A 49,804-nucleotide genomic window follows, 5' to 3' on the forward strand; every position below is an offset into this window, starting at 1 on the left:
GCGCACTTCGCTGATTAAGAGTTTCTTCCGCATGTCAGATACAAAGTATATTTTGGCAAGTTCAAAAATAGACTGCCAATACTTTCGGAACGATTAATATGTGGACGCCGCTAATGAAACCCCTTACGACCTGTTCGTCAACGGCACGGTGAAACGGTGAAACGGTGGAATCTGGTGGGTTGGTTCTTCCCGGTGAGTGATTACGGCTGGGATCTGCTGCTCGCCCACGAACTCTACGGTGACCTGGATTACCTGGAAACGGCCCAGGACCAGATCCATTTCACCCTGGGCGCCAATCCCTCCAACATGACCTATATCACGGGCATGGGCTATAAACGCCTGCGTTCAACCGTTGACCAGGAATCGCTGCACGATGGCATCGAAGCCCCCGTAACCGGCTTGCCGGTTTCACCCATGGTGACCGGCTATAGCTGGAGCAACACCTACGAGCGGGACATCGGCGATTACACCTGGCCGTTGGATAATCCCGATTGGGATACGGGGGGTGAAGTCTACGGCCTGCTCGAAAAGAGCTATGACGGCTGGAACATCAACGGTGAGTTCACCATTGAGAAAATGGCGGGGATGCTGACCGCCCTGGCGGTATTGACCCCCCGCGATGACGAGCGGTATCCCCACCCTGAATTCACCCTGTCGGTGGAACAGGTGGAGAACGGGGTGTTTAGGCCCATTTTGGCGTTCAAAAATGGCGAACCCCAAAGCTACCGGATCCTCTGGCATGAAAACGACCAACCCGTCAGCGCCGATCCCGCTTACCTCCTGCGCCAGGATTTCAGCCGGCCCGTGTGGAAACTGGCTGCCGAGGTCATTACCGCGGAAGGCCGCCGCTGGTATGCCGAAACCCGCATCAACACCCGCGACTACGGCAATACGGATATTCCCCTGGAGCCGTTCCCCGATGACAGTGCCTCCACCCTGTTCCATCTGGACGGCAGCCTAGCGGACGCCAACGGGGTGATGGCCGACCTGACCTTATCGGGCAATGCTCGTTTTGATGACGGCGACTTGTACTGGATGCAGAATTCAGCGGGCTCCGCGTTGCGCTTCGACGGCTTCGGCGATCAGGCCCAAGTCAGCTTCAACATCAGCGACTACCTGCCCGAGGGCAAGCGCTATGAGGATGTCGCCGAGGTCACTATCGACGGGCTGTTCTATTTCGACTCCCTGGGACCGGTCAATGATGATGTGCTGAACCTTCTCTACCTGCGCCAGTCTTGGGGCAGCGGTATGCAGTTGACTCGCTACAACTGGACCAGCCATATCCGGGCTGACTTGGGCAAGACGCAGAATTCAGGCGATGCAATCGACAACGCCTTGCGCCCGCATGAATGGCATTACGTCCAAATGATCTACAACCGCAGTCACTACATCCTGCAGGTCGACGGCGAGGAACTGGTGAAGGTCGCCCACGACAATCAGGACAAGCTGTTCGACCAGCGTGACATCGAGCTGAAGTTCGGCAATTTCCAGGGCTGGGTTGATGAGGTCCGCTTCAATGTCGTGCTACAGGACCAGACCGACACCGATGGTGACGGCATCCTGGATAGCCTGGACCCCGACGATGACAATGACGGGATCCCTGATGAGTGGGAACTCCAATATGGTTTGGATTCCCTGGATGCAACAGATGCTGGTCTCGATGCGGATGGCGATGGCTTCTACAACCTGAGCGAGTTCTATGCCGCAACCAGCCCGCTGGATGCCAATGCGTTTCCGGGCCAAGGGAGTGCCGGCAAGACATTGTTGGGCGTCTACCACGGCAACCAGGGGTGGGCGATCCCGGATCTGCAAGCCATGGAGGCCTGGCAGGAGGATAAGAAGCACGCGGTGGTCACCCTCTTCACCAGCTTCGGCGAGTCGCAGCGCAACAATCTGGTGACCTACCAACTGCCCAATATCTGGAATAACGGCAATGTGCCGCTGATCAGCTGGGAACCCTATCTGGATGGGGTCGATCCGGAGAGCATCGAGGCGGATATCGCTAATGGTGACCATGATGCCTACCTCGCCAGTTGGATGAGCGGGCTGAAAGGCTTTCTCAGCGGCCCGGACGCGCTGTTTGGCACGGCGGATGACCGGCGGGTCTATATCCGCCTTGCCCATGAGATGAATGGCGACTGGTATCCCTGGTCGGCCCGCTCTGTGGGTGAGAACCCGGCCGACTATATCGCTATGTGGCGGCATGTCCACGATGCGGCAACGGCGATCGGCCTGGGCCGGGAACATGTGCAGTGGGTCTGGTCGGTCAATGCCAGTGATCACGGCAGCTATGGCTGGATCGCGGAAGACTACTATCCGGGGGACGCCTATGTGGATTGGCTCGGCATCGACGGTTACAACTGGGCCAGTCGTGCCGCCGATCAGACCTGGCGCACACCGGCCCAGGTGTTCGATGACATGCTGGGGCGTCTACGCAACATCGCGGACAAACCCGTTGCCATCAATGAGGTGGCGGCACAGACCAATGCGGGCGCCAATCTGGCTGAAAAGAACAGCTGGATTCAGCTGCTGTTCGCCTATCTGAGTCAAAACAATATCGGCATGCTCTCCTGGTTCAACGAGGACAAGGAGTACGACTGGGCCATCTTTGCAGGCAGCTATGGTGATGAGGCGGTGGCCACGGGTGAGAAGGGCTACTCCGCCTACAGAACAGCCGTACAGAGTGATCAGTTGATCCCTGCCGATAGCGGCAACCCGAGGCTGCTGAGTCAGGCACAGTTTGAGGGTGATCTGGATGTGCTGACCGGCTTCAGCCTGCTGGGCGAGGCAGGCATCCGCCTGGTCGATGGCCAGTTGGTGTTTGAGCGCACCGCCACCAATGGGGTCGAGCACACCGGCCTGCTCAGCGAGCAGAGCTATCGTGGCGACCTGGAGGTGATCCTGGAGTACGCCAGTCTCAGCCAGTTCTCCGAAAACGCCTACCAGCCGAACCTCATCCTGCGCCTCACCGACGATGGGTTCGACCAACAGACCCTCAACGGCCGCCATGTCAGCGTCAAACACAAGATCCACTCGGGCATCCCCGGTTACACCTGGTTCTACCAGTGGGATGACCAGGGCCAGAGTGTGGGCGCCAGCTTTCCGCAGCGCAGGACCAGCGGCAAGCTGCGCCTGCTGCGCCGGGACGGAGTGGTCAGCGGCTACATCCTCGATCAGAACGATCAGTGGCTGCAGATCAATCAGGCCGAACCGGGCGCCTTCCTGCTGGAGGGGCCGGCCCGGGTCAACGTCTATGTAGATGCCCAATACAACGACAGCTACCGCTACGTCTTCGAGGGCCTGACCATTCGCCACGACGAGGATGGCGATGGCCTGTTGAACCAGGAGGAGGCGCTGCTCGGCACCGATCCGGTCCAGGCCGACTCCGATGGCGATGGCCTAGGTGACCGCGCCGACCTGCGACCGCTGGATGCGGCCAGCCGCCGTGCCTATCCGCTGGGTAGCCTGTTTCCCAATCCGGCGCTGGATGTCTCGATCCATAAGGGCACTGACGGCCGACTGCTGATCCTGGTGAGAAACGACCACCACAGCGAGCAGCTGTTCACCGCCCAGCTGCCAGGACTGAGCGCCAACAGCCTGGTTGAGGTAGTGTTCGAGCAGCGCAGCCTGCAGAGCCAGGCCGATAGCTTCAGCGAGACCTTGCCGGCCAACAGTCGCCGGGTCTATCGGCTCGATTACGACCTGGCCCCGCTGTTCGATCCTGCCGACTTTGTCGAGATCGTGCAGCCGATGGCAGCGGGTGCTTGGAGCCTGGATCTGACTGGTCTGGCCCTCGATCTGGAGCAGGGTGCGGGCCTGAGCTGGGCGATCGAGTCAGTCGATGACGCCAACCTGACTGCCAGCCTGGATGGTGCCCAGCTGACCCTGACCCCCCAGGGGGCGGTCTGTGGCCTGACCCACGTCCGTCTCAGTGTCAGCGACGCGCAGGGTCGCAGCAGCCAGATCGCGCTGCCGGTCCGTTTGACCGGCGCGCCGGGTGCGGAGCTGATCGCCAACGGCGGGATGGAGCAGTTCGATGCTGACCCGCTGCATATCCCCGGCTGGACCGACTTCCGCTGGGAGGGTGATATCCAGCTCAACCACACCGACCTGGCCGCATTTGCCGGCGAGCGCTCGGCGCTGATCCAGGGTTATGGCCCGGCCAAGGCGGCAATCTACCAGAACCTGAGCTTGCCCGTCGGCACCTACCGGCTGCGGGCCAAGCTGGCCTCGGCGGATCTGCGTGAGGGGCTGTGGGGCCAGACCAGCCTGCTCTACTTGGAGTTTGCCAGCCGCGAGACCATCAGCCAGACCTTGCTGGAAGGGGACAACGCCAGGCGCCAGATGGAGCTGGTGTTCCGGGTACCGGAAGCGGATCAGGTCACCCTCTACTTCTTCAACTACGGACCCGGCAGCCTGTTTGTCGATGATGTCAGCCTTAGCCTGGTGGAGGCCTGCGCCCAGCCGGAGGAGGGCTTCAGCCTGGGCGAGACCAGCCTCAAACCTCTCGACTACAACCCGCCGGTCAGCTTTGAGGAGATCCTGCTGCACGGCTACTGTGACGATGAGAGTTTTGCCGGGCGCGAGGTCTGCCAGCGCCTGCAGGGTGTGGATATCGACAGCCTCAAGCCGCAACATGCCGCCGCGCCGCGGCTGCTGGCCGACTTCGAGCAGGGCAGCACGCCGCCCTTCATCCAGAGCGGTTGGGACTACACCGATCAGGCGCTCAATGGTGAACGCTCTGTCCTGCTGCAGCCGGGCCGCTACCTGGATGGCTGGAACGCCCAGGGTATCCCGTCCGACTGGCTGCGATTCGAGGTCGACAACCCCTCGACGGAGCCGCAGCGCTTCTATGTCGAGATCCGCGACGTAAAGTCCAACGATTACTGGTCGCGGGTCAACTGGTACACGGTGGCCGCGCCGGGGCGTTCCACCATCCAGGTGCCGCTGCAGATCTTTGTCGGCGAGAAGTCGGTGATCAGGGAGCGCCGCCGTCTCGACCTGGCAAACATCACCCGGCTGGTGCTCTCCGCCGCGGATGCCGCTGTCGCCCTCACCATCGATGATGTGCGACTGGAGCCTGAGCCTGCCTATAGCAACGACTTTCCACGTCTGATCAAGCTCGATGTCGGTAGTCTCGAGAGTCCACTGTTCCACGAGTTCACGCCGCTCTACGCCTCCACCAGCTATCGTGCCCAGCGCGGTTACGGCTTCTCTGCCGATGCGGAGATTAAACGTACCGAGGATCGCCGCCACCCGGAGAACCTGCTGCGCGACTGGATCTCCCTCAACAGCGGCGGCCTCGACTTCGACCTGCCGGACGGTGAATACCACGTCTGGATGGTGCTGGAGGACCCCGGCTACTGGGAGTACTACCCCAACTACGAACACCGGGCGGTCTACGCCGAGGGCGAGAAGGTTCTGGACGAACAGCCGACGGTGGCCGATTTCTGGGCCAGATACTACCGTCACGACGACGCGGAGGATCTGCCCGGTGACGACATCTGGCAGCGCTACATCCCGGCTCGCTACCAGCCATTGCAGTTCGATGTGCTGGTCAGCGACGGCCAGCTCAACCTGCGCTTCGAGGGCAACGACAGCCCCTACACTCTGGCCCTCTCGGCGTTGGTGATCTATCCGACCAGCGAGGCGGCCCGGGGTGAGGCCTTTCTCGCCGAGCTCTGGCAGCAGCTGAAGCAGCAGTATGGCTACGAATATAAACAGGTTGCGCCACCTCTGCCACAACACGTCAAACCGACAGGCAACGCCCTGGATGGTGCGCTCTCCCTGTTCCAACGCAGCTCGGCGCTGGATGTCTATGCCACCGACTGGCCAGATGCCGCGGAGCAGGTCGACGCACTCAGCGCCTCTCTGGCCCAGGGCGAGTATGAGCCGCTGACGATCAGCCTGTATGCCCATCAGGCCCAGCAGCTGACCGACGCGGTGCTGGAGCTACCGGGGGTGGAGGTGACGGCCAGCCAGGTGCGCAACAAGCTCTCCCGGGTCACCCAGGATGGCTCGGTCTACACCAGTCGGCCACGCATCCTCGACCCGCTGCAGCTGCCGCTGGAGCTGGCCGCCGGGCAGTCGCGCCGCCTCTGGTTCGATCTGCACGCCCCGGCAGAACTCGCCCCAGGCACCATCGAGGGCAGCCTGCGCCTCAGCTTCAGCAACGGCCAGAGCCAGGAGCTGCCGGTCTCGGTGGAGGTCCGCCCCTACAGCTTGCCCGCTGCCGATGTGCCGCTGGGCTACCTGGGGCTGGCGCCCCAATACCCCGGTAGCGGTTTCCCCGAGGTGGCGGCGAAGCAGGAGGCGGAGCTGCAGGCCTCGATCGCGCTGCTGCACCGCTACGGCATGACCGGCGTTGATGGCGGCATCGGTGGCCCGCTGTTCAAGGGTTACAGCGATGGCCAGCCGGTGATCGACTTCAGCCAGGCCGACAAGACCATGGCGGCCCTGCAGGGCCTCTACAGCGGCGAGATCAACAGCTACGGCGGCATCGGCATCCAGGGGCTCTCGACCTACTCGACTCAGGATACCAGCGCCTATGGCAAACCCTATGTGGAGGTGCTGGCCGACCTGCTGGCGGCGATCGAGTCCCACGGCGCGGCCAACAACTGGCTGTCGCTGATCCACACGGTTGGTGACGAGCCTGAGGGTGAGGCGATCCAGGACTCATTGGCAGCCGCCCAGGCCTTCCACCAAGCCGACCCCCAGAGCCGCACCAGCGTCTTCTCCAGCCTCACCGATCCGGCCAGCGATCCCCGCGCCGCCTTCGCCGGGGTGGTCGACCGTATCTATGTCACCCACCACAGCGCCGCCGGGCTGCAGCACATCGTCGATCGGGGCAGCGAGTGTGCCACCTACAACTTGCGCAGCCGCTACCACCGGGGCGTCTATCAGTACAAGCTGGCGCGGGAGTTCGGCTGCCGGGGCCACATGCAGTTTATGTGGAGCTCGGTGCATGCCGACCCCTGGTACGACCTGGACGGTCGCGAAAGCGAACAGGCCGCCGTCTTCACCCACGCCGACGGCAGCCTGCGCCACACCCTGGAGCTGGAGCGCTACCGCGAGGCGGTGGACGACTACCGCTACCTGCTGAAGCTGGAGCAGCAGATCGCCGCCAGTGACGACTCGACCGCCAAGGCAGAGGCCCAGGCCTGGCTGCAGGCGACCCTCGATGCGATGGAGATCGGCCACGATCGGCCCCACGCCTGGAGCGAGGCAGAATTGGACGGGCTGCGTCAGCAGGCCGCGGCACATATCGAACACCTGCTGCCGGATTACGATGCCGATGGCATCCCGGACGCCCTCGATGCCGACGACGACAACGACACCCTGCCCGATGATTGGGAGCTCCGCTACGGCCTCAATCCCCTGGATGCCAGCGATGCCACCAGTGATGTCGACGGTGACGGCTTCTCCAATCGGGTTGAGTTCCAGGCCAACAGCGACCCCACCGACCCCAGCTCCACCCCGACTGGGGAGCATCGCCTCGGCACCGTGCTCACCGACGTGCGCGACTGGAGCGGCCAGCGCCCCTTCATCGATCTGTTCAAGGTAGCGCGCCCCTGGTTCACCCAGTGCGACTACTGGGTGAACAATCCCGACCCCGGCTGCACCGGCGATACCGCCTGGTACACTGGCGAAAACGCGCTGCTGGATCTGGACGAGAACGGCTGGGTGCGCTCCGTACCCGCCCCCGGGGCGGACCCCGTTTACACCTCCGTGGCCACCTACTGGGACGTGCCGCGCCAGTTCCCCGCCGGGCGCTATCTGCTGCTCTACGACGGCGAAGGGACCCTGGAGTACCTGGGCGGGATGCGCCTGATCGAGGAGGAGTCGAGGCCGGGGCGCCATGTGGTGATGCTGGACCGGGCCAACGGTGGCTTCCACCTGCGCATCCGCGCCAGCGACCCCAATGGCACTGGCGACTACATCCGCAACATGCGCCTCATCCCCGAGGCTTTCGAGACGGTCGACCCCCTGCCGCTCTTCAACCCGGAGTTCCTGGAGCGCACCCGCCCCTTTCAGGTGCTGAACTTCAAATACTGGATGCGCATCGATGACGCCCCCCCCGCCACCTGGGCCGAGCGCCCGCTGATGGACAGGTTGAGCTACGCCGGGGAGGAGGGCGTGCCCGCCGAGGTGATGGTGGCGCTGGCCGACGCGGCGGACGCCGCCCCCTGGTTCAACATGCCCCACAACGCCGATGACGACTATGTGCGCCAGTTCGCCACCCTGGTGCGGGACCGGCTGCGGCCCGATCTGCCGGTCTACCTGGAGTATGCCCACGACTTCATGTTCAGCGCCAATGGGGGCTGGATCGAGGAGCAGGGCAAAGCGGCCTGGCCCGAGGCCAGCGAGAGCGACCTGCAGAAGCGCTTCTACTGGTACGGCAAGCGCGCCGCCGAAATGTGCGACATCTGGAAATCGGTCTGGGCCGATGGCGCGGGGCGGGTCCACTGCGTGGTGGAGAGCCAGATCGGCAATAGCTGGATCAGTGAGCAGATCCTGGAGTGCCCCCTGTGGGAGGGCGCCCCCTGCGCCGGCCACGGCCTCGACGCCCTCGCCATCACCCCCCAGTTCGGCGGCTACCTGGGGATCACCACCCACGAGCAGCAGGTGGAGGCCTGGACCCAAGAGGCCGACGGCGGCCTAACCAGCCTCTTCCGCGAGGTGCACGAGGGGGGGCTGATCCAAGATGGCCCACCCGGCGGCGCCCTGGCCGCGGTGATGGAAGACGTGGAGGCGCAGAAGGCGGTGGCCGACCGCTACGGGATGGCGCTAGTGGGCTCGCGCGGCGGCGAACACATCGCCGGTAACGGCGCGGTGATCTACAATGAACCCATCACCCAGCTCTTCATCGCCGCCAACCGCGACCCGCGCATGGGGCGCGCCTACACCGACCTGCTGGACGGCTGGGCGGCGCGCGGCGGTGGCCTCTTCATGCACCAGAAGGACATAGGTGCCTTTAGCCAGTACGGCAGTTGGTCGGCCCTGGAGAACCTCTCCGACACCCATTCGCCCAAGTACGACGCCCTGCTGGGCTACCTCAACGGCACCCCCTATGAGTCGGTGGTCTCCCTCGACCTCTCCGCCGGCGAGATCAGCGAACAGGGGGGGGCGGCCGCGCTGCTGGTCAACCTGGACCGCCCCTACGAGAGTGATGTCACCGTTCAGCTCGGCCTCCAGGGGGGCGCCCAGGAGGGGAGCGACTACACCCTGGCGAGCCACACCGTCACCCTGCCCACCGGCCAGACCTCGGCCAGCGTGACCCTCACCGCCCTGGACGATGAGCTGATCGAGGGGCGCGAAAATGTCCAGATCACCATCGTCAGCGTGAGTGCCGGGCTGCGCCCCATCCGCCAATCCCTGCGCCTGGAGATCTTCGACGAGGATGTGGATGGCGACGCCATGGCCGACGACTGGGAACGCCACTTCGGCCTCGACCCCAACGACCCCAACGACGCCCACCAGGACTCGGACGGGGACGGCATCGACAACCTGGCCGAGTTCACCGGTCGCACCGACCCCACCCGCGACCAGGGGCCACCACCGCGCCTGGGCGGCAACCTGGGTGGCATCGTCGACTGGACCAGCCAGTCCCCCTTCATCGACCTCTTCAAGATGTCGCGCGAATGGCTCACCCAATGCGACTTCTGGGCCAATGAGCCCGAGCCCGATTGCAGCGCGGAGAACTCATGGGATACTGGAGAGCAGGCGCTGCTGGACCTGGACGAACACGGCTGGGTGCGCTCCATGCCGGCCCCGGCGGACGACCCGATCTTCACTCGCGTCACCACCTACTGGGCCTTTTATCCCCAATTCCCCGGCGGCCGTTATGTGGTGCTCTATGACGGCGCCGGGACCATGACCTATGGCCTGGGGGCGCACAAGATCGATGCGGAATCGAGCCCCGGCCGCCACCTGGTGGTGTTCGATCCGGGTGAGTCGGCGACCCTCACCATCGCCGCCACCGACCCCGATGGCACGGGCGACTACATCCGCAACATCCGCATCATCCCCGAGGCGTTGGCCGAGGAGTTGGCCGCCAGTGGCGACCCGGTGCCGCTGTTCAAGCCCGCCTTCCTGGAGAAGACCCGCCCCTACCAGGTGCTGCGCTTCATGGACATGATGCGCACCAACAACTCCCCCCTGGGGCGGTGGGCCGACCGGCCGGAGCCGCTGGATGCCCGCTACACCACCGACTACGGGGTACCCCTGGAGGTGATGACCGAGCTCTCCAACACCCTCCAGCGCCCCCCCTGGTTCACCCTACCGCACCAGGCCGACGACGACTTCGTGCGCCAATTTGCGCGCCTGGCCAAGGAGCAGCTCGACCCCACCCTGCGGGTCTACCTGGAGTACTCCAACGAGGTGTGGAACGGTCAGTTCGAGCAGTCCGGCTGGGTGCGCTCCCAAGGCGAGGCGCTCTGGCCCGACGCGGTAGCCGACGGTCACACCAAGCTGCTCAACTGGTTCGGCAAGCGCACCGCCGAGATCTGCCATCTCTGGAAGCAGGTGTGGGGCAACGACGCCTACCGCGTCACCTGCGTCATGGGGGCCCAGGCGGCCTGGAGCCGGGTCGCCGAGCAGGCTCTGGAGTGCCCCCTCTGGGACGAAGGCCCCTGCATCGACCACGGCATTGACGCCCTCGCCATCGCCCCCTACATCGACAACCTGGGGCTGGCCCGCTACGAGGCCGAGGTAGAGGCCTGGACCCAGGAGGCCGACGGCGGCCTGACCAGGCTCTTCAATCAACTGGAGCAGGGCGGCGAGCTGAGCGATGGCCCCCCCGGCGGGCAACTGGCGGCCACCTTCTCCGCCATCGACACCCATATCGCCCTAGCGGCCCAGTACGGCCTGCCCCTCTACAGCTATGAGGGGGGGCAGCACCTGGTGGGGGTGTTGGGGCTGGAGAACAACCAGGCCCTCACCGACCTCTTTATCGCCGCCAACCGCGATCCGCGCATGGGCACTCTCTACGACCGCTACCTGGCGGGATGGGAGTCCCGTGGCGGGGCGCTGTTCATGAACTTCAGCGACATCGGCCGCCCCAGCAAGTGGGGCAGTTGGGGGGCACTGGAGTATCTGGAGCAGGAGAGCTCGCCCAAGTACGCGGCGCTGATGCGTTATCTGGGCATCGCCAACGACGGCGATGGCGTCCCCAGCGAGAGCAGCGACACGGACGCTGGTGGCAACGACATCCTCTCCGATACCTGGTAGGAGAACTACGACCTCAACCGCCTCGACCCCACCGACGCCTCCTTGGGCAGCGACGGTGACGGCGTCGACAACCGCGCCGAACGGCTGCGCGTCTCCAACCCGCGGGTGGCCGACAATGGCCGCCTGCCGGACCACTACATCTATTGGGACGGGTTGGACAACCACTGACGCGATCGCTCTTGGGGCCGCGACTGGCAGCCCCACACCAGCGCCGGCACCGAGCTTCAGTAGGAGCGCATCCAGGAGGATCTGCACTCTGTGGCGGAGTCCAGGCCGGCCGCCGCGCCATAACCGTGTACCCACTGCGCTGGCGCGCCATGCACTACAACGCCGATGGCATCGCCAAGACCCGCGCCACTGACATGCCCCAGCTGCGCTCCCCCGGCGGAGTTCATGCGGTTCATCCAGGGGTGGGTGCTGAGGCGATGGTCACCGCCAGTTTATGGCCCAGGAGGCGGCCGATTGGGTGCGCTACAGCAACGGTGAGAACGATTGGAACATCCGCTACTGGGAGATCGGCAACAAGATCTACGGCGACTGGGAGCAGAGCTGGACCCACGACGGCACCGAGTACATGGCGGGGGACGCTGGTCACGACGGGGGGCTCGGCTTCTGCCGCGAGATGAAGACGGTGGCCCCCTCCATTCAGGTGGCCTTCACGGGCCAGCGCGGCCTCACCCAGGAGGACGGTTTCGCCCCAAGGCACTAGCGGCGGCGGACGACTGCCTCGACTACTTCGTGGTCCACTACTACCCTCTTGCCCTGGGCAACCAGGACTACCCTGGGGGCGTGGTCTGGAGCAGGGAGGTCAACGACGCCAACGACCTCACCAGTGGCGGCAACGGCGGCGGCCAGCGGGTGGATAGCTGCACCACCCCCACCAACCTCACTGGGCTGGGCATGCTGGCGTGGGCCGACAACCACGGCGGCCAGCAATGCCCCCCGCCGGCAAACCGCTCTACTTGACCCGCATCCCCGGCTCGGCGCCTTCATCGGGGTTGAGGATGAATAGATCCTTGCCGCCCGGGCCGGCGGCCAGCACCATCCCCTCAGAGACGCCAAAGCGCATCTTGCGCGGCGCCAGGTTGGCCACCATCACCGTCAGCTTGCCCGCTAGCTGTTCCGGCTGATAGGCGGACTTAATGCCGGCGAAGACGTTGCGCTGCTCGCCGCCCAGATCGAGAGTCAGCTGCAGCAGCTTGTCTGCCCCCTCCACATGGTTGGCCTCAACGATTCGTGCAATGCGCAGGTCGAGCTTGGCGAAGTCACCGAACTCGATGGTGTCGGCAATGGGATCATTGCTCAGGTGGCCTTCGGTGGCAGTCTTTTTCGGCTTGCTCTGCTGCGTCGCCTGCTGCTTCAAATCCTCTTTCGAATGCTCCAGCATCGCCGCAATCTGCTTCTCTTCGACCCGGGTCATCAGCGGCTTGAATTTACTGATCTGGTGGCCGATCAGCGGGTTCTGCAGGTCGTCCCACAGCAGCGGTTCGACCTGCAGGAAGGCCTCGGAGGCGGTGGCAGTGGCGGGTAGGATCGGTCGCAGGTAGCCGATCAGCACCCGGAACAGGTTGATGCCCACGGAACAGATATCCTGCAGCTCCTGCTCCTTGCCCTCCTGCTTGGCGATCACCCAGGGCTGCTTCTCGTCGATGTACTGATTGGCCCGGTCGGCCAGCGCCATGATCTCGCGTACTGCGCGGCTGAACTCGCGCTTTTCGAAGCGCTCGGCGATGCTGTCGCCCGCCTCGACGAACTGGTTGAACAGGTCGGCCTCGGCGAGGTGGCTGGATAGCCTGCCATCGTAACGCTTCTTGATGAAGCCGGCGCAGCGGCTGGCGATGTTGACCACCTTGCCCACCAGGTCCGAATTCACCCGCTGGGCGAAGTCCTTCAGGTTGAGGTCGATGTCGTCGACCCCGGCGCCCAACTTGGCGGCGAAGTAGTAGCGCAGATACTCCGGATTGAGGTGGTCCAAATAGGTGCGGGCCTTGATGAAGGTGCCGCGGGACTTGGACATCTTCTGCCCGTCCACGGTGAGAAAGCCGTGGGCGAAGACTGCGGTTGGCTTGCGGAAGCCGGCCCCCTCCAGCATCGCCGGCCAGAACAGGCAGTGGAAGTAGACGATGTCCTTGCCGATGAAGTGATAGACCTCGGCGTCGGAGTCGGCCTGCCAATAGTCGTCGAACGCCAGCCCCTCGGTGCGTTCGCAGAGGTTCTTGAAGCTGGCCATGTAGCCGATCGGCGCGTCGAGCCAGACATAAAAAAACTTGCCGGGATGGTCGGGGATCTCAAAACCGAAGTAGGGAGCGTCGCGGGAGATGTCCCACTCCTGCAGGCCAGACTCGAACCACTCGCCGAGCTTGTTGGCCATCTCCTGCTGCAGGTGGCCGGCACGGGTCCACTGTTTCAGCATCGTCTCAAAGTCGGCCAGCTTGAAGAAGTAGTGGTCTGACTCGCGCTCTTCCGGTTTGGCGCCGGAGACCGCCGAGACCGGGTTCTTCAGCTCCGCCGGGGAGTAGCTGGCGCCACATACCTCGCAGTTGTCGCCGTACTGATCCTCGGCGCCGCACTTAGGACAGGTACCTTTGATGAAGCGGTCGGGCAGAAACATGTTCTCCACTGGATCATAGGCCTGGGTGATCATGCGCTTGGCGATATGGCCGGCGTCCCGGTTGCGTTCATAGATTGTCTTGGAGAGCTCGCGGTTCTCTTCGGAATGGGTCGAGTGGTAGTTATCGAAGCCGATGCGGAAGGCGGCGAAGTCGGCCTGATGCTCCTCACTAACCCGGGCGATCAGCGCCTCCGGCTCAATTCCTTCCTGGCGGGCGCGCAGCATGATCGGTGTGCCGTGGGCGTCATCGGCGCAGACATAGTGGCATTGGTGGCCGCGCATCTTCTGGAAGCGGGCCCAGATGTCGGTCTGGATATACTCCACCAGGTGGCCGATGTGGATCGGTCCATTGGCGTAGGGCAGGGCGCTGGTGATGAGAATCTTGCGAGGTGTGGCGTTCATCTGCGTCAGTTTCCGGGAGCGGTTTGATCAGGCCGTTGGGCCGCTGAAAGCGCCGCATTATGCCACAAAGCGGCTGATGGGATGAGAGGGAACGTGCTGAACCTGAACCGTTTTCAGCGGCTCAGGTTGATCTGGTGAAGGGGGGGGCGCAGTTCAACCGAGAGTCAGGAGGATCTCATCCCCAAGGCGCACAATCTGCTCCCCAGCCGGTTGCTGGGCGGTGACCAGGCTGGTTTCATCTGCTGTATCGAGCGGGTCGCCCTGGCTGTCTTGCAGGCGGATCTCCAGGCCGAGTGAGTCGGCGATGGTGCGGCTTTCGGTGAGGCTGCGGTCGACCAGGTTCGGCATCTTGCGCAGCTCGTCGGCCCCCTCAGGCGCCGGAACCGGGACGATTTTAAAGGTCAGTTTTGCACTGATGTTGGCCTGGTAGCCGTAGCGGTTGGCGTATCCGGCATCCACCGGTGTCGCGTAGAGGCGCGGCCTGATACCGAGATTGCGGCCGATCCGCGAGAGTTGTGTCGCGACCGCAGGTTGTGGCGCGGTTGCGGATGTCGGCGTTGCGCCGCCCTGTGTCGATCGACCCAGGTGCAGAGAGACCCGCACCTCGCCGGTGGCCTCAGGCAGCGCATAGAAAGTGGGGCGGTAGCCGATATCGCGCAGTAGCGCGAGTGCCGCCTCGCCGCCCTCGGAGTAGATCTCCAGGGTCTTGGCCAGCGCGCCGTCATCCAGCGCCTGTTGCGCCTCAGCTACACCCTCACCCACCGAGGCGATGATGTCGCCCAGCGGCGAGGCCACTACATCGCGAACCAGATCCCGGATCTCTCCACTCATCTCTATCTCTCCTCTGCAATCAGGGCGCGGCAAACACCACCAGCACCCGCTCGCCCCGCGCAATCTCGGCGCCGGCTTTGGGCGATTGTTGGATCGCCTGGCCGACCGGTATCTTCGGTTTGGGGCCGAGTGATTTGCTGACGGGTTCCAGACGCAGTCCGGCTGCCTGAAGCAGACGCCGTACCGCAGTCTCGGTCAGTCCGCTGACATCGGGTATCTTGACGTTGTCACTGGTGACGGGGCGCTCACGCTTTGGCTGCAGTTCCAGCTTCACTCCGGGCAGGGCAACGCCAGCGCTGAGCCGGCTCAGGTCGACCAGACTTGCCAGCGCCATTGATTGACCGTCGTCGCTGACGCTGCCGCGCAGGTCGAGTTCGATCTTGCCAAAACGATAGCCGTGTTGTGCGTCGCGCAGTCGCCGGTTTGCGGCATCGACCTCGGCACCAATGTTGGTCGCGATGTCCTGGATCGGCGCCTTGTGGCTGGCTGCGGCACTGAAGCTCGCGTTCTCCTCCTTCAGCTTGGCCTCGTTAGCCAGGCTTTTGGCGAGCGTGCTCTCCAGCTCTGCGATGCGGCTGCTGGCCTTGCTCAGATCCTGCTGGCGTGTGGCGAGTAGTTGATCTTTCTGGCTGAGCTGAGATTGCAGCTTTGCCTCGTTTGATCTGAGCTTCAGTACCTCAGCGTTGTAGGTATCGAGGAGTGTGGTGTTGCCTGTCGCAACTGTTGCATTGCCGGTGCTTGCCGCGGTGGTGCGTGACAGGTTGATGTTGGATGCAAGGGCTATATTGCGCATCAGAGTGGCGCTGGAGACTTCGGCCCGTTTCGCCTGACCGGCTACGGTATGTTGGATCCGGCTGAAGCGGGTGTTCGAGGCGCTCAGCGGATAGGCGGTCTCTGCGAGCCGCTCCACCTGACCGAAATCGACACTCAGCACCTGGCTGGTGGCGTTGTAGCTGAGCTTGCCCGACTGTGCCAGTACCCGCGGTGCCGGATTGCCCGCTTCTGTCAGACGCAGCATTGGGGCATAGAAGGCGCCCGAGCGCAGACGAGTCGCTTTGGCCTGCCAGATGCCTTTGGCTGCTGATTTGGCCGAGGCGAGCCGCACCCAGCGCCGTGAGCTGAGCACATAGACCTCGAGATTGACTGTGACCCCCACAGCATCTGCGCCCTCATCGCTGAGGATGCGGGCGAACGCCTCGATGACCTTCATGCGCCACCTCCCGCCGGCAGGCTCAGATGGGCGACCTCGCTGCCAAGCTCAGCGCTTACCACCAACACCGCCTTGGCGGGGATGCCGGGGTCGATATCGAAGCGCGTCTCGGCACTGCCGGTTTCGTCGGTTACCAGCAGCGCATCGGCCAGCCGGGTGCCGGCCCGCTGGCTGGTGAGGGTGATGCCTTGGATCAGTGAAAGCTGCTTGGAGGCCTCCATGTTGAGATTCAGCTCAATCGTCTGGCCGACCAGGATCTCGCCCGCCGAGTTGCTGGCTGTGACCCTGATGGTGTGGCGGCGTGCGTTCTCACGAGTTGATGAGAGGCTGAGGATCGGTGTCGGCAAGCCCTCACCCGGCGGTACCGCCACCAACCGTCCGGAGAGGGTACTGGAGATTTCTTGAGTTGCAGTGTTGCTGCCATTGAGTGGGATGATGCGCAGTCGCACTGCGCCGCTATTACTGCTGACTGTCTCCATCGCGGCCTGTAGTTGGAAGTCGAGATAGGGGAGGTGGTAGCTGGGCAGGGGGCGGCCGAAACGATCCAGTGGCGGGGCGCTATTGAGTGCGTCCTGCGCCTCGCGAACGCCATCCGCGATCGACACCAGCAGCTCCTCCAGTGATTCTGCAATGAAACGGCTTGGAGTGCTCATCTGCTTAAGGCTCCCTGGCGGTTGCGTCGTGCGCGATCACGGCGGGCCTGGTCGCGTTCTTCCTCACGGCGCTGCTCCTGACGCCGCTGCAGTGCACGCATGCGGTTGCGCTGCATGCGCTCGAACAGGTCGCCAGAGCCGCCGCTGTCGGTAGAGAGGCGCCGTCGCGTGCGCTCTGCATAGGGCCCGGTCTGGTCCATTGCGCCGCTGATCTGCCGCTGACGGTCCTGCCAAAATTGATCGATTTTCTCCACCGCACGCTGCGGGGCTTCTGCCATCTTGGTGTATTTGTCGAGCTGGGCGGTGGCCTTGGAGAGTTTGTTGGCGCCGAGTTTACGCAGCTCCTCACGCTCCTGATCAAGGCCATGTTCGGCCAGCTGCCGATCGAGATTCCGCAGCTGTGCAGAGGTGCGGGAGAGCGAGCCGCGTAGTTGCCGGCCAACATTGGCGAGGTTGTTGAGGGGCGATAGCCGGTCCCGTGCCGCCTCCCGCAGGGTCTGGCGTTGGGTGTCGCGGCGCGCCAGCCACTGGTTGACCGAGCTGCCATGACTGGTTGTGTCGGAGCGGGTGGTGCTAGTCGAGGGGGCTGCTGAGCCGGGCCGGCTGCTGCCACTGCGTGCTGCTCTTCGCAACTCAGTGGAGCGTTTTTGCAGGGCCTCGCGATGTGCCTCCCAGGCGCGCTGTTGGGTGCGGCGCTCAGCGAAGCTCGGTACCTGAAAGCGTGCCGCATCGCGAGGGTCGAGCGGCTCTCCTTCGCCGGAGGTGAGGGTGTGCAGGTGGCTCTCCAGGGCTTTGCGTTGTTGCAGCAGGGCGGCTAGCCGCGGTGACTGCTGCACGGCCCGTGCTGTGCCACCCGCTCTGTCGCCGACCGGGACCGACTGGTCGCTGGGGCCGGGCGCGGGATTGTGCTGCAGATCCCGCCAGGTGCGTCCGGGCATCGGTCAGCCTCCAGGGGCGGGTGAACTGGCTGCGATCATGGCGCGGATGCGCTCCTCGAGGAGCGCTGGCGCCGGCACCGGTACCAGCTTGGTGCGCATCAGCGAGCTGCCCTCCGCCGAGTATTGGTACTTTGATGCATAGCTGGCACTGACGGTGGAGACGCGCATTGTGGCAGCACCGAAGAACGCAAACCCACCCCCTGCTACGCTGGCATTCACGGTGGTGGATGAGCGGGAGATGTTGGTCTCGCGGGACATGGAGATCGACATCTTCAGCTCGATCATGGTGTCGACAAACTGGTAGAAGTTGGGGGTGAATCCCAGCTCCAGCAGGCTGTACTGGTGACCGTCGCCTAGCGGCACCAGCAGGGTGCGCTCTGGGTGGCTGGTTGTGGCGGTAGCGGCACTGCCATCCTCGGGCTCTTCGTCGGGCTGGTAGCCCGCCATCATCCGCGCGATCTTCATCGAGACCAGGTCGAGCTCATACTGCGCCTCAGCGATGCCGAGGCCGAGGGTCTTGACCATCTCCGGGAAAGGGGCGTTTAAAAGGTCTGTTCCGACGCTCATCTGTCACTCTCCGTTGCTAGTGCGGATCTTGGTCGCCAATCAGGGGGCCGGCGGCGTATCCAGACCCAGATCTTTGCGCTTCTTCTCCAGGCTGGCATGACGGCGCGTCTCTTCGTTGTCCATCAGGCCGCGGATGCGCTCCTCCAGCATCGGTGGTGGTGGCACCGGGCTGAGTTTGGTACGCAACAGGCTGGCCCCCTCGGCGGTGTAGGAGTATTTCGAGGCGTAGGTGGCATCGACCTGGGAGGTGGAGACCTGGGAGCGGTTCGATGAAGAGTGCTTGGTGCCCCAGAAGCTGCGTTTGCGGCGGTGGGAGTTGGTGCGTTCAGTGGTCTTGCGGCCCCGGGTTACGCTGTATTCGCGGGTGCGGGTGATCTTGATGGCGATCTTCACCTCGATGATGGTGTCGACAAATTGATAGAAGACCGGGGCAAAACCCAGCTCCAACATCGATAGACGGGTGGGGACCCGGATCTCACTGTCGCTGTTGGGATCGAACCCTGGCATGTTGCTGAGTATTTCACTCAATTTGATCACGTCGTCGCCCATGGTGCCGGTGAGGGCGTCGTCTACGACGGCGAAGGCGTTGGCCTCTTTCATGGTCATATATTCGTAGCCAAAGAAGACCCGGCTGTCGTCAAAGGCGACATTGCCCTCCTCATCGTAGACGGTGGTTAGGCCGCCCATCATCTCCGCCACGTTGATGGAGTTCTCGTCGAGTTGGTACTGCCCCTCGGCGATGGCGAAGGCCATCTGACGGATCATGTCGCCCATCGGGACGTTTAGCAGTTCCTGTCCTATCGATGCCATGTCAATTCTCCTTTCTCTATGGAGCCATGCGGATCTCAGGTGATTGGTTGCTCATACTGGCGTTTGAGAAGTTGGTTGAAGATGTCGGGGGGCGGCAGTGAGACCAGCCGAGCGGCGATCGAGCTGGCGCCCTCGGTGGAAACGGAGAACTTGCGTGCATAGGCGACGTCGATGGAGGCGGCGGCCATGAAGACCCCGTAGCTTACTCCGGCTGTCACACCGACCTTCACTGAAGTCTCGGTGGTTTCGGTCATGGTGAAACTCAGCTTCGCCTCCACTGTCGCCTCGGTGAAGGCGTAGAAGCTGGGCTGAAAGCCGAGACTGAGCAGATTGTAGCTATTGTCGCCGATCTCCACCTCGGTCTCGGACATGAGCTTGGCGACTTCCACCGAGTTGGTGTCGAGGGCGTACTGCGCCTGGGCGATGGCCAGCCCCAGTTTTTCGATGATCTGGGGCAGTGGTGCGCTGACCAGCGCGCGGGTGACCGGAGGAGTCTCTGCCATGATCGTCCCCTTAATCCTGCTGTTTCAGGAAGTCCTGGATCGTCTCTAGAAACTGCGGCGGAGCCGGGATCGAGACCAGCCGGGCGGAGATCGAGGAGTTGCCGGTGACGTTCATCTCGAACTGCCGTGAGTAACGCACGTCGAGCGAGGCTCCCACCGCAACGGTGCGGTTGCCACTGTGCTGCCGGGTCAGGTTGGAGCTGCGGGAACGGGAGAACTGCTCGGTCACCGTCACCCCGCTGCTTCCCGTTAGGCTGATCTGCCGCGTCGTGGCGGTCACCAGGGTCAGGCGGAACTTGTCTCCATCCTTACTGACCGTCACCACGTTGCCGGCCGCCGAGGCCTTCAGGCCGGCGCTGGCGCTGGCGTTGATGTCGTCGGCTAGATTCTTGGCGTAGGCTTCCGGGCTGTCGACGGGGTGCCCTCCCGCGGCGCTGTTACGGAAGGGGAAGTTGGTGCCATCGATGGTCACTTTGTTGCCGGTGAGGGCGAGCGGGCTCGGCTTGTAAAGGTAGATGAAGCCGTTATCAGCACTATTGTCGCCAATCTTGTTGGGGGCGACGGCGTTGAGGTTGGGGCCGCCACTGCGGGCATAGACGAACAGCCAGTGGTGAGTGCGGCCGGGGGTCTTGATCTCGACCTTGCGGAACGCCTGGTTGTTCTGCCCGACTGTGTCGCCCGCCTCGGCGGCGGCAGTGTCGCCGCGGGAGGGGGGGAGGGTGATCAGAGCTGGCGGTGCACCATTGGCCAGCAGAATATCCCGCACCTCCCGAGCGCGATTATCGCCGAGTTGGCGGTTCAGTGCGTCCGAGCGGGCGCGGTTGGCGTAGTGCTGACGGTCTGTAAAACCTTCGATGGTGATCTGGAAGTTCATCTGTTTCATGGCGAGCGCCATGCGCATCAGGCCGAGCAGTTGGGCGTCAGGTACGTCATGCTGTCCGGTCTCGAAGAAGGTGCGGAAGAGCACTGCGTCTGGTGCGTACAGGTCCGTGTCGTATCCTTGCGCCTCGATCTGGGTCTTTACATGCGCCGCGTAGCTGGCCAGTGAACCCTGTGCGGTGCTAGTGGCGCTGGTTGCAGGCGAGTCGTCGAGGGTGTAGACGGTGTCAGCATCGGTGCCGATCCGCAGGATGCCGCTGTCGAAGCCGCCGGAGAGGAAGGCTACGGTATTCGCGGTGACCTGCACCTTGTCTGCCGCAGCATCAGTGGTGATCGTCAGGGGTGATGGCTCAAGCTGATAGAGCACCCGGGCGATCCCGGCGCTGTCGCTGCTGGTGAGGGCATTCTGCAGGTTGCGGATGCGCTCCCGGGGTGAGGTTCCGGTCAGTGGGAAGTTCTGCCCACCGACGGTGAGTACGCCGCTGGAGGTTGAGGTGATCTCTACATTTGCCTGGCGTGTTTCGGTGCGGCTGCTGGAGCCGCTTTCACTGCTGCTCTCGCTTTCGCTGCTGCTGCCAGAACTCGTCGTGGTGTCGTTGAGCGATCCGCTCAGGTTCAGGCTCAGGCTCAGGTTTTTTTCGACCCGCAGGCTCAATTGCAGCGAACAGGTGATGTCTGCGTGTTGGTAGTGGTAGAAGGCTGGTGAGAGTCCTAGGTCAAGCAGGGTTTTACCGCCCAGCCCTTCGCGTGGCTCGATGAACTCGGCGATCTGATCGACCGAGTTTTCGTCTAGTGCCTTCTGTGCCTCGGCGATACCGAGCCCGAGGCTCTTGATGAACTCGGCGACACTGGCATCGGCCAATACCTGCCCGGGTGTCAGTCCATCGTAGTCAGCCATGGTCTTCTCCTTTGCAAAACGGGTGATGGGTCACCCGGTCAGGGCCTTTGCGGGGTCAGGGACTGCACTCTGTGGGGTGGATGAGAGAGGGGTTGCACGTCTGCCATCGACCTGATCAGGACGCACCACGAAATAGTGGTGGCGTTGCTGGCTGCGCAGGAGGCGTGCCTTGTCGATGCTGAAACCGCGCCTGAGCCAGCCGAGCAACTCTTCGCTGAGTGGCAGCACGCCGGCGCCGGCGTGCTCGCAGGCCTTTTGTAGCGCCTCGCGCCCGGCCTGCGGGTTGCCGTTTTTTAGATAGACCAGGCCGAGCCGCTCCAGCACCGAGCCGTGGTCGCGGCGGTGTAGACTGCTGTGCAGGCCAAGTTTGGCATAGTGGGTGTCTGCATCCTGGCAGAAGCGGATGATCTCGTCATAGGCATCGGTCAGCTCCAGGCTCTCCAATACACACTGGGTGTAGTGGCGGAAGAAGACCTCCGGTGCTTTGGCGGATACCGCCAGGCGCAGCGCCTCGCGATAGTGCTGTAGGGCCTCGGTGTGGTTGCCCTTCAGTGCCAGCAGCTTGCCAGCCTCGGCAATCGACAGGTGCAGTTGGTGGGCGCTGGGGGTGTTCATCAGGCAGCCTCAGCGAAGGCGATCCGCGCGCCGGTGTCTTCCAGTGCTGCGCGCAGGATGCGAGCCTGTAGCTCCGGCATCACGCCGGGGATCTGAAACGGTGGAGGGGGCAGGTTGCTGCCTGGCTGGTGGAGGCCAAACTCTTCCAGAGTTCGCTGTAGTACAGCCTGGTCGGAGAGGGAGAGTACCTGCAGCCCGAGGTTCTGGAAGGTGATCAGTTCGGCGCGCAGCGACAGTCCCACCGCGTCGAATGCGGCCATGCGTTCGCCGATCTCGGCATGGGGGATCGCCTCCAGCAGGGTGATCGGCGGTGAGCGAAACACCGCTTCGGCCAATTCTACCGGGACACCGGCCAGCTGCTCGAGGGCTGCGAGTTGTTGCGGAGTGGGATCATCATTGCCCTGCGACTCCTGCAGTACCAGGTCGAAACGCAGGAAGTCACGGTTGACGATGCGCAGCAGGCCGCTGGCCTGATAACGCTGCCAGAGCGTCTGGGCGGTGGTGTGGTCGAGATCGGTGGCGATCAGCCCGCTGTCGTCTACTGTCGGGATGCCCGCCTCTGTGATCGCCTCGATGATGCGTTTGCGCACCAGTGATGGGCCATCGGCCAGGAACAGGTGGTAGTGGGCTGTCTTAGGTTGGGATGAGACGATTGCAACGCCATCCCCTATCTGTTCGGCAAAGGCGCGTACCGTGGCTTCACTGACGGAACCGAGCACCACCCCAGGTGGTGACATGATCATGTTGCTGGCATCTGCCTCAGAGAGGCCACCGAAGTTGGCCAGGGTGGTTACCGCATGGGGAAGTTGCCGGGCCTCTGTGATGTAGATCGCGACATCGTAGAGCGGGGCGAGGTCTGGTGCGGCGCTGCTGGTGGGCTGCAGCTCGGCTTCGTAGCCGATCTCGCTGAGCAGTACGAGCATCTGCTGGGCAGTCGGCTTATCGATCTGGTCGACCAGTATGGCGGGTGCACGGTAGAGGAGCGAGATGACGGCGGCGGTGGGTAGGCCGAGGCCCTTGGCGAGTGCGGCGGCGGTGGCTGGCGGTGCCGAACCGACCGACTTGATCAGGATGCGGTAGTGACGGGCTTCACCGGGGTGAAGCGTCCCTTGAGTCATCTCATCCATCTTTGGCCCCAGTTGGGATTGAAAATCGCCTAATTGGGAACTCTAGGCCAAAGATTGGGAACTTCAAGCCCAGTTTTCGAGTGGGTTTTTGGCCTTAGTTTGCCAGGACGGGCTCGAAGATGGCGACCTGGTTGCGTCCGCGTTGCTTGGCGGCGGCCATGGCGAGTGCGCTCTGCTGCAGCAGTTCTTCAATCTGACGGATAGCTGGATCGGCGCTGGCGACTCCGACGCTGACGGTCAATCGCAGCCGCTGGCCGGTGTCGATTCGCACCTGCATCTGTTCCACGGCGCGACGGATGCGTTCTGCCGCCCGTTCTGCCTGAGGTGTTTTTGTCTGCGGCAGGATGGCGAGAAACTCTTCGCCACCGATCTGGCCAAAGGTGTCCAGCTCCCGCAACTCTCTGGTGAATATGCCCGCCAGCTGTTTCAGGACGCTATCGCCGGCGGTGTGTCCAAAACTGCCGTTGACCCGGCTGAGGTGATCGATATCAAACAGGGCAACGCAGAGCGGGGAGCGATATCGGTGGTGGCGGCCAAGCTCCTTGCGCAGGATCTCCAGGGTGGAGTGACGGTTCAGGATGCCGGTGAGGGTGTCTGTGGTGTTGAGCTGACGGAGTTTATGCTCGAGCTGGTTTCGCTCTGAAAGTTGCTGGTTGAGCGTATTGGTCTGGGTGGCCAGGCGGTGTTGCAGGCGGCGATTGGCGATCAGGGTTGTCAACGTAAACAGGATGCCAAGCAATGCAACGGCGCGCAGGAAAAACTGCTGTTCGGGCCACCACTGGGCATGTTGCAGATCAATGGCGCGACTGTAGAGGGCGTGGGTCTCTTCCGGTGTGATCGAATCGAGCCCCTGCAGGATGATGCGCGTGAGCTGGGGCCAGTTGCTGTCGGCCAGCTGCTGGGATGGGTCTGCAGCGCTGGGGAACTGGTCGGCGCGGTGGTTGTTGGGTTGTCCGCTGATGCTGCCGGGCGGGAGCAGGGTTGCTGCAGCAGGCAGTGCCGCCAGGCTCAGTAGCAACAGTAACAAGCTGCGAAGGCTGGGCGGCAGCCGGGCTGGTGGTGCGTTGTTCCCCATCTGCAATCGCTCCTCCGGTTTTTCGGAGATCGTTTCATTGTTGGCCCGGTCCCCTGAGGTGGGCTTCGCTTGCGCCGTTTTGACTTCCCTGTGGGCTGGTTTGTTCTACCCCTAATATCAGAAATGGGGATGCGCGGCCAGCGGCGGTTGTGCAAGGGTGATCGGCCACACAATGTGGAATGGGCAGGCAGGGTACCTGCAAAGCTGGGTGGATTTAAAGGGAAGTCGATAGAGGTCGATAGTTGATAGGTGAGTGATGCTTTGATCGGGTGACAGCTCACGAGCCGGGCTAATCGGTATCTACCCGCGGGACTACAGTGTAGAGAGAAACATGGCAGAGAGTGCAGATAAACGGGATGTTGATGCCGCACGTCTACGTGTGCTGGTGGTTGATGATGATCCTGATAGCGTTGCTGAAGTGACCGTCTTGTTGCAACAGATGCAAACGGATCTCTCGGTTGTCTGTGAGAGCGTGGAGTTGGTCTCGGATGCATTGAAACGGATCCGTGATGTCCATTTCGACATCATCATGCTCGACATTGGCGTCGCCGATCTACCCTCTCCGCAGGCCATAACTGAGTTGCGTGGTGCCTTCTCCTATGCGCCGATCATCGCCATGAGTAAATATGCAGATGATTATCTGGCGCTTGAATGGGTGCGGGGCGGGGCGGATGACTGCCTCTACATGGGGGTGATGACCAGCCAGATCTTCAGCCGGATCGTGAACTATGCAATCCTCCGCTCCCATACCTATCGAGCCTTACACCAGCGCAGCCGCACCCACCATGTGCTGAACGCCCTGTTGCGCTTGTCGCAGAAAGCGCTGCCGTTGGAGCCGATGCTGGAGCAGGCGCTGCAGATTATCCTTTCGGCTCCGTTTGCAGAGATCCAGCATCGTGGCGGGATCTTTCTGGCTGACGAGTCGGCCCGCCAGTTGCGACTTGTGGCACAGGACCAACTCAATCCAAAGATCCAGTCGCTCTGTCAGGAGGTGGAGTATGGTCATTGTCTCTGCGGGATGGCGGCTGAACAGCGCAAACTGCTGTTTGCCAGCTGTGTTGATGAGCGCCATACGATCGGTTTTGATGGAATGCAGCCCCACGGTCACTACAATGTGCCGATCATGTCGAAGCAGCGCCTGCTGGGCGTAATCGTGCTCTATCTGGATCATGGTCATCGCCGCAGCAAAGAGGAGGAGGAGTTTCTCAACGGCGTAGCCGATACCTTGGCAGGTATCATCGAACGGATCAGAACCCAGCAGCAGCTGGTCCAGGCTCATGAGCAGAATAGTCGCCTGCTGGCCTCCATCAATTCGATCCTGATCGGGGTCGATAACCATGATCAGATCACCCACTGGAATCAGGCTGCAGAGGCGGCTTTTGGTCTCTCTGCACAGGAGTCCGTGGGGCTGCCGATCGTCAAGAGCCGTATCCCCTGGGACTGGGCGGAGGTGACGCGCAATATCCTCATCTGCCAGAGTGACCACAAGCAGACCCGGCGCTTTGACGTGCGTTACCAAACCCCCCGGGGGGACAATCGCCTGCTTTCAGTTTCGGCAACCCCGTTTATCGATGCCGCCGGTGCGCAGGCCGGTTATCTGTTGATCGCCGATGATGTGACCGAGCAGAAGCAGCTCGACAGTGAGGTGCAGCAGGTACAGAAGCTGCAGTCGATCGGTCAGCTGGCGGCGGGTATCGCCCATGAGATCAACACCCCGATCCAGTATGTGGGGGATAATGTGCGTTTTCTGCAGGACTCCTTTAACGATCTGGCTGAAGTCATCAGCGATAGCCGTAAGTTGTTGGATGAAGCGGGCAAAGGCAAGGTTGAGCCAGTCAGCGTGGCGCAGCTTGAAGAGCGTATCGAGGAGGTTGATCTCGACTATCTTCATGAGGAGATCCCCGCCGCGATTTCGCAGTCCCTGGAGGGCATCGATCGGGTTGCCAAGATCGTGCGGGCGATGAAGGAGTTCTCCCACCCGGGGGCGGAGGAGAAGAGTCTCACCGATATCAATAAGGCGATCGAAAGCACCGCCATCGTTACCCGCAACGTGTGGAAATATCATGCTGAACTGGAGATGGACCTCGACCCCGGGATGCCCGAAGTACTCTGTTTCCCCGGCCCCTTCAACGAGGTGATCCTGAATATCATCGTCAACGCGGCCCATGCGATCACCGAGAAGCTGGGTGAATCGAGTACCGAAAAGGGGGTGATCCGGATCACCTCGCGGGTTGATGGTGACTGGGCGGTGGTGCGCATCAGTGATTCCGGCACCGGTATCCCCGAAGCGGCCCAGGCGCATGTCTTCGAGCCCTTTTTTACCACCAAGGAGGTGGGGCACGGCACCGGCCAGGGGCTTTCGCTGAGTCACCGCATTATCGTCGATAATCATGCTGGTGAGTTGAACTTTGAAACGCGTGCTGGCGAGGGCACAACTTTTATCGTGCGTCTGCCGCTAAGTTCAGATGCCAGTTAGCTCTTGATTGAGGTGGGGATGAAAAAACAGATCCTGTTTGTGGATGACGAACCCAATGTCTTGGCCGGGCTTAGACGTAGTCTGCGCACGCAGCGAGCAGAGTGGCAGATGGCCTTCTGTGACGGTGCCAGGGATGCCTTGGAGCTGATCGATCAGACCCATTTTGATGCGGTGGTCACCGATATGCGGATGCCGGGCATGGACGGTGGTGAACTGCTCAACCGGCTGGCGGAAAAACATCCGGATACGGTGCGGATCGTGCTTTCCGGTCACTCTGATCAGGAGACCATCATGCGTTCGGTGGGGCCGGCGCATCAGTATCTCAACAAACCCTGTGAGGTCGATGTCCTGAAACGGGTATTGGCCCGGGCTTTCTCGCTGCGTGAGTTGCTGGGCAGTGAAAAGATCAAGTCGCTGATCTCCGGTATGCAGTCGCTGCCGAGCATGCCGGCGCTCTATATGGAGATGATGCAACTGTTAGCTGATCCGAATGCCTCTGTGCGTCAGGTGGGAGATCTGATCGAACAAGATCCAGCGATGACCGCCAAGACCCTGCAGCTGGTGAACTCCGCCTTTTTTGGCCTGGGGCGGCATGTCTCCAGCCCCCATGACGCGGCTTCGCTGCTGGGGCTCGATATCCTCAAGTCGCTGGTGCTCTCGATCGGCATCTTCAGCCAATACGATGATATTCGCTTCCCGGTAAAGGGGTTTTCCATCGAGGCGCTTTGGCGGCACTGCTCACGGGTTGGAGGGCTGGCGCGGCAGATGGCTGAGGCGGAAGGCGTCGCTAAGCAGATGGCGCAGGATTGCCTGCTGGCTGGGCTGCTGCATGATATTGGCAAGCTGATCCTGGCAGTGAATCTCCCGGCTGAGTATCAGCAGATGCTTGATGCTGTCGCCGCCGAACCGGATCAGGTCGATGCTATTGAGCAGGCAGCATTTGGCACCAGTCATGGGGCCGTGGGTGCTTATCTGCTCGGTCTGTGGGGCCTGCCAGAATCGGTGGTGGAGGCGGTGGCTTTCCACAATCATCCGGGGCAGCAGCGGGAGGTAGTATTCGGTGTGTTGAGCCTGGTGCATGTGGCCAGCGGGCTGGTCAATCAGGCTAGTCAGGTGAAGTCGTTAGCGAATGCTATCGACCTGGAGTACCTTACGGCGGTGGACAAGGAGGAGCGGCTGGAGAGCTGGGCAACACTGTTGGATGAGATCGATCCCTGATCTGCTTCAGGCGAGTTGCTCGATGGGCGCGGGTTTGGCAAAGAGGTAGCCCTGCAGATAGTCCACGCCAATCCCTCTCAGGATTTGTGCGATCGCCTCATTCTCCACCCGTTCTGCGATGGTCTGTTTGCCCATGGTGTGGCCGATCTCGTTGATCGATTGGACCATCGCCCGGTCGACCAGGTCTCGATGCAGGTTGCGCACGAAGCTGCCGTCGATCTTGAGAAAATCCACCGGAAGGTTCTTCAGGTAGGCGAAAGAGGAGAGGCCAGTGCCGAAGTCGTCGAGTGAGAAGCGAAAACCGATCTCCCGCAGCGCCTCGATCCATTCGCTGGCCAGTTGGAATTGTGCGATGGCGGCGGTTTCGGTGACTTCGAAGCAGATCTTCTCTGCTGGAATTGCGCTCTCCCGGGCGCAGGCCTGAATGAAGTCGAATAGTCCATTGTCGCCGATCGAGAGCCCGGAGAGGTTGATCGCACAGTGGCCTAACCGTTGCAGGATATCTGGGTGGGCTGCCAGCCAGTGGAAGCAGTGTTCTATCACCCAGCGGTCGATCTGCGGTGAGAGGTTGAAGCTCTCGGCAACGTTGAGAAAACTGTCGGGCGGGATTATCTGGCTATCCTCTCCCTTCATCCTCAGCAACACCTCGAAATGGGATGTCTGATCGGCTCGCGTCATGCTGGGCACTATGGTCTGCTGGTAGAGCAGAAACTGCTCCCCGTGCAGTGCCTGCTCGATCCGGCTGACCCACTCTGCATCGTTGAGCCGACTGGTCAGTTCGCTGTCCTGTGGGCTGCTGACATGGATCCGGTTGCGTCCTGAATCTTTGGCGACATGGCAGGCGGTCTCTGCCATGGCCAGTAGCCTGGAGGCGGACTCGCTCGCCTGGTTAACCGGGATCAAGCCGATGCAGAGTGCGATGTTGAACTGTCTGCCCTCGCAGCGGAATGGCTGGCGGGTGAAGAGGTCGTGCAGCTCATGGGCGCGTGCTTCCGCCTCGCTGAATGGGCTGTCGATGAGGAGAAATCCAAAGCTGTTGCCAGAGAGACGCGACACCTGATCGCCGTTGTGAAAGTAGGCGGCGAGGATCTGCCCGATATGGCGCAGCAGTTGGTCGCCGGCGGCGAAGCCGCAGTTGTCGTTGATTAGATGGAAGTGGTCCAGGTCAAGGAATCCCAAGGTGTGTTGGCGTTGCTCCTGGCGAGCCGATTGCAGCGCCGAATCGAGTGAATGGTGAAATGACTGACGATTTGCCAGCCCGGTGAGCGGGTCGAAATGGGTCTGATAGGCAAGTTTGTTGTTGAGCTTCTCAATCTCCGCAATCTGCTGCTGTTGGTGCGTCTTGCGTTTGTGCTGTTGGGCGTGGATCTTCAACCCTTCATCGAAGGCCGCCGCAATCGTGTCGGAATGACAGGGCTTGGTGAGAAACTGCACCACCCGTCCCTGGTTGAGCGCATCGACCGCAGTCTGCTGATCGATATTTCCGGTCAGCATTAGACGTACCGTCTCCGGGCTTAATTGTTGCACCTTTTTCAGCAGTTCGATGCCGTCCATCTCCGGCATGCGCATATCGGTCAGGATGACCGCAAACCGTTTCCCCTGGCGGATCAGTTCAAGGGCGCGTTTGGCGCTTTCCGCGCACTCCAGATCGTAGCGTCGACCCAGTGAGCGGCGGATGCCCGCGAGCAGGCCGGGGTCATCGTCGACGATCAGGATCCTTTTCGTCATGTCTTGCATATCTGTATTAACGGTGTTTCTGAGCGCATCTTTAAAGATTGGCCGGCAGGGGTAGTTTGACCCGCAGAGATTGCCGTCATCTTCCGAGGTTTTCTGCGGGTCTTGGCAGATGCTCCGATCAGTCGTTTATGGGATAAAACCCAGCAAATTACTTGGTAACTTTTCCCGATAATGGTGTAGAATCTGCCGCCATCCCCATTTCTTTGAATAGTCCGGGCGCTCTGGTCGCTCGGTGGTAGGAGTAACAGCGATGTCAGAAGTGACGCAAGATCAGATCAACGAGGCGATCAAGGGTTATCTTGAGCCCCACCTGAACAAAGACCTAGTGAGCGCCAAGGCGGTGAAGAGCATCGCTGTGGATGGCGACAAGGTCAAGATCTCCGTGGAGCTGGGCTTCCCGGCGAAGGGGTGTGTCGGTGATATCGAAACCGCTGTGAAGGCACAGGTTGAGGCGCTGGAGGGCGTTGCCACCGTCGAGGTCGAGGTGACCTGGAAGGTGGTGGCCCACTCGGTGCAGAAGGCGCTGAAACCGATCGACAACATCAAGAACATCATCGCCGTTGCCTCTGGCAAAGGCGGTGTCGGCAAGTCCACCACCGCCGTCAACCTGGCGCTGGCGCTGGTCGAAGAGGGCGCCACGGTGGGCGTGCTCGATGCCGACATCTATGGTCCCTCCCAGCCGCGCATGCTGGGTATCGAGGGTAAGCCGGATTCCAAGGACGGCAAGAGCCTGGAGCCGATGACCGGTCACGGCGTGCAGGCGATGTCGATCGGTTTCCTGATCGACGAGGAGACGCCGATGATCTGGCGCGGCCCGATGGTCACCCAGGCGCTGGAACAGCTGCTCAACGATACCAATTGGGACGCCCTTGACTACCTGGTGATCGACCTGCCCCCGGGCACCGGTGACACCCAGCTGACCCTGGCGCAGAAGGTGCCGGTCTCCGGCGCGGTGATCGTTACCACCCCCCAGGATATCGCCCTGCTCGACGCCCGCAAGGGTCTGAAGATGTTCGAGAAGGTGGAGGTGCCAGTGCTTGGCATCGTGGAGAACATGAGCACCCACATCTGCTCAAAGTGCGGCCACGAGGAGCACATCTTTGGCGAAGGCGGCGGCCAGAGCATGTCGGATCAGTACCACGTGGATCTGCTAGGTGCGCTGCCGCTGGACACCCGCATCCGTGCCGAGACCGACGGCGGCCAGCCCACTGTGGTGGCCGAGCCCGAGGCGCGTATCTCCCAGATCTACCGCGAGATCGCCCGCAAGACGGCGGCCAAGCTCTCGCTGCAGGCCAAGGACTATGCGGCCAAGTTCCCCAACATCGTGATTCAAAATAACTAAGGTTGTTCGAAAAGACCCCCGCGCAATGCGGGGGGGTTAGTTGAGGAGCCTCTTACATGGACTCGTACCTTGGGTTCAGCATTCGTAGGTTTCCCAGAACTCCAAGCGCGGTTCGTCCAAAGACTGTTTCTCGTAAGCCACTGCAAACGACTTGGTGCTGATCTCCTTGTGTTTGAACAGACCAATGTCCCCCATTTCCGTCCCTCGAAACAGAGGATGGGGAGGGGGCGACGTTTTACGTAAGTCTGCCCTTGTGGCAAAGCGAACCTGAAGCTGAAAACAAATAGGTGGAAGATTCTGAGGTGACAGGTCGCCGGGAGCTGAGATCTCTGCGCACTCGTCCTGTCGTCCCTATGGAATGAGCAAGTTCAGCGGTGCAAGGAACAAGCGTTCATTGGAGAACATTGTTGGGCTACTCCCTGACGTTCACCACCCGATAGGGGCCATGGATGACGTCGTTGTGTTCCGCCGCGATCAGGCGCAGCAGGATCGGCTGGCTTAGCTCCTGGCCTCGGGCGACCAGCATGGTGCCGGCCTGGGTGCGGATATTCTGATCCAGAATCATGCCGGAGTGCAGCTTGGCCAGGGGCAGATGCATGATCTCCACCTGCTTGTTGCTGCCCTCACCGGCGGCCAGGGCCTCTACCAGGGCCGGTGCGTAGCGGGTGGGCTCGTCTTTTAGCTCGGTCAGGGACTGATCCTCGTCCATACCAGCAGTGATCCGTTTGTCATAGGCGATGGCGACCTTCAGCAGATGGCTGCCAAGGGTGATTTTATCCTCCTGAGAGAGGTGCTTGCTGATCTTCTCCATCTCATCCTCCGCCTCCTGATGGGCTACGATGGCCGCCACAGTCTCCAGCCGGGGGATGTGCTGTAGTAGGCGGCTGCCGATCTCCGGATGGGTTTTGTAGAGAGCTGCCTCCTTGGTGGTGAGTGGGACGTTGCTGGCGACCTTTTCCAAGATCTCGCGGGGGATGGTGATATGCCCAATCTGAGAGAGCAGCGCGGCCAGCTCAAAATGCCAGGTGTCTTGCAGCCCCAGGCTCTTGAGCATGGTGTCGACGTGGCGTTTGATGCGGGAGGCCTGACTGAAGGAGTCGGGATCGACCAGGCTGAGGATATCGGTGAGCAGGTTCACTGCCCCCTTCAGAGTCTTATTCAGCAGCGTTTTTTCCATCATCACCAGCCGGTAGTGCTGGATGCCGTCGATTATCGCCTCGTAGAGTTCGGGGACCTCCACCGGTTTGTTGAGAAAACGGGAGATGTGGCCCTGGTTGATGGCGCCTAGGGCCACCTCCAGGTTGGCGTTGCCAGTGAGCATGATGCGAACGGTGTTGGGAGCGGCTACCCGGACCCTGGTGAGCAGTTCTACGCCATCCATGTTAGGCATCTGCATGTCCGAGACCACCACTGCAAAGGGGCCGTCGTCCTGGATCGCCTGCAGTGCATCACCGCCGCTGACAGCGGTGACCAAGTTCAATCTTTTGCGAAACTGGCGGCGGAATGAGTCCAGCAGGTTGCGATCGTCATCGACGAGTAACACTTTCTCCGGAAGTTTTGGGGCCATATTTTACCTCGGTGAACGGTCTCTGAGGTCGTTACTCAGGGTCTGTTACCTTATCGGCCTCTGGAATTGATTCCTTGAGCCAAGCTTACGAACAGTCTGCTAGTCGGTCTTTTCTGCCTTCGGCGCCTGCAATAATTGTGTGAAGTCTTTGGCCGATAGCGGACGGCTGAACAGGAAGCCCTGCAGTTCGTCGCAGCCGATGGTGCGCAGGAACCCAGCCTGGGATTCGTTCTCGACCCCTTCGGCAATCACCTTTATGTTGAGGCTGTGGCCCAAGGCGACCACGGCGCGGCAGATTGCTTCGTCTTCGGAATCAACGCTGATGTCCCGCACCAGGGAGCGATTGATCTTGAGGCAGTTGACCGGCAGCTGTTTGAGTTTGGCGAGGGAGGAGTAGCCGGTGCCAAAGCCATCGATCGCCAGCATCACTCCCAGTTCCCGCAGACCATGCAGGATATCAACTGCCGTGTCTGGCCGTTGCATGATGTTGTGTTCGGTGATCTCCAGCTCCAGCCGAGTCGGGTCCATGCGCGTGTGTTGCAGGATCTGGGGCAGCTGCTGTCCAAGGCAGGTGGAGGAGATCTGCCCCCGGGAGAGATTGACAGCCATGCGAATCCCCGGCAGGCCTGTCTGCTGCCAAGTGACTGTCTGTATGCAGGCATGTTCCAGAACCCAGCGGCCCACGTCCTCGATCAATCCAGTCTCCTCCAGAATCGGGATGAACTGCTCCGGGGAGATCAGTCCCCGTTGTGGATGGCGCCAGCGCAGCAGGGCCTCGGTGCCGACAATGCAACCGCTGTTGGCCTCCACTTGGGGCTGGTAGAAGAGTTCGAACTCCTCCCGCTCCAGAGCGCGGCGCAGCTGGTTCTCCAGGGTATGGCGCTCTTGTACATGGCGGGTCATGCTTGGGGTATAGAAGGTGTAGCGGTGGCGTCCCTCTTCCTTGGCCCGGTACATGGCGATGTCGGCGTTGCGCAGCAGGGTCTCCTGCTCGGTGGCGTCGTCTGGGTAGAGGCTGATGCCGATGCTGGTGGTGATGAACGCCTCTTCTCCACCGAGGCTGAAGGGCTGATCCAGCGCGTCGATCAGGACCTGGGCCAGATTGGCGATCTCTGAGGTGCCTCCGGGCTGATCCAGGATCACCACGAACTCGTCCCCGCCGAGGCGAGCCAGTGTATCCTGCTGTCGGATTCGGCCGTTAAGACGCTGGGCGACCTCGATCAGCAGCTGATCGCCCAGGGCATGGCCGAGGGAGTCGTTGATGTTTTTGAAGCGGTCTAGGTCGAGGAACATCAAGGCGATAGAGTGTATGTTGCGCCGGGCCTGATCGATCAGGTGCTCCAGACGGGCATTGAGTAGCAATCGGTTGGGCAGGCGGGTCAGGGGGTCGTGGTGGGCTAGATGGAACAGCTGGCGCTCCGACTCCTTGATGCTGCTGATGTCGGTGAATACCGCCACGTAGTTCTGGATCTCTCCCGCATCGTTGGCGATCTGGCTGATGCTCAGCCACTCCAGGTAAACCTCGCCGTCCTTGCGCCGGTTCCAGATCTCTCCCTGCCAGCGACCGGTCTGTTTCAACTCGGTCCACATCGCCTGATAGAACGATTCGTCGTGCCGGCCAGAGCGCAGGATGCGTGGGGTGCATCCCGGGGTCTCCTGCGCCGTATAACCAGTGATCACACAAAAGGCGCTGTTTACGTCGAGGATATTGCCTCGGGCATCGGTGATCATCATCCCCTCTGAGGAGTTTTCCACAGCGGTGCTCCACTGCAACAGGCGCTCCTCGCGTTCCTCGTTGCGCAGGGTGATGCCGGCGAGCCAAGAGGCCGTCTCCAGCAGGCGGGTTTGAAAGGCGTCAGGGGCCCTGCCCTCCAGTGAGGTGATGGCGAAAGTGCCGCGGATCTCCAGCTGCACAGAGAGGATTGGGAACGACCAGCAGGAACCGATCTGGAACATGTCAGTCGCCTCCCGCAGGCCGTCCCAGCGGACGTCTCCGGGTGCGTTGTCGATGAATACCGGTTTCCCCGAGAGGGCTGCATTACCGCAGGAGCCCATGGTCTCTCCCGGCTTGATGTCATCGAAATAGGGCAGTGCCTGGGGCGGGAAAGATGGGGCTGGAGGCGACCCTGAGCAGACCGCTCTCGGGGTTGAGCAACATCACCGAGGCCAGTGAGTGTGGCACGATGGTCTCGATAAGCTGGCAGAGCTGATTCAGGATGGTGACACTCTCCAAGCCGCTGGTGATCGACTCCAGTATCCTCCGCTGCAGTTCCAGCAGGTTATCCAACTGATCGGTTTCTGTCTGCTGATCGACGTTTACACCGGTGGCCGGATCGGTTGGAGGCACTCGGTTTTTTGCGGGCGGCTGCTTCATCGGGTGATTGTCCGGTTTGGGTGGAGGGGCGCCGGGAGCAGAAATTACTATAAAAGCAGCACAATGAAGGTTGTTGATCAACCTTCTGATTCGTATGTGAATGGTGTGTCTGGGAGATGTGTTCCTGTCGTGAGCTGCTGGTTTCTGGGGATAATCGAGGGTGGTCGGGCGTAACTGCCAGCCAGGTTTGGCGCTGCGGGGTCGGGCTGTGTATGATGCGCTCTTTATATTGCAGGCGCCTGAGTAGTCTGAGCTGATGAGTATCAAATCCGACAGTTGGATCCGCCGCATGGCGGCCGAGCATGGCATGATCGAACCCTTCGAGCCCCAGCAGGTGCGTGAGGGATCTGCTGGGCGGGTGATCTCCTACGGCACCTCCAGCTATGGCTACGATATCCGTTGTGCCGGCGAGTTCAAGATCTTCACCAACATCAACTCGGCGGTGGTTGATCCGAAGAACTTTGATGCCAACAGCTTTGTCGATGTGAAATCCGACGTCTGCATCATCCCCCCCAACTCCTTTGCCCTGGCACGTACCGTGGAGTATCTGCGCATCCCGCGCAATGTGCTCACCATCTGCCTTGGCAAGTCGACCTATGCCCGCTGCGGCATCATCGTCAACGTCACCCCGCTCGAGCCCGACTGGGAGGGGCATGTGACTCTGGAGTTCTCCAACACCACGCCGCTACCGGCGAAGATCTATGCCAACGAAGGTGTGGCGCAGATCCTCTTCTTTGAATCCGATGAGATATGTGAGACTTCCTACAAGGATCGTGGCGGCAAGTATCAGGGGCAGCAGGGTGTGACTCTGCCCCGGCCCTGAAGCCTCTCACGGGGCGCTGACCAATACCTCTAACTCCATCAGATACTTGGCCCCACCCTGACTGCGCAAGATGCGTACCGGCAGGTGATCGATTGTGGGGGCAAACCAAATGGTGGAGTCGATCTTACCCGACCCTTTACGTCGTTCCACCCGCAGGCAGTCAAGTGTCCCGGCGACCGTTTTGATCCGCTCCCTGCCACGCAACTGGAAGTAGTAGTTTTTGAGCCGGCCGCCGTCTGCTACCCGGTAGTGCATCTCCGATTTGCCCTGCGCCAGGTCGAGTCGTACCGCCAATTGCTGGCTGAATTTGTCCTGGGTGCCTGTTTCGATCAGCTGTCGCCAGCGGCTGTCACCGGTAGAGGTGGTGACCTGGCGTTTCTGCCAGTCGAACTGTAGCTCGATCTGCTTCTTCTCGTCACTATGACGACGCAGGTAGTGGTAGCGCTGCGGGATCACCTGACCCTGCTCGAAGTGTCCCTCGCTGCGCTCCTCCACCTGCTGCGGATGTAGCCAGCTGAACAGGCCGGTGTGTTCGGAGTTGGCGCGATAGCGGTAGTTGCCGCTGGAGTCGAAGCGTAATGAGAGTTTCAGTCGCCCCAGGGTGATGCCCTGGCGACTGATGCTGTAGTGAGCTTCGAACGACTGCAGCCCGGCAGGTTGACTGTAGGCTGTTGGTGAGATGAGCGACAGCAGAATGGCGAGCAGGCAGGGCAGGTGAAGCCGGCCGCTGTCGCGCATCGCTCAGCTGATCTCCTGCTCGGGGGTGAAGGTCAGCGGTTGGGTTAGTGGCGTGCCATCAAGCTCGACCTCGCCTCGGTCGCTGAGCCGCAGTCGCCCCTCGGCAAACAGGCGGATCGCCAGCGGGTAGATTTGATGCTCTTTTTGCAGCACCCGCGCGGCCAAGCTCGCCTCGTCATCATCTGCCGCCACTGGCAGCTGAGCCTGTACGATCAGCGGGCCGCCGTCTAACTCCTCGGTGACAAAGTGGACGCTGCAGCCGTGCAGCTGCTCGCCGGCATCCAGCACCCGCTGGTGGGTGTGCAGGCCGCGGTAGTCTGGTAGCAGTGAGGGGTGGATGTTGAGCAGGCGTCCGGCATAGTGGCGCACGAATGCCGGGCTCAGGATGCGCATGAAACCGGCCAGCATCACTAGATCGGGGCGGTAGCGATCGATCAGCTCGATCAGCGCCTGATCGTACTGCTCACGTTCGGCGTAGTCAGTGTGTTCTAGCACGGCGGTGGCGATGCCCGCTGCGGTGGCCCGCTCAAGCCCCTGGGCATCGGCGCGGTTGCTGATCACTGCACTCAGCTCGATCGGCAGGCTGGTGCCGGCGGCGTCGATGATCGCCTGCAGATTACTGCCGCGCCCTGAGATCAGGGCCACCACACGCGTCGGTTTGTTTGCCTGATTCACGGCTCGCGGATCTCGACCATTGGTTCGCCATCGTGGGCCTCGATGTGGCCGATCTGCCACGCTTGCTCGCCCGCCGCTTGCAACAGTTCGATGGCCGCGTCGGCCTGATCCGCAGGCAGGCAGACAACCATTCCGACGCCGCAGTTAAAGGTGCGGTACATCTCGCTCTCCGCCACCTTGCCCTGCTCCTGCAGCCAACGAAATACGGGGGGGATCTGCCAACTACCAGCGTCGATCACTGCCTTGCTACCCTCCGGCAGTACCCGCGGCAGGTTCTCTGGCAGGCCGCCGCCGGTGATGTGGGCCAGGGCATGCACATCGCACCTGTCGAACAACTCCAGCAGGGGTTTGACGTAGATGCGGGTGGGGGTGAGCAGGGCTTCGCCGAGGCTGGTCTCGCCGATTGGCTGGGAGAGGTCGGCGCCGCTTACCTCGATGACCTTGCGGATCAGCGAGTAGCCGTTGGAGTGGGGGCCGGAGGAGGCGAGTGCGATCAGGCTGTCGCCGGGGCGGACCCGCTCGGCAGTGATCAGTTTGCTCTTCTCCACTACACCGACACAGAAACCGGCCAGATCGTAGTCGCCCTCGCCATACATGCCCGGCATCTCTGCTGTTTCGCCGCCGGAGAGCGCTGCGCCGGCTAGCTTGCAGCCTTGGGCGATGCCGCGCACTACCTCGGTGGCGGTATCCACGTCCAGCTTGCCGGTAGCGTAGTAGTCGAGAAAGAACAGCGGCTCGGCACCGGCCACCACGATGTCGTTGGCGCACATTGCCACTAGGTCGATGCCGATGGTGTCGTGCTTGTTGAGCGCCAGCGCCAGCTTCAGTTTGGTACCGACGCCGTCGGTGCCGGAGACCAGCACCGGCTCCCTGTAGCGATCCAGCGGCAGCTCGAACAGCGCACCAAAGCCGCCCAGGCCGCTCAATACACCGGGCCGGAAGGTCTGTTTGACGATCGGTTTGATCTGTTCCACCAGGCTGTTGCCGGCATCGATATCGACGCCCGCATCCCGGTAGCTGAGGCCGCTTTCAGACGGCTTGTTGGACTCGTGTTCCACGCTCTGGCTCCGCTGCTGCAGGGGGGGTTGAATGGCGGGGGATTCTAGCAGATATTGGCTTGTGCGGCGCGGGTTTAGACAGCTACTGCGCTGCAGGCTAGAATCCGGCTTAGTCCCTGGCTGGGGAGAAAAGAGATTGGGGAATAGAGAGATGATGAGCTGGCATAGCGTTTGGGTTCTGCTTTTGCTGTCGGCGCTGCTGCTGCCGGGGCGGGTGTTCGCTGAACGGGTCGAGGGTATCTATGAGGCCGAAGTGCCGGTAGCCGGGCAGAGCGCCGCAGTGCGCTCAGCGGGGATCCGCGAGGCATTCGCCCGCATGTTGGTGAAAGCCACCGGTGAGCGGGAGCTGCTCGTCTTCGATTGGTTCAACAGCGTACAGAAGCGCGCGCCGCGCTATGTGCAGCAGTATCGTTACCGTATGTTGCCGCCTCCGCCAGCTGGTGAGGCCGCGGCGCAGCCTGTCGCCGAGGAGGCCGCCGCGCAGCCGGATCGGCTGCTGTGGGTGCGTTTCGATGAGCGGGCGGTGAACCGGCTGCTACGGGACAATGGATTGCCTGCCTGGGGTAGCGAGCGCCCCTCCACCCTGGTCTGGCTCTCTTTCGATAATGGCCGGCAACGCACGCTCTATCAGCCGGAAATGGAGCCCGAGCTGCGCGAATCGATGCAGGTGGTGGCGCAGCAGCGCGGTCTGCCGTTGCTGGTGCCTCTGATGGATCTGGAGGACCAGACGGCGATCCAGAGTAGCGATATCTGGGGGCTGTTCGAACAGAACATCCGCAGCGCCTCAGAGCGCTACCTCCCTGATGTGGTGCTGGTTGGACGGTTGCGTCGTCTGGCAGCCAACAGTTGGAGTGCCGACTGGACCCTCTACGATGCCGAGGGCGCCAGCAGCTGGCAGGCGGATGGCGCCAACCGGCAGCAGCTGGCGCAACAGGGTGTGGAGCAGGCGGGCAATCTGCTGGTGGCCCGGTTTGCCCCGAAAGCCGGCGCCCTGGATGCGGGCACCCTGCGTATTCGTATCGCTGGTGTTGAACGTCTCGCCGACTATGTACTGGTGCGTGACTATCTCAAAACCTTGGTGATGATCGAACAGCTCGATCTGCTGCAGGCGGAGCCCGATCGGGTCAGCTTCCTTGCCCGGGTGCAGGGCGGGCGCGAGGCGTTGCGGCGTGGTATTCGCCTGGGCGGGGTGCTGGAGCCGGTGGTCGTTGAGGCGCCGTTGGCTGAGAGTGCGGCTACGGTGCTGAGCCTGGATCAGCAGAGTCTGGAATATCGGTTGCGTTAGGGAGCCTCTGAATGAATCTGGGCGAGCAGAATTGTGAGGCCAAATTTTCCGCTGTAAGGCGGAAATCGCAGGGTCGTTCAACGATATCCTGTCTCCGCGATACTTGCACATCCCTGTGCGGCGTAATAGCGAGTCCATTGCCAAGATTTTGCTCGCAGGAAATGCCCTTGGGTGCAACGCAGCAGCGGGGGATTTTGGCCGCAAGGCTGCCGCCCATGATTCGTTCAGAGGCTCCCTCGTGAAAGCCCGGGATATCCCCAATCTGATCAGTTTTCTGCGCATCCTGATGACCGTTCCGGTGGTTTGGCTGCTGTTTGTGCGGGAGTTTGGCGTCGCTCTGATGCTGTTTGCGGTGGCCGGTATCTCCGACGGGCTGGACGGCTTTCTTGCCAAGCAGTTTGGCTGGCAGAGCCGGCTCGGCGGCCTGCTCGATCCGCTTGCCGACAAGGCGCTGCTGATGAGCTCGTTTCTGGTGTTGGGGGCGCTCGACCTGTTGCCAGTGTGGCTGGTGATGGCGGTGATCTTCCGCGATCTGCTGATCATGGGGGGCGGGCTCTACTACCATTTCCTCGTCGAGGATCTGCAGGCTGACCCGAGTCTGATCAGCAAGCTGAACACCCTGCTGCAGATCCTGCTGGTGCTGGCGACGGTGACTAACGCCGGTCCATTGGCACTGCCGCCGCTGTTGCTGGCGGTGCTGATCTGGAGCACCCTCGCCACCACCCTGGCCAGCGGCATTGGCTATGTCTGGGTCTGGACCCGCAAGGCACAACGCAAAGGGTGGCACGTCTAACAGTTGGCTAAACACTAGGGAGCCGTTCAGAGCTTGAGGATCTCCCGCACAAACGGGATGGTCAGGCGGCGCTGTGCCGCCAGCGAGGCTTGGTCGAGCTGGTCCAGCCGCTGTAGGATCGAACGAGTGTCACGGGGGATACGCTGCAGCAGAAACTGTGCGATTTCCGGCTTCAGATCGAGGCCACGTTTGGCAGCGCCGAGGATCAATAGTTGCAGGCGACTCGCGTCGTCGGGCGGGGTCAGATGGTAGCAGGGTCCCCAGGTGAGGCGTGAGGCGAGGTCGGGCAGTTCGATCGGCAGATAGGCGGGTGAGACGCTGGCGCTGACCAGCAGTCGTCCGCTGTTCTCCCGCAGCCGGTTGAAGAGATTGAACAGGGCAATCTCCCACTCTGTATCCCCCGCCAGTCTATCCAGATCGTCGATGCAGACCAGCTCGAGCAGCTCCATGCCGTCAAGCATCTCGGGGGCAAAGCTGCTGATCTCCTGCAGTGGAATGTAGGCGCTGCTGTCGCCCTGCTCCTGTTGCGCCCGGCAGGCCGCCTGCAGCAGGTGGCTCTTGCCGACAGCTGCTTCGCCCCAGAGATAGATGAACGGATCGTTTGCAGAGCGCAGGCTGCTGACCGCTTCGGCGTTGTTTCCCGCGACATAGCCATCAAAATCGACGGTGTTGTGGAAGCCGATGTCGAGGGGCAGTTGCAGCGCGCTCATGGGTGGATCAGCGGCTGCCTTTCAGGCAGTTTGCGGTCTCTGCGAGACGTCTGCCGAGTGCCCGGCAGAGGCTTTTCTCTTCGTCGCTGAGGGGCAATTTGCTGTCGCTGCCGGCGAGGTGGCTGGGGCCGTAGGGGGTGCCGCCGGTGCGAGTGTGCAGCAGTTCGGTCTCGCTGTAGGGCAGGCCGAGCAGCAGCATGCCGTGGTGCATCAGCGGCAGCATCATCGACAGCAGGGTGCTCTCTTGGCCGCCGTGCATGGAGGAGGTGGAGGTGAAGACACCGGCGGGTTTGCCGATTAGGCTGCCACTCATCCAGAGCCGGCTGGTGGAGTCGAGAAAGTACTTCATCGGCGCCGCCATGTTGCCGAAGCGGGTGGGGCTGCCTAGCGCGAGTCCGTCGCAGCCCTCCAGGTCGGCCGCGCTGACATAGGGGGCGCCGCTATCGGGGATGGTGTCGGCTACCGCTTCGCATTCAGCGGAGACTTCGGGCACGCTGCGCAGCCGGGCGCTGGCGCCGGCGATCTCCTCGACGCCGCGGGCGATCTGTTGCGCCATACTGGCGGTGGCGCCGTGACGGCTGTAGTAGAGAATCAAGATCTCACTCATCTCAGAGGATCTCCAGTACCAGCTCGGGAGGACGGCCGATGGCGGCCTTGCCGTCTTTGATGACGATGGGGCGTTCGATCAGCTTGGGGTGGGTGAGCATGGCGTCGATCAGCTGTTCCCGGCTGAGGCCCTCGTCGGCCAGCTTGAGCTCCTTGTACTCCGCCTCTTTTTTGCGCATCAGCTCACGCGGCTGCAGGCCGAGCATGTCGAGGATCTGCTCCAGCTGCTCGCGGCTAGGCGGAGTCTTCAGATACTCGATCACCTCAGCGGTTTCGCCCTTCTCTTCCAGCAGTTGCAGGGTCAGGCGACATTTGCTGCAGCGGGGATTGTAATAGATCTCGAGGCTCATGCGGTTCTCCTTCGGATTGGGCACGGCATTCTAGCAATTCTGCCGCAGGGGGCCGTGAGTTTTTACCGCGGATTCTAACAGCTTGGCTGTTTGCCTCCAGAAGCGATGTGGCATACTGACGCCGCCGCGATTGAGGAAGGAAGGCCATGACCCGGAATATCTCTGCAGAGGCGAGACGTTATCTGGATCTGCTGCGTCAGTTCAGCTCGCTGCTGTTCCACCATTTTGCGAAGGATGGCGGGATTCAGAATACGGCGGCCCTGACCTATACCACGTTGCTCTCTCTGGTGCCGCTAATGACGGTGATGCTGGCGCTCTTCTCCGCCTTTCCTGGTTCGGAGAAGGCGGCGTCGGAGATCGAGAACTTTGTCTTCCAGAATTTTGTGCCGGCGGCGGGGGAGATCGTCCAGGAGCATCTGAGAAACTTCAGTCAGAAGGCGGGACGGCTCTCCGGGGTTGGTTTTGGCTTTCTGTTTGTCGTCGCGCTGATGTTGATGGCGAACATCGACAAGGCATTCAACACCATCTGGCACGTGCGCAAGAAGCGTAAGCCGATAGCAACCTTCCTGGTCTACTGGGCGATCCTCTCGCTAGGGCCGATCCTGATTGTGGTGAGCGTGGGCGTCACCTCCTATCTGGTCTCCCTGCCAATCTTCATCGAGGATGCGACGGTGGTGCAGCTGCGCACCCGGCTGCTGGGGGTGATGCCGGTGCTGATCTCGGCACTGGCCTTCACCCTGCTCTATGCGCTGGTGCCAAATCGCAACGTGCCGCTGCGCCACGCTTTGGCTGGCGGCGTGCTGGCAGCGCTGCTGTTCGAGACGGCGAAGCGTGGCTTCGCCCTCTATGTCACCCAGTTTCCCACCTATGAGGCGATCTACGGGGCGATGGCGGCGATCCCGATCTTTCTGATCTGGCTCTGGCTCTCCTGGCTGGTAACCCTGTTGGGGGCGGAGTTTACCTACTGCCTGGGTATCTATCGGCACAATTGGCGTGAGAAGTTCTACTCAAGGGGAGCCAGTTTTCTGCTTGCATTTCGTTTGATCGGCTATCTGCGTGAGGTACAGCGGGAAGGGGGGCAACTGAGTACCGCGGAGCTGACTGGGCGTGAGCCGGAGGCGGGAGAGGAGCGGATCGAGGCGGCGCTGAAGGCGCTGCAGGCAGCGCACTTGGTGTTGCGCAGCGAGGATAGGGGGTGGGCGCTGGCGCGGGACCTGAGAGAGACCTCGCTGCTCGAACTCTATCACGCCGATCACTTTGTGTTGCCGACAGCCGGTGATGTGGAGACCGAATCACCCCGTTTGGCGGAGTTGCTTGCTTCACTGGATCAAGATCTCATCAGTAAGCTGCAGCAGCCGCTGGACGATCTCTATGCGTGAGCCCCATGGGGCGTCAGGTATCCTTCAGGCGATAGCGGGCAAAACCTGGGGTCGCCTCGGCCAATTGCATCAGCACGATCACTGGATCGGGGGTCTGCTCATCCACCCGGTACCCCTGGTCCAGCTCGAGAGAGTTGCGTGAGACGATCACCGACCCCCGATGCTTATGTCCTCGGTCAATAAAAAGTGCGCGTCGTCCTGGCTGCTCTTCTTTGCCTTTGTTCAGAGTGCGCAGAGTGATCGGGCTGACATGGCCGCGGATGAATTGCACACCCAGTTCCAGCGAACTGTTGCCCTTGCGCATGGCGCGGCGCACCACGCCGATGCGCCAGTCAGAACTGTTCTCATCCTCGCTGGCAGTGATCAGCAGCAGTTGCCCCACCTGGGGGGATGAACTCTGTGAGAGCTGCAGCTGCAGTGCTACGCCGCTGGCGCTCTGGTCCACCTGCATGCATTCGAAGCTCTTGTGTTGCGGTGCGTAGTCCGCCCCTAGGTTGCCATTGAGGATCACCGAGAAGCTGGAGTCGCTGGAGGATTCGTTCTGGATCGCCAGGGTCTGCAGATAATGGTGGATGCTGGTGACGCCAAGTGCGATCGCCACCCGGCGCGGTCGGTTTTGCCGGTCTGCCCCGCGCTGTTGCTGGATGTGCCACGACTTGAGTATGCGCCGCAGGATCAGGATCGCCTCCTCCGGAGGCAGGTGCTGCAGCCCTGGAGGTGGTTCCTCACCATTCATGGCGATCTTTTGCTGCGCCCTGTGGATGCGCTTGCTGACCGAAGTGAGGCTGAAGCGGCGATAGCGTCTCGGATCGAGGTTGGGGCTGATATCCGGGTCGAAGGGGCGGGGTGGTTTCATGCCCGACATGTCGATGACAAATCGTCCCGCAGCGTCACCTGTGGCGGTTACGGAGCCGAACTTCGCCTTGCCGGCATACTGGTTGAGGAAGTCGAAACAGATACGAGCCTCACCCGGCTCCAGATGACAGGGGTCAAGCAGTGAGACGAGGATGATGCGTTTGGTCTGATGGCTGATGGTTGAGGTCTCGTCACCTGCCTGGTCATGGTCGTCGATGATTTCGTTATGCAGATTCTGCTGCTCTGCCAGGGCATAGAGTTTGAGCACCTCGCTTAACGACTTGCGGGAGCGACAGTCATAGCCTTCGAAGGCGACAAACTGTTCCAGTGCAAGGAATTTCAGGGCGTAGAAGATGCTGTGCAGCAGACGTTTGCGCTGTTTCAGCCAGGAGCGATTGTTGAGGCATTCGTTGATGATGTGTTTGTAGCCGTAAGCCATCTCCGTCAGCAGACGGCGGATCTGCAGTATGTCTGGCGCACCCCTTTTACCGATTGGAATACGGCACAACCGGGTGCTGGGCATGCGGTAGATCTCCATCAGCTCTGCACGATCCTTGACTCTGTCGGGATGACGGTTGAGCAGGCTCAGATTGGCGATGACAAATTCTGCAACCCGTTCCGGGCTGGCATAGGGGAGGGATGCAACCCACTGTCGCAGCTGCCCAGGGTGAGTCTCAACCAGCGGACTCTGTGTCGAGTCAGGGGCCGGGACAGAGAATAGTGTCTGATCCATCAGGTCAGCACGATTATTGAAAAGACTGAACATAGCGAATAAAAGGTAACTATCCTGGTTTGCACCTTGATTCTCTCTAGTGTTCGGCGATCCAGTGCCGAACTTGAGTTTCGTGTCCGCTGGATGAAATTGAAATCCAGCGAATTAATGCCGAGAATGAGTGTCACACATTGAGTGCCAGGAATATCAGGACCGAGTCCGCATGTTTTGGGGGAATTTGGGAAAATGAGTGCAAAGCTCTTCACAACTTTGCTGATTACCGTGCTGTTTACGAATCTAGTTCTGGCAGATGGTGTCGATTTCGAGCTGCCTGGGCTGGATGGCAAGCAGCATCGCCTCTCCGACTACCGCGGCAAATGGGTGCTGGTCAACTACTGGGCGACCTGGTGTCCTCCTTGCCGGGAGGAATTGCCCGAACTTGAGGTTTTTCACAACAATCACAAGGATAAAGATGCGGTGGTGCTCGGTGTCGATATGGAACGGATCGACAAGAAGCGTCTGCGACGTTTTGTTGATGACCAATTTCTGAGTTATCCGATTCTGATGCAGAAGCCCACACCGCATACGGCTCTGGGTAAGGTGCCGGGGTTGCCTACCTCCTATCTGATCTCCCCTCAGGGCGAGGTGGTGGCGCGCCAGGTCGGGCAGATTTCCGCTTCCGACATCGAGAACTTTATCGACAAAAACAATTGAGGCTGAGCGATGCTGAATCCTCGTCTGCTCTGGTTGCTGTTCTGGCTGTTGATTGCGGCAGATAGCGCCGCCGCTACCCGTGATCCGGGCGAGCACTTTTTCGATCAGTCACTGGGTGATTTCAGCGAAGAGTTGGTGACGGCCCGGGAAGAGGGTAAGAAGGGCATTCTGATCATGTTCGAGATGGACGAGTGCCCCTTCTGCCACCGTATGAAACAGCGGGTATTGAACCAGGCGGAGGTACAGGACTACTTCAAGCAGCACTTTCTGATCTTCAGTGTCGATATCGAAGGCGATGTGGAGATCACTGATTTCAATGGGAAACGGGTCACAGAGAAGGAGTTTGCCTTCAAGCAGTTCCGCGTTCGGGCGACCCCGGTGTTTGGCTTTTTCGACCTCAATGGCAAGCTGATAACGCGCTTCACCGGCGCCAGCAAGGACTCGCGGGAGTTTCTCTGGCTGGGAGAGTTTGTGGTCAGCGGAGCCTATAAAGAGACCAACTTCCCACGCTACAAACGGCAGAAGCGCAAGGAACTCAGAGGACGGTGAGCGGGCGGTGGAATAGAGGCCGGCTGATCGCCGCACTGTTTGTCTTCCTGTGCGCTCCGTTCTCGCAGGCGGCTGAGCCGCTGCCCACGCCTCTGACACTGCGGCAGGCGCTGCAGCTGGCCGATGGCGAACATCCTCAACTTGAACAGCTGCAGGCGGCTCTGGCGATAGCCGAGGCCGCGTATGCTGGTGCCGAAGCCGATGACGACCTGACTGGCGGGGTAGAGGCGGCCCTGCGGGTCATCGAGCCTTCACCAAATTCCACCAATCAAGAGCACTATGACAGCTGGTTGAAGCTGCGCCTGAGCAAACGGCTCTATGACTTTGGACGAACCGAACAGAGCATCGCAGCGGCTGATGCGGCTCGTGAGGGGCGCGTCTGGGAGCTGCTGGAATTGCGCCAGCAGCGGCGTCTGCAGGTGATGGAGGCTTTTTTTGGGGTGCTGCTGGCTGACCTGAAGTACGCCAGGGAGAATGAGGCAATGTCGATCGCCTTTATCCGTTTTGACCGGTCGCAGAATCGCCAGCAGCTGGGCGAGACCTCCGATCTCGAGGTGCTGCGACTGCAGAGGCTGTTCGAGTTGAGCCGCCGGCGCGTGATCACCAGCCAGAACCGTCAGCGTATCACCCGCTCACAGCTAGCGATCAGTCTGAATCGTCCCGATGATCTGCCAGCAGAGCTGGAGTTTCCAACATTGGCCCTGGGTCGGGAGGCAGGTGAACTGGAGCCGTGGATCGAAAAGGTCTTGCAGGACAACCCAAGCCTGAAGGCAGTGCGCGCTGCGGTGAGTGCAGCAGAGCAGCAGTTGCACGCCGCGCAGGCTGCTGACAATCCGGTGATCCGCGGTGAGCTGGAGGCAGGGGTCTACCAACGGCAGTTGGGGGGGCGAAACGACATGAGCGCTGCGTTGGTGTTTGAGTTACCGCTGTTTAGCGCGTCGCGGGTGGATGCGGAAACGGCGCAGCGGCGGGCCGAGCTGCGCGAACGGCGTGCTGAACTTGCGCTGAAGCAGCTGGAGTTGCGACAGTCGGTGCTGGAGCTGTGGATGGAGCTGCAACAGCTTCAGGCGGAACGGATCGAGCTGGAGGTCACCAGCGACTATCGGGAGCTCTACCTTGATCGGGCGCGCGCCCGCTATGAGATGGAGGTCTCCAGCGACTTGGGGGATTCGATGGTGCGGGAGTCGGACATCCGCCTGAAACAGGCGCAGAACGATTTCAATATTGCCCTGACCTGGGCAAAGCTTGATGCGCTGGCGGGAGAGCTGCTGACAGATCAGGTGCCGGCCGAAGCGGCTGAGGGGGAGAGATGATGAAAAGGGTTCTGCTGACTGGCTGCCTGTTGTTGCTGGCAAGCAGTATGGTGCTCGCCTCAACCTTTGAGGGAAGGGTGGTGTGGCATAAACGACTCGAACTGAGCAGCCTGGTGAGTGGCCGGATTGCCCGCATCCCTGTGGTTCAGGGGGAGCGGGTGGCCCGTGGCACTCTACTGCTGGAGTTTGAGCAGCGGGCGATCGCGGCCCGTCTTCAGGCAGCCCGGGTCCGGCTGAAATTTGTCAGAGAGACGCGGCAAGAGGCACGCCGGGAGCTGGAACGCTCGCTGGAACTCTATGAGCGCACCCTGCTCTCCGATCACGAAAAACAGCTGGATGAGATCGCCTTTGCCAAGGCTGAAGCCGCCTTCGCTCAGGCAGAGGCGGAGTTGGCGCAGGCTGAACTGGAGCAGAATTACAGTCGGCTGAAAGCGCCCTTTGATGCCCTGATTGTCGAGTTGCTGGTGCAGCCTGGGCAACTGGTAGTCAATCGCTTGAACACTGTGCCGTTGCTGGTGCTGGCTGCCAGCGGAGAGATGCAGGCAGTACTGCAGCTCGATCTGGAGCAGCTGCATGGCCTGCAGGTGGGAGCGAAGGCCCGGGTGGTGGCTGCTCAGGATGAGTATCCTGGTCGCATCGTTCGGATCGGCCTGGAGCCGGTGAAAGGAGCGGGTGGCGAGTCGAAATATCCAGTGGAGGTGGTGTTCGGGTTGCCTGAGAAGGGAGGGCTGCGTGCCGGTATGCCCGTCAGAGTGATCTTCGATGAAAACTAGCGTCAATGAAAAGGGTGGGGTCGTCTGCTGCCGTTGTTATGTCTCCGGCCGAGTGCAGGGGGTGTTTTTCCGAGCTACGAGCCGCCGCGAGGCGGAGCGGCTGGGGCTGACCGGCTACGCCAAAAATCTGCTGGATGGGCGTGTCGAGGTGGTGGCCTGTGGCGATGCCGCGGCGGTTGATGCGTTGCGGGAATGGCTGCATCAGGGGCCACCTAGTGCCCAGGTCACTGCGGTGGTGTGTGAGACCCTGTTCGGCGAGGAGTACCGAGGCTTTTCTATCGGCTAGCGGCCTCTCGATCTAAGACGCCAGCTCCGCCACTACTGTGCGGAGACTGTCCCGTCGTCGGCTCTCGGCTGCGTCTCGAGAGGCCGGAATTTGGCAGGTTGACCGTTGACCATTGGAATCGATTTCATGCCGAATTGTCCAGGTATCTGCGGGTCTTGAGAGTAGCGGCCAGTTGATGCGCTGGTAGAGGCAGGTTGTGCCTGAGGGAGTGGGCGCCAAGTGGGACTCGTTTGAGCCCGGTGAACGGGCGTTGGTGGTGTGTTGATGTTGGCGCCGTATTGGTTACTGCCGGGTTGTTGAGATAGCGCCTGCCCCTGCTGGCTGTAGTCTTGGGGAGATGGATAGGTTGGCTGGGTGTATTGGGGAGGCGAGGTGTAACCGTAGCTCGATGCACTCCCGTAGTCTTGCGGGTTGCCGTATCCAGGGGTATCGCTATATCCGTAGCCTGAAAACGGTGCCTGATAAGTCGGGGGGGGGGGGCGTAATTATTCCCACGATCATATTGTGCGGGTGGTGCGTAGTAGCGATCGTTACGGCCGTAATCATCGCGCTGATTTGATGAACCGAACATGCGGTTCATCATATTCATCGGATTGATATGGATCCCTCTATCATCCTGGTTTGCAGAGCCATAATCGGAGCGCGGTGCAACGTAACCTGGGTTGCCGTAGAGAGACTGGGGTTGCCCACCGATCGGTTGCTGATAACTGTTGTAGGGGGCGTTGCTGGCGTCGGGAGCACTGTAGTATCCGCCTGGTGGAGTGTAATCGTCTGCTATCGCAGAGTTGAGGCCGATCAGGCCGCAGCAGGCGGACAACAACAGCGTTTGCTTCATCTTCTACTCCTTGTAAAACCATTGAGCGGGTTGTTCTCAGGCTAGGCTTACTATAAGCGCCAGTTGTGGGTGGCGCAAAGTCTCTGCAGGGCTGTTTAGGCCGTTTAGGCAAGCCGCAGAATGTATCGGCAGGGTTCTCCTGTCTGTTTAAAAAATAGATCCGAAATGGAGTCGTGATGGAGTTGCCGCCACTGGTATTAATCGTTCCGAAAGTATTGGCAGTGTATACTGCTTTCCATGGCTACGATAAAAGAACAGCGTGATCAGAAAAGGAAAGATGTAGTGGAG

41 protein-coding genes and 1 pseudogene are annotated in these 49,804 nt (G+C 61.4%); 16 read left to right on the forward strand and 26 right to left on the reverse strand.

All coding sequences use genetic code 11. From position 1 onward, the window contains the following. Window positions 1-156: 156 nt before the first annotated feature. Window positions 157-11,229 (forward strand): glycosyl hydrolase, encoded by an 11,073-nt coding sequence (locus Ga0074115_RS17115; RefSeq protein ID WP_060528574.1) that lies wholly within the window; start codon window positions 157-159, stop codon window positions 11,227-11,229. A gap of 42 nt (window positions 11,230-11,271) precedes the next feature. Further along, window positions 11,272-11,397 (forward strand): hypothetical protein, encoded by a 126-nt coding sequence (locus tag Ga0074115_RS17120; RefSeq protein WP_269747075.1) that lies wholly within the window; start codon window positions 11,272-11,274, stop codon window positions 11,395-11,397. A 56-nt stretch (window positions 11,398-11,453) separates the two neighbouring features. Here Ga0074115_RS17120 and Ga0074115_RS12365 read toward each other — a convergent pair whose 3' ends face one another. Continuing rightward, window positions 11,454-11,624, reverse strand: coding sequence for a hypothetical protein (locus Ga0074115_RS12365; protein WP_157292767.1), 171 nt, complete (start codon window positions 11,622-11,624; stop codon window positions 11,454-11,456). Window positions 11,625-11,695: 71 nt separating this feature from the next. Between Ga0074115_RS12365 and Ga0074115_RS12370 the strand changes: the two genes are divergently transcribed. Both Ga0074115_RS12370 and Ga0074115_RS12375 read left to right on the forward strand, forming a co-directional pair. Next, window positions 11,696-11,938, forward strand: coding sequence for a hypothetical protein (locus Ga0074115_RS12370; RefSeq protein WP_157292768.1), 243 nt, complete (start codon window positions 11,696-11,698; stop codon window positions 11,936-11,938). A gap of 29 nt (window positions 11,939-11,967) precedes the next feature. Then, window positions 11,968-12,195 carry a hypothetical protein gene (locus Ga0074115_RS12375; protein WP_057957160.1) on the forward strand — a complete coding sequence of 76 codons (228 nt, stop codon included), beginning with the start codon at window positions 11,968-11,970 and terminating at the stop codon, window positions 12,193-12,195. Here the strand turns inward: Ga0074115_RS12375 and metG are convergent. From metG to Ga0074115_RS12435, 12 genes are all read right to left on the reverse strand, one after another. Then, complete coding sequence (gene metG / locus Ga0074115_RS12380; RefSeq protein WP_060528575.1) at window positions 12,188-14,242, reverse strand: methionine--tRNA ligase; 2,055 nt, start codon at window positions 14,240-14,242, stop codon at window positions 12,188-12,190. The genes Ga0074115_RS12375 and metG overlap by 8 nt on opposite strands. Before the next feature lie 153 nt (window positions 14,243-14,395). Then, window positions 14,396-15,073, reverse strand: coding sequence for a PASTA domain-containing protein (locus tag Ga0074115_RS12385; RefSeq protein ID WP_060528576.1), 678 nt, complete (start codon window positions 15,071-15,073; stop codon window positions 14,396-14,398). 19 nt (window positions 15,074-15,092) lie between these two features. Beyond that, complete coding sequence (locus tag Ga0074115_RS12390) at window positions 15,093-16,283, reverse strand: PASTA domain-containing protein (RefSeq protein WP_057956783.1); 1,191 nt, start codon at window positions 16,281-16,283, stop codon at window positions 15,093-15,095. After that, complete coding sequence (locus Ga0074115_RS12395) at window positions 16,280-16,936, reverse strand: hypothetical protein (protein ID WP_057956782.1); 657 nt, start codon at window positions 16,934-16,936, stop codon at window positions 16,280-16,282. The genes Ga0074115_RS12390 and Ga0074115_RS12395 overlap by 4 nt, the downstream gene beginning before the upstream one ends. Then, window positions 16,933-17,874 (reverse strand): hypothetical protein, encoded by a 942-nt coding sequence (locus Ga0074115_RS12400; RefSeq protein ID WP_060528577.1) that lies wholly within the window; start codon window positions 17,872-17,874, stop codon window positions 16,933-16,935. The genes Ga0074115_RS12395 and Ga0074115_RS12400 overlap by 4 nt, the downstream gene beginning before the upstream one ends. A 3-nt stretch (window positions 17,875-17,877) precedes the next feature. Then, window positions 17,878-18,441 (reverse strand): hypothetical protein, encoded by a 564-nt coding sequence (locus tag Ga0074115_RS12405; protein ID WP_057956781.1) that lies wholly within the window; start codon window positions 18,439-18,441, stop codon window positions 17,878-17,880. A 39-nt stretch (window positions 18,442-18,480) separates the two neighbouring features. Further along, window positions 18,481-19,251, reverse strand: coding sequence for a hypothetical protein (locus Ga0074115_RS12410; RefSeq protein WP_057956780.1), 771 nt, complete (start codon window positions 19,249-19,251; stop codon window positions 18,481-18,483). Between the two features lie 35 nt (window positions 19,252-19,286). After that, window positions 19,287-19,754, reverse strand: coding sequence for a hypothetical protein (locus Ga0074115_RS12415; protein WP_057956779.1), 468 nt, complete (start codon window positions 19,752-19,754; stop codon window positions 19,287-19,289). A 10-nt stretch (window positions 19,755-19,764) separates the two neighbouring features. Beyond that, window positions 19,765-21,531 carry an OmpA family protein gene (locus Ga0074115_RS12420; RefSeq protein WP_057956778.1) on the reverse strand — a complete coding sequence of 589 codons (1,767 nt, stop codon included), beginning with the start codon at window positions 21,529-21,531 and terminating at the stop codon, window positions 19,765-19,767. A 30-nt stretch (window positions 21,532-21,561) separates the two neighbouring features. After that, complete coding sequence (locus tag Ga0074115_RS12425; protein WP_057956777.1) at window positions 21,562-22,146, reverse strand: hypothetical protein; 585 nt, start codon at window positions 22,144-22,146, stop codon at window positions 21,562-21,564. Next, a complete protein-coding gene (locus Ga0074115_RS12430; RefSeq protein ID WP_057956776.1) occupies window positions 22,146-23,273 on the reverse strand; it encodes a hypothetical protein in 1,128 nt (375 codons plus the stop codon). Before Ga0074115_RS12430 ends, Ga0074115_RS12425 begins: the two co-directional genes overlap by 1 nt. A gap of 94 nt (window positions 23,274-23,367) precedes the next feature. After that, window positions 23,368-24,348, reverse strand: a complete 981-nt coding sequence (locus Ga0074115_RS12435; RefSeq protein WP_057956775.1) for a GGDEF domain-containing protein — start codon at window positions 24,346-24,348, stop codon at window positions 23,368-23,370. Between the two features lie 331 nt (window positions 24,349-24,679). Here Ga0074115_RS12435 and Ga0074115_RS12440 point away from each other — a divergent pair, with 331 nt between their 5' ends. Beyond that, window positions 24,680-26,824 carry an ATP-binding protein gene (locus Ga0074115_RS12440; RefSeq protein WP_060528578.1) on the forward strand — a complete coding sequence of 715 codons (2,145 nt, stop codon included), beginning with the start codon at window positions 24,680-24,682 and terminating at the stop codon, window positions 26,822-26,824. Window positions 26,825-26,842: 18 nt separating this feature from the next. Then, window positions 26,843-28,042 (forward strand): response regulator, encoded by a 1,200-nt coding sequence (locus Ga0074115_RS12445; RefSeq protein WP_057956286.1) that lies wholly within the window; start codon window positions 26,843-26,845, stop codon window positions 28,040-28,042. A gap of 6 nt (window positions 28,043-28,048) precedes the next feature. Here Ga0074115_RS12445 and Ga0074115_RS12450 read toward each other — a convergent pair whose 3' ends face one another. Next, window positions 28,049-29,770: an EAL domain-containing response regulator gene (locus Ga0074115_RS12450; protein ID WP_082626836.1), complete on the reverse strand. Its 1,722-nt coding sequence runs from the start codon at window positions 29,768-29,770 to the stop codon at window positions 28,049-28,051. Window positions 29,771-30,029: 259 nt separating this feature from the next. Here Ga0074115_RS12450 and apbC point away from each other — a divergent pair, with 259 nt between their 5' ends. Further along, window positions 30,030-31,121 (forward strand): iron-sulfur cluster carrier protein ApbC, encoded by a 1,092-nt coding sequence (gene apbC / locus Ga0074115_RS12455; protein ID WP_057956285.1) that lies wholly within the window; start codon window positions 30,030-30,032, stop codon window positions 31,119-31,121. Window positions 31,122-31,533: 412 nt separating this feature from the next. Here the strand turns inward: apbC and Ga0074115_RS12460 are convergent, their stop codons facing one another. From Ga0074115_RS12460 to Ga0074115_RS16895, 4 genes and pseudogenes are all read right to left on the reverse strand, one after another. Continuing rightward, the gene (locus Ga0074115_RS12460; RefSeq protein WP_408642716.1) at window positions 31,534-32,301 is read right to left on the reverse strand and encodes an HD-GYP domain-containing protein; all 768 of its coding nucleotides are present in this window, start codon (window positions 32,299-32,301) and stop codon (window positions 31,534-31,536) included. 42 nt (window positions 32,302-32,343) lie between these two features. Beyond that, a pseudogene (locus Ga0074115_RS17270) lies at window positions 32,344-32,688 on the reverse strand (response regulator); the annotation flags it as partial. A gap of 99 nt (window positions 32,689-32,787) precedes the next feature. Next, window positions 32,788-34,743: a putative bifunctional diguanylate cyclase/phosphodiesterase gene (locus tag Ga0074115_RS12465; RefSeq protein ID WP_232433084.1), complete on the reverse strand. Its 1,956-nt coding sequence runs from the start codon at window positions 34,741-34,743 to the stop codon at window positions 32,788-32,790. Between the two features lie 19 nt (window positions 34,744-34,762). After that, window positions 34,763-35,062 carry a hypothetical protein gene (locus Ga0074115_RS16895; protein ID WP_232433085.1) on the reverse strand — a complete coding sequence of 100 codons (300 nt, stop codon included), beginning with the start codon at window positions 35,060-35,062 and terminating at the stop codon, window positions 34,763-34,765. 256 nt (window positions 35,063-35,318) lie between these two features. Between Ga0074115_RS16895 and dcd the strand changes: the two genes are divergently transcribed. Continuing rightward, on the forward strand, window positions 35,319-35,885 hold the full coding sequence (gene dcd / locus Ga0074115_RS12470) for a dCTP deaminase (protein WP_005961609.1): 567 nt from the start codon (window positions 35,319-35,321) through the stop codon (window positions 35,883-35,885). A gap of 6 nt (window positions 35,886-35,891) precedes the next feature. Here dcd and Ga0074115_RS12475 read toward each other — a convergent pair whose 3' ends face one another. The 3 genes from Ga0074115_RS12475 to purM are packed head-to-tail and all read right to left on the reverse strand — an operon-like array spanning window position 35,892 to window position 38,356. Further along, entirely contained in the window at window positions 35,892-36,623 is a 732-nt protein-coding gene (locus tag Ga0074115_RS12475) for a DUF3108 domain-containing protein (protein ID WP_057956283.1), read from the reverse strand. 3 nt (window positions 36,624-36,626) lie between these two features. Beyond that, window positions 36,627-37,298: a phosphoribosylglycinamide formyltransferase gene (gene purN, locus Ga0074115_RS12480; protein ID WP_057956282.1), complete on the reverse strand. Its 672-nt coding sequence runs from the start codon at window positions 37,296-37,298 to the stop codon at window positions 36,627-36,629. Beyond that, window positions 37,295-38,356, reverse strand: a complete 1,062-nt coding sequence (gene purM, locus Ga0074115_RS12485; protein WP_057956281.1) for a phosphoribosylformylglycinamidine cyclo-ligase — start codon at window positions 38,354-38,356, stop codon at window positions 37,295-37,297. The genes purN and purM overlap by 4 nt, the downstream gene beginning before the upstream one ends. A 151-nt stretch (window positions 38,357-38,507) precedes the next feature. On the opposite strand from purM, the gene Ga0074115_RS12490 reads away from it, so the two are divergent. Beyond that, the gene (locus Ga0074115_RS12490; RefSeq protein WP_232433086.1) at window positions 38,508-39,641 is read left to right on the forward strand and encodes a DUF2066 domain-containing protein; all 1,134 of its coding nucleotides are present in this window, start codon (window positions 38,508-38,510) and stop codon (window positions 39,639-39,641) included. A 238-nt stretch (window positions 39,642-39,879) separates the two neighbouring features. Further along, on the forward strand, window positions 39,880-40,434 hold the full coding sequence (locus Ga0074115_RS12495) for a CDP-alcohol phosphatidyltransferase family protein (RefSeq protein ID WP_005961621.1): 555 nt from the start codon (window positions 39,880-39,882) through the stop codon (window positions 40,432-40,434). Window positions 40,435-40,460: 26 nt separating this feature from the next. Here Ga0074115_RS12495 and hda read toward each other — a convergent pair whose 3' ends face one another. The 3 genes from hda to arsC are packed head-to-tail and all read right to left on the reverse strand — an operon-like array spanning window position 40,461 to window position 42,100. Next, window positions 40,461-41,144, reverse strand: a complete 684-nt coding sequence (gene hda, locus Ga0074115_RS12500) for a DnaA regulatory inactivator Hda (protein ID WP_057956280.1) — start codon at window positions 41,142-41,144, stop codon at window positions 40,461-40,463. Between the two features lie 7 nt (window positions 41,145-41,151). After that, window positions 41,152-41,751: an NAD(P)H:quinone oxidoreductase gene (gene wrbA / locus Ga0074115_RS12505; RefSeq protein ID WP_057956279.1), complete on the reverse strand. Its 600-nt coding sequence runs from the start codon at window positions 41,749-41,751 to the stop codon at window positions 41,152-41,154. A 1-nt stretch (window position 41,752) separates the two neighbouring features. Continuing rightward, window positions 41,753-42,100, reverse strand: a complete 348-nt coding sequence (gene arsC, locus Ga0074115_RS12510) for an arsenate reductase (glutaredoxin) (protein ID WP_057956278.1) — start codon at window positions 42,098-42,100, stop codon at window positions 41,753-41,755. Window positions 42,101-42,246: 146 nt separating this feature from the next. Between arsC and Ga0074115_RS12515 the strand changes: the two genes are divergently transcribed. Then, window positions 42,247-43,479 (forward strand): virulence factor BrkB family protein, encoded by a 1,233-nt coding sequence (locus tag Ga0074115_RS12515; protein WP_057956277.1) that lies wholly within the window; start codon window positions 42,247-42,249, stop codon window positions 43,477-43,479. A 13-nt stretch (window positions 43,480-43,492) separates the two neighbouring features. Here the strand turns inward: Ga0074115_RS12515 and Ga0074115_RS12520 are convergent, their stop codons facing one another. Further along, window positions 43,493-45,067 (reverse strand): flavoprotein, encoded by a 1,575-nt coding sequence (locus Ga0074115_RS12520; protein ID WP_232433087.1) that lies wholly within the window; start codon window positions 45,065-45,067, stop codon window positions 43,493-43,495. A 225-nt stretch (window positions 45,068-45,292) separates the two neighbouring features. Between Ga0074115_RS12520 and Ga0074115_RS12525 the strand changes: the two genes are divergently transcribed. The 5 genes from Ga0074115_RS12525 to Ga0074115_RS12545 are packed head-to-tail and all read left to right on the forward strand — an operon-like array spanning window position 45,293 to window position 48,681. Further along, window positions 45,293-45,760 (forward strand): TlpA disulfide reductase family protein, encoded by a 468-nt coding sequence (locus Ga0074115_RS12525; RefSeq protein WP_006474299.1) that lies wholly within the window; start codon window positions 45,293-45,295, stop codon window positions 45,758-45,760. A 9-nt stretch (window positions 45,761-45,769) separates the two neighbouring features. Next, entirely contained in the window at window positions 45,770-46,309 is a 540-nt protein-coding gene (locus tag Ga0074115_RS12530; protein WP_060528579.1) for a thioredoxin family protein, read from the forward strand. Then, a complete protein-coding gene (locus Ga0074115_RS12535; protein ID WP_057957287.1) occupies window positions 46,306-47,622 on the forward strand; it encodes a TolC family protein in 1,317 nt (438 codons plus the stop codon). The genes Ga0074115_RS12530 and Ga0074115_RS12535 overlap by 4 nt, the downstream gene beginning before the upstream one ends. Next, window positions 47,622-48,395, forward strand: a complete 774-nt coding sequence (locus Ga0074115_RS12540) for an efflux RND transporter periplasmic adaptor subunit (RefSeq protein ID WP_232433088.1) — start codon at window positions 47,622-47,624, stop codon at window positions 48,393-48,395. The genes Ga0074115_RS12535 and Ga0074115_RS12540 overlap by 1 nt, the downstream gene beginning before the upstream one ends. Next, window positions 48,385-48,681, forward strand: coding sequence for an acylphosphatase (locus Ga0074115_RS12545; protein ID WP_057957289.1), 297 nt, complete (start codon window positions 48,385-48,387; stop codon window positions 48,679-48,681). The genes Ga0074115_RS12540 and Ga0074115_RS12545 overlap by 11 nt, the downstream gene beginning before the upstream one ends. A 124-nt stretch (window positions 48,682-48,805) precedes the next feature. On the opposite strand, the gene Ga0074115_RS16335 is transcribed toward Ga0074115_RS12545, so the two are convergent. Next, on the reverse strand, window positions 48,806-49,516 hold the full coding sequence (locus Ga0074115_RS16335; protein ID WP_157292770.1) for a hypothetical protein: 711 nt from the start codon (window positions 49,514-49,516) through the stop codon (window positions 48,806-48,808). Window positions 49,517-49,804: the final 288 nt, after the last annotated feature.

Source organism: endosymbiont of Ridgeia piscesae, assembly GCF_001443665.1.
GTDB classification, from domain to species: Bacteria; Pseudomonadota; Gammaproteobacteria; order Chromatiales; family Chromatiaceae; genus Endoriftia; species Endoriftia persephonae.

What these genes read in the sequence shown, in the direction of transcription:
- arsC (WP_057956278.1), bottom strand. Translation starts at nt 42,100, where the DNA reads ATGAGCCTCGAGATCTATTACAATCCCCGCTGCAGCAAATGTCGCCTG.
- Ga0074115_RS12490 (WP_232433086.1), top strand. Translation starts at nt 38,508, where the DNA reads ATGATGAGCTGGCATAGCGTTTGGGTTCTGCTTTTGCTGTCGGCGCTG.
- Ga0074115_RS12400 (WP_060528577.1), bottom strand. Translation starts at nt 17,874, where the DNA reads ATGCCCGGACGCACCTGGCGGGATCTGCAGCACAATCCCGCGCCCGGC.
- Ga0074115_RS12405 (WP_057956781.1), bottom strand. Translation starts at nt 18,441, where the DNA reads ATGAGCGTCGGAACAGACCTTTTAAACGCCCCTTTCCCGGAGATGGTC.
- Ga0074115_RS16895 (WP_232433085.1), bottom strand. Translation starts at nt 35,062, where the DNA reads ATGAAGCAGCCGCCCGCAAAAAACCGAGTGCCTCCAACCGATCCGGCC.
- Ga0074115_RS12395 (WP_057956782.1), bottom strand. Translation starts at nt 16,936, where the DNA reads ATGAGCACTCCAAGCCGTTTCATTGCAGAATCACTGGAGGAGCTGCTG.
- Ga0074115_RS12430 (WP_057956776.1), bottom strand. Translation starts at nt 23,273, where the DNA reads ATGGATGAGATGACTCAAGGGACGCTTCACCCCGGTGAAGCCCGTCAC.
- Ga0074115_RS12545 (WP_057957289.1), top strand. Translation starts at nt 48,385, where the DNA reads ATGAAAACTAGCGTCAATGAAAAGGGTGGGGTCGTCTGCTGCCGTTGT.
- Ga0074115_RS12420 (WP_057956778.1), bottom strand. Translation starts at nt 21,531, where the DNA reads ATGGCTGACTACGATGGACTGACACCCGGGCAGGTATTGGCCGATGCC.
- Ga0074115_RS12520 (WP_232433087.1), bottom strand. Translation starts at nt 45,067, where the DNA reads ATGGATCAGACACTATTCTCTGTCCCGGCCCCTGACTCGACACAGAGT.
- Ga0074115_RS12435 (WP_057956775.1), bottom strand. Translation starts at nt 24,348, where the DNA reads ATGGGGAACAACGCACCACCAGCCCGGCTGCCGCCCAGCCTTCGCAGC.
- Ga0074115_RS12465 (WP_232433084.1), bottom strand. Translation starts at nt 34,743, where the DNA reads ATGGGCTCCTGCGGTAATGCAGCCCTCTCGGGGAAACCGGTATTCATC.
- Ga0074115_RS12425 (WP_057956777.1), bottom strand. Translation starts at nt 22,146, where the DNA reads ATGAACACCCCCAGCGCCCACCAACTGCACCTGTCGATTGCCGAGGCT.
- Ga0074115_RS12460 (WP_408642716.1), bottom strand. Translation starts at nt 32,301, where the DNA reads ATGATGGAAAAAACGCTGCTGAATAAGACTCTGAAGGGGGCAGTGAAC.
- Ga0074115_RS12410 (WP_057956780.1), bottom strand. Translation starts at nt 19,251, where the DNA reads ATGGCATCGATAGGACAGGAACTGCTAAACGTCCCGATGGGCGACATG.
- apbC (WP_057956285.1), top strand. Translation starts at nt 30,030, where the DNA reads ATGTCAGAAGTGACGCAAGATCAGATCAACGAGGCGATCAAGGGTTAT.
- Ga0074115_RS12525 (WP_006474299.1), top strand. Translation starts at nt 45,293, where the DNA reads ATGAGTGCAAAGCTCTTCACAACTTTGCTGATTACCGTGCTGTTTACG.
- Ga0074115_RS12515 (WP_057956277.1), top strand. Translation starts at nt 42,247, where the DNA reads ATGACCCGGAATATCTCTGCAGAGGCGAGACGTTATCTGGATCTGCTG.
- Ga0074115_RS12440 (WP_060528578.1), top strand. Translation starts at nt 24,680, where the DNA reads ATGGCAGAGAGTGCAGATAAACGGGATGTTGATGCCGCACGTCTACGT.
- Ga0074115_RS12530 (WP_060528579.1), top strand. Translation starts at nt 45,770, where the DNA reads ATGCTGAATCCTCGTCTGCTCTGGTTGCTGTTCTGGCTGTTGATTGCG.
- Ga0074115_RS12540 (WP_232433088.1), top strand. Translation starts at nt 47,622, where the DNA reads ATGAAAAGGGTTCTGCTGACTGGCTGCCTGTTGTTGCTGGCAAGCAGT.
- hda (WP_057956280.1), bottom strand. Translation starts at nt 41,144, where the DNA reads ATGAGCGCGCTGCAACTGCCCCTCGACATCGGCTTCCACAACACCGTC.
- dcd (WP_005961609.1), top strand. Translation starts at nt 35,319, where the DNA reads ATGAGTATCAAATCCGACAGTTGGATCCGCCGCATGGCGGCCGAGCAT.
- Ga0074115_RS12385 (WP_060528576.1), bottom strand. Translation starts at nt 15,073, where the DNA reads ATGAGTGGAGAGATCCGGGATCTGGTTCGCGATGTAGTGGCCTCGCCG.
- Ga0074115_RS12450 (WP_082626836.1), bottom strand. Translation starts at nt 29,770, where the DNA reads ATGACGAAAAGGATCCTGATCGTCGACGATGACCCCGGCCTGCTCGCG.
- Ga0074115_RS12475 (WP_057956283.1), bottom strand. Translation starts at nt 36,623, where the DNA reads ATGCGCGACAGCGGCCGGCTTCACCTGCCCTGCCTGCTCGCCATTCTG.
- Ga0074115_RS12390 (WP_057956783.1), bottom strand. Translation starts at nt 16,283, where the DNA reads ATGAAGGTCATCGAGGCGTTCGCCCGCATCCTCAGCGATGAGGGCGCA.
- Ga0074115_RS16335 (WP_157292770.1), bottom strand. Translation starts at nt 49,516, where the DNA reads ATGAAGCAAACGCTGTTGTTGTCCGCCTGCTGCGGCCTGATCGGCCTC.
- wrbA (WP_057956279.1), bottom strand. Translation starts at nt 41,751, where the DNA reads ATGAGTGAGATCTTGATTCTCTACTACAGCCGTCACGGCGCCACCGCC.
- metG (WP_060528575.1), bottom strand. Translation starts at nt 14,242, where the DNA reads ATGAACGCCACACCTCGCAAGATTCTCATCACCAGCGCCCTGCCCTAC.
- Ga0074115_RS12415 (WP_057956779.1), bottom strand. Translation starts at nt 19,754, where the DNA reads ATGGCAGAGACTCCTCCGGTCACCCGCGCGCTGGTCAGCGCACCACTG.
- Ga0074115_RS12445 (WP_057956286.1), top strand. Translation starts at nt 26,843, where the DNA reads ATGAAAAAACAGATCCTGTTTGTGGATGACGAACCCAATGTCTTGGCC.
- Ga0074115_RS12365 (WP_157292767.1), bottom strand. Translation starts at nt 11,624, where the DNA reads ATGAACTCCGCCGGGGGAGCGCAGCTGGGGCATGTCAGTGGCGCGGGT.